This window comes from Sodalis sp. C49, from assembly GCF_046352915.1.
In the GTDB taxonomy this organism is placed as follows: Bacteria; Pseudomonadota; Gammaproteobacteria; order Enterobacterales; family Enterobacteriaceae; genus Acerihabitans.
This window is the reverse complement of record NZ_CP163303.1, coordinates 1,326,446-1,384,116: the sequence shown is the minus strand read 5'-3', so window position 1 is coordinate 1,384,116 and position 57,671 is coordinate 1,326,446. Positions and strand designations below refer to the sequence as shown.

Below are 57,671 nucleotides of genomic sequence, written 5' to 3'. Positions count from 1 at the left end.
GATACCCAGCACAGCGTAAAAGATAAGCAGGCTCAGCAGCGCCAGCACGAACACCGGCAGCGAATGACCGGCCAGGCAGATCACGCGGATCACCTGATCGATCCATTTTCCCTGCCGCACCGCCGCCCAAACGCCGAGCGGGATGCCGAGCAGCGCCGCGACCATCACCGCCGCGGTAGCCAACTCCAGCGTCGCCGGGAAAAAGCGCGCGATGTCGGTCAGCACCGGATTGGACGTCAGCACCGAACGGCCAAAATCCCCATGCAGCAACTGGTTAAGATAATGGCCGAACTGATACCAGATCGGCTGGTCCAGCCCCATTTCCTGCCGCACCCTTTCCACCACCGCCTGCGGGGCGTTATCGCCCACCGCCGCCAGCACCGGGTCGGTGGGCATTACGCGACCGATAAAAAAGGTCAGCAGCGCCAGCCCGAATAGCGTGAGCAACAGGCTGCCGAGGGTGTTCACCATACGTTTTAACGCCAGCATCAGGTTTTTTGTACCTTCTCGTACGGGCTGTCGAGCAGCACGCTTATCTGCACCCCGCTGATATTTTTACGGCAGGCGGCGGTGATCGACTCCTGCAGCAGTTCGGTAAACGGGCTGTTTTCGCGGTGTTCGCGCTGCAACTGCTCATAAAGCGCAATACGCTTCTGGCCGTCGGTTTCGTGCAGCGCCTGCACGGTCAGTTCGTTAAAGCGCGGATTGGACCACGAGCAGCGCCAGGCCAGGGTGCGGTTGCGCGCGCCGTCGCCGTTGTCGGTATTGACGCAGAAGGCTTCGGTATTGGAATTGGGATCGAAATAATCCGCGCCCCAGATCGTCAGGGCCAACTGCTGCTGGCGGGCGCGCATCTTGGTCAGCACCTGGCGATTTTCCGCCGCAATCAGCTCCACCCTGATGCCGATGGCGCCGAGCTGGGTCTGTATCGCCTGGGCAATATCCGGGCCCGGCTGCGGCGAGTAATGATCGAGGGTAATGTCAAAACCCCCGGCCAGGCCGGCGTCGGCCATTAACGCCTTGGCCTTGGCGACATCCTGGTGGAACGGAGTGTCGTTCAGCGCCGCCGGGAAACCCTTGGGCAGGAAGCTTTGGTGCACCTCATGGGTCAGGGGCACGATGTTTTTCTGGATGCCGTCATAATCCAGCGCCCATTTGATCGCCTGCCAGACCTGGGGTTTGGACAGGTGTTCGTGGGCGGTATTACAGGATAAATGCATGATGCGCGATACCGGCTCGCGCACCAGGTGGAAATTACCATCCTGCGACAGCGGCCGCAGCTGCTCGGTGGTCAGGTTGCGCGCAATGTCCACATCGCCCTTTTGCAGCATCAGCAACTGGGAGGAGGGATCGATGATATGCCGCAGGATGATGCGTTTGATCTTGCCGGCTAGCGGGGAATTGGGGTTGCTCTCGAGTATCACGCTTTCGCTGGCTTTCCAGGCGCGCAGGGTAAAGGGGCCGGAGCCGGCGCTGTGCTGTTTTATCCAGCCGTTGCCCAAATCGTTGCCCTGCTGGTTGGCCAGGGCCAGGGATTTTTGCACGATGCTGCCGACCCGCGCCGACAGGCAGTACAGCAGGAAGGTTTCCGCCGCCGGCTGGTCGGTATTGATCACCAGGGTCTGGGCATCAACGGCCTTGATATGTTCGGCGACGTTGTCCTTGGTAAAACCGAACTGGTTGATAATAAACGCCGGGCTTTTATCCAGCATCACCACCCGCTGCAGGGAAAATGCGGCATCCTCGGCGGTGACCGGGCTGCCGTCGGCAAATTTGGCCGCCGGATCCAGGTGGAAGGTAAAGGTTTTGCCGTCGTTGCCGACGTCCCAGCGGGTTGCCAGCTCGCCGATGATTTCATCGGCCTTGGCCGGGTTGGGGGCAACCAGGCGCTGATATAAATTACCGCAGATTTCGTTGCCGGTTCCCTCGAAGCTTTCATGGGGATCCAGGCTGGTCATATTGTCGAGCTGCATCGCCATCACCAGGATCGAGGTCGGGGTGGCGGCAAACGCCGACTCCAGGCTGAGATAAGACAGGAAAGGGAGTGCGCCGGCGCCGGCGATAAAATGTCTTCTGGTAAGCATACTAACTCCTAATATATTGATAAATAAGATTATTATACGTTTTTTTTACCACTTTCCGCTTGACATTCCCTTATGCGGGGGGCTCTACTGTGGATATCGCCTAACCTCAAACGCACGGATTGCCCCGGCCCAGCGCACCCGTCTGGTGCGCGCCCGCGTCAAAATGGGGTGGGAGCCGGCCGAACCGCCTAAAATTGCACCGGAATAATAATTTATGCCTGTAACAGCGCAGCAAATGCCCGACATCATGCCCATCTTTGACGGCCACAACGACGTGCTGTGCCGTTTATGGCGCGCACAGCCCGAAAATGCGGTTGAAAGCTTCCTGAGCGGCCCCGCGGCCGGTCAGATGGATTTACTGCGCATCCGCCGGGGGGGCCTGGCGGGCGGTTTATTTGCCACCTGGGTGCCCTCGGTATCTAATGCAGCAAAAAGCGCGCCAGATCTGCTTGATTTCACTAATATTCCCGTAGCGCCCAGCATGGAGTCGGCGCGGGAAATGACCTTTGCCATGCTATCCCTGCTGCTGCGCATCGAAGCGGCCTCGGACGGACGGGTGAAAATCTGCCGCAGCGCGGCGGACATCCGCGACGCCATGGCGCGGGACGTGCTGGCGGTGGTCATGCATATCGAAGGGGCGGAAGCGCTTGATCCCGATCTGCATCTGCTGGATGTGCTCTACCAGGCGGGTTTGCGGACCCTGGGGCCGCTCTGGAGCCGGCCGAATATCTTTGGCCACGGCGTGCCGTTTCGTTTTCCTTCCTCACCCGATACCGGACCGGGGCTCACCGATGCGGGGCTGCGGCTGGTGCGCGCCTGCAATGCCAAACGCATCATGGTGGATGTCTCGCATATGGATGAAAAGGGGTTCTGGCAAACGGCCGGCATTTCCGACGCGCCGCTGGTCGCCAGCCATTCCAATGCCCATGCGCTGTGCGCGCAGTCGCGCAACCTGACCGACGCACAGCTGGCGGTCATCCACGAGCGCAATGGTTTTGTCGGTGTTAACTTCGGCACCATGTTCCTGCGCCAGGACGGGAAAAAGGCGCCGGACGCCACGGTGGATGAAATCGTGCGGCACGTGGATTACCTGGTGAACGCGCTGGGGGAAGACGGCGTGGGGTTTGGCTCGGATTTTGACGGCACCACCATCCCCAGCGATCTTAAGGATGTGGCCGGCCTGCCGGTGCTGGTGGCGGCCTTACGCCGTCACGGCTATGACCAGCCGCTATTGCAAAAAATCTGCCATGGCAATTGGCTTAGGGTATTGGAAGCGACATGGGGCGAGTAATTATGGATTTTAGTAGCTTAGCGTTTAGCGAACCTTCCTTGCTCTCTACTGCATCCTTTTTACGATAAAAGAGAATATTGACGTAGCCGGCTGTTCGCTACCGGTGTGGTCGGTACGCGTTCACTCTATGGCGCGGTGCAATAAGTATTAATTCAGCTTATATAAGCGGCGGTTCCAGCGTCCAGATTATTGCAATTTTTTTCCTGGATATACAATAAAATTTGTATATTGGTTTTGAGCCCCTATATCCATGCACCTATTCCCGCTTAGGTTGATGGTTTCCCCCGGCGCCGATATTCTCTTGGCGAGCGATATCCTAAAGCGCTGTGCGGGTGATATTCGTTGTAATGTTCGAACGCCAATGACAGATTTAATACCGCCGTCTGGCTGTCCGGCGTAGGCATCATGCCGATATAATCACGCTTCGTCGTCTTGACGAAGCTTTCAGCCACACCGTTATGATCTGCGCCCAGATTTTGGACATTGTATGTTGCTTCCCCAAGACGGAAATGAACCGGACTTAGGCCATTACGCTTCTCTTTTACTCTATCATAATTATAGTAATGAATAAATTTGATGAGATTTCGTTTTGATATACTTAGCATTTGATATTTTTTAAGATAGAAACATTCCGATTTTAATATGCTGAAGAAACTCTCCATGGCCGCATTATCTAGACAGTTGCCTTTTCTGGACATACTCTGAATAATTCCATGTTCTTTTGGCCAGCGTTGCCATCGAGGCATTTGGTCATGCCACCCTTGGTCACTATGTAATATTGGATGTTCATGATCCTTTAATCGTATTACGGCCTTTGAAAGCATTTCTTTCACCAGGGATTGTCGTGAAGAAGGGGGAAGACCATCTCATCACTTACTTTTAGGATAAAGCATCTATTTTCATTTTTTCTTATATATAATTTAAATTTAATTTTTTTTAATCTTTACACATCAATGGTATATCTCTATTGGAATGCCTTAATTATTTTAGGGTGTTAAAACCTACTCTAAATTATAGGTAAAACTTACCTATATATGAATAAATCATTGGAGTCGATTTATGCCTAACTTTCATCAGCCGTGGATGCGGCTGAAAGGAAAAAAATCTTAATATTAATCACAGGAATGAGTTCATTTCCCTGATTTTATCAGCAACCACAAAAACCACGGTGCACCGATTAGTGCACAGAGCAAACCGGCCGAAACGGGCCACGGCCAGGCGATGTTGCGGCCGAGCCAGTCGGCGAGAACCATCAGCAGTGCGCCATACAGTGCCGCTACCAGACATTGCCGCACAAAGCGGTATGCTCCGCTATAGCGTGCAAGCTGTGGGGCAATCAACCCGACAAAACTGAGTGGGCCGATAAGCAACGTGCCGCCCGCTGTTAACGCGGCGGCAAGCAGCAGGATTAGCATGTTACTGCGCCGAAGTCCTGCCCCCAGTGCCCGCGTTGTTTGATGTCCGAGGCTCAATAATGTGACCCAACGTTGTAACAGCAAGGCGAGGGGGATCAGCAGCAGTGCCTGAGCCGCACCCCACATCGCCCGTTCAGGCGTGATGCCTGCCGTGGAGCCTGTACTCCAATTGAGCAACATCATCGCCCGAGGGTCGCCGCTCATCAGCAACAGCATACTCAGCGCCATACTCAGGCTGGTTAGACACAGCCCGACCATCACCATTGACTGCGGCTGAAAACGCGAACGCAGTCCGAACATAAACAGAGTGAATATAGCCAGCAGACTTCCCGCCAGCGCAGCGGGAAAAAGCTGCGAAAGTGGCTGATTGAACAGAACAACCAGCAACACCACCATCAGCGATGCGCCGCTGCTGATGCCGAGTAATTCTGGGCTGGCCAGCGGATTGCCGCTTTGGCGCTGGATAAGCACGCCTGCAACAGCCAACATCGCGCCCGCGCTAAGTGCGCCGAGCATTCGTGGCCAGCGCCATTCTAGCAGTTGCCATACCGCAGTGGTGTCGAGGGGGCGGTTTAAGAATAATGAAACAGCGATGCCACCCAGTAATAACAGCATCAGAGCTATCAACTGGCTGCACGTTATGGGGCGAATGACCGATGTACTCAATGGCGCAGCGGCGATATTAGTATTGCGCTGACGAAACAGTAACATGAGCATCAGCGGCGCACTGAGCAACCCCGCGAGTGCCCCAGTCGGTAAGTCTCCCCCGGCAGGAGAGAGAAATTGCGCCAACTGATCGACCAGTGTCAGCAGCCCTGCGCCTGCCAGCGGGGTACAGACCAGCTGATGTGTGAAGCGGCGCACCCCCGACAGTCGCACAAGGGCAGGGGCTGCCAGACCAATAAAACCAATAATCCCGACTTGGCTGGTGACCAGCGCGCTGAGCGCCACGGCTACGGCGAGAGTTGCTACCCGGATTTTCACCACCGATAGACCCAGTGCACCGGCACTCTGGTCTGACAGCCCAATTAGCATGAGCGGCCTTGCCAGTAAAATACACACTGTCATGAGCACTAGCACCGGTAACAGTAAGAACTGTGTGACCGACCAGCCGTTCTGGTTCAGGGAGCCCGCCTGCCAGCTAAAGAGATCGCTGAGATAATCATGATTAAACAACACCATCAACGTATTGATACCGTTGCCGTAAAGGCTGAACACCATACCGGTAAGGATAATTTTTAGCGGATCGAGTCTCTGACGGACAATCAGCAGATACAGCACCAGCGATGTTAGCGTCGCCCCGGCGAGAGCCAAATTTGTCAGACCGAAAACCAGCAAGGCGGGAAATACAATAATGCTTGCCGACATCGCCAGATTGGCACCGGCCGCAATACCAAGCGTGGTCGGTTCTGCCAACGGATTACGCAGCACCTGTTGAAAGAGCAGGCCAGCCGTCGCCAGCGCCATTCCGCAGAGAATACCTGTCGCCAGTCGGGGCAGAAAACTGTAATGCAGCAGTAAACTGGCGGTGGAAGGAAGGTTACTGGCATGGATCCGGCACAGGTTACTCACCAGCAGCTGGGCGCAGGTAAGCACCAGCGAAATGACAATTAGCCACGGCAATACCGGTAATTTACGCATTCTTTTCAGTTTCCGAGAGCACTTGTGTGATGTGTTGTGCCAGACTCACCGCCGTTCCAATTCCTCCAAAAGGGAAGAAATGGGTCAGTTCCTTTGCGCGCTCGCTCGACACCTGCGGCAGGTGTTGCCACAGTCCGTCCGGCTGACGCAGGCGGGTAAACCGCGTCAGCGTTGTCGGTAATTCGGTGTAAAACAGCCAATCGGCGGACAACGACGCCAGCTTTTCGATACTGACGTTGGTCGTTCCCATCGCACCCACCGCTCTATCCCAGGCATTTTGCAGCCCAAGTCGCGTTAGCATCGCGTCCGGCAGGCTGTTCTTGCCATACACCGTAGCGTATTTGCCGTCCTGGCTGCGAACCACGACCAGAATACGCTGGCCTGCGGCGTGCCCGAGTCTTTGCTGGCAGTTGCTTAGTGCAGTGGTTGCGTGGTCAATAAGCCGTGCTGCCTGCGCGGAAGCGGATAATTTTGTGCCCAGAGCGCCCGTAAAGGTCAGTAATGCCTGCCACAAATCGTTTGTGGCAGGGTACACCGACACGACCTGCACCGGCGCGATGCGCTGCAGACTGTCGAGAAGGGCGGGAGCGAGCATATCGCTGAGAATAAGCGTCGGTTTCAGCGCGGCGACTCGTTCAATGTTCGGCTCCCAGTAAGGGCCGATATCCTGAACGTTGGCCGGTAAAACGGGGTCTGCAATTCTGCTGCGAAAGTACCCCACGTCAGAAACGGCAAGCGGCGTAATGCCTAGCGATAGCAGCGTTTCGGCCGCCAGCCAGTTAATAGCGACAATGCGTTGCGTGGGCGTTGCTGACATCGCCGGGGCATTGAGCCAGGGCAATACCAGCAACGCCCTCAGGCAGTCACGACGACTCAGTAGCAAACGTGGCATCAGAAGCTGTACTTCAGTGAGCCGATAAAAGTACGATCCTGTCCCGGATAGCAGCTGGTGTCATCATCACAAGTCCCAACATAATGATGATTCAGCAGATTCTGTATATTAAAACCGACGGAAACGTGTCGATTGACCTGATATTTTGCCCCTGCATCGACCAGCGCAAAGTTTTTCACCGGTATGGTATTCGCATTATCGCCGTACATGCTGCCGACGTAACGCACACCGGCACTCAGCAGCAGGCCGTCCAGCGCGCCCTGATGGAACCCATAGTTCAGCCAGCTTGATGCCATATGTTTAGGCACATTTGCCTGCTGATTACCGCGGTCACCATTGTTACTGGCGGTGATTTCCGTTGCGGTATAGGTGTATGACGCCAGTAAATCCAGACTTTCGGTCAATTTCACCGTAGTTTCCGCTTCAACACCGCGCGAACGCACTTCGCCGGACGCGACCTGATAACCGGTGATCAGATTATTCACAATTTCATTGGTCAGTACGTTAGTTTTGGTGATATCAAAGGCGGCGAGCGTCATCAACATGTTGGCATCAGGCTGGTATTTCACACCGATTTCGTACTGATGTGCCTTGCTCGGGTCAAATGTTCGGTTCTTACTGTCGGTGCCACTGTTGGGGACAAAGGATTCGGCATAGCTGATATAAGGCGCTAGCCCGTTTTCTGCCAGATAGGTCAGGCCAGCGCGTCCGGTCCAGGCGCCTTTATCCACCCAGCTGGTGTTGTCGGTCAGATTGTTTTGGGTGCTTAAACTGATGTCATCGTGGCGGCCGCCTAAGGTCAGCAGCCATTTTGGCGTCAGCGAAATCTGGTCCTGCATGTAAAGGCCCAGCTGTGAGGTAGTCTGGTCGTTGTTATTGAGCGCATAGGTAGGGTCGGCAATGTTCAAGCTGTATACTGGATTATAGATATTCAGCGTCGGCCCAACGGCACCAAAGCGTTTAGCATTACCGTCAAGGCGGCTGTAATCAAGACCGCTCAACAGACGGTGTGTGACTGACAGGGTTGAGAAGTCGGCCTGCAGCTGGTTATCGATGTTGAACGCGTTCATGTGCTCATCAAAACGAATGGCATTGCGCGACAGCGTGCCGGTGTTGAAATTCACGGAGCCCGGCAGCAAGTTATTCAAAACGGTGTCGGTTTGCCCGTAGCGCACATTTTGGCGCACCTGGAAAACGTCGTTGAACTGATGACTCAGCTCATACCCCACGGTGAACTGCTCCTGACGAAAACGGTTATAGTTATAGTCCCCCAACAGGGTATCGGTCACCTTGTGGTCCGGCTCGGTAAGCACGGCAAGGGTGCCGCCGGAGGTATCGCGCAGGTAGTCCGCGCGTACTGTCAGGCTGGTATCGCTGTTGGGTAGCCAGGTGAAAGAGGGCGCGAGATAGACGCGGTTATCTTCAACATCCGGGCCATCGCGGTACTGGAACTGAGTATCGCTGTCACGCACGAGGCCAATGACGCGATAAAGATAGTGACTGTCATCGTCAATTTTGTCGCTCATATCAAACTGCGCCTGGCGGCGGTTGAAATTGCCCAGTTCGATTTGCACATCGTGCACGCCCTGCGCGGAAGGCAGTTTGCTGATGCGGTTTACAATACCGCCCGCATCGCCGAGGCCAAACAGGGTTGACGACGGTCCGCGCACGATATCAATACGCTCCAGCGCGTAAGGTTCAGTGCGGAAATAGCTGTAACTGTTATTCAACTGGCGCAGGCCGTCACGGTAATCGTTGGTCGTCAGGGCATTGAATCCACGAATATAAATCCAGTCATAGCCTTTCGGATCGACACCGTAGGTTTCCGTTTTTACGCCTGGGACATAACGCAGCGCTTCCGTGACGCTCTGCACGTTTTGCCTGTCCATTCGCTCGCGAGTCACTACCGATACTGACTGAGGTACTTCCAGCAGCGGTGTGTCGGTTTTGGTGGCGGAGCTACTCTGCTGTGGAACGGTGACGCTGGCGCCGTATTGGCCGGTCACGGTCAGGGTATCTCCAGCGGACGTTTGTGGTGCAACCACCACAGTGCCGTTGTCGAGGCTATAGCCCAGACCGCTGCCGCTTAACAGTCGCCCGAGGGCGGCTTCCAGCGTCATATTACCCTGCACGGCTGGGGCATTTTTACGTGCAACGGAGTCCGGTGCGGCAATCAGTTGAACTCCGGCCTGCTGTGCTAGCGCATTCAGTGAGTTGATCAGCGGCTGAGCTGGCAGTGAAACGGCCATCGCGGCGGCGGCGTGAGATACGGCAATCGGCGCACAGACGGCCAGCGCGATGGCGGTGAGGCTGGATTTAACGCGGTTACCCCGATAAACAGTAAAAATAGACATGCAATTTTCCCCAGAAATAAATTAAATAAGAATCATTATCTTTTCTGAAGACGAGACTGACGCCAAAACCCTGACGTCATGTCCTGAATATTTTTAATCTTTTTTTCGGGGCAGTCGTTTTGGTGCAGGTCGTCCTTAAAGGCGAGGAGCTTAGCGTTTAAGAATCTGCGTCTCTCCTGCCTGAATATTGATTTTTACCGGTAATACCTTCGGCAACGCACGGGCAAAACTGTCCGGACGATGAGTGTTAAAACTGCCGCTAATGCGCAGTGCCGCAACGTCGGCGGAGGCCGGTTTATAGGGCACATCGCCGTAGCGCGAGAACTCAGCCAAGGCCAGGCTTAGCGGGGTGTTATTGAAATTAATTCGTGACTGCCGCCAGTCGGCGATGGCGTCCGGTTCTAATGGCAACTGACGCGTCAGGCTACCGTTAGCATCGCTGGTTGCCCGCTGGGTGGCGCGCAGCACCATCAGGTGTGGTTCATCTGCGCCCAGATGCAGGGTTGCCATTGCTCGCCAGCGCATATTGTCAAGCCACGCTCGCGGACCGACACGTACCACGCCGCTGCTAACGGCAACGTCCACGCCATCACCGCTCATCGACTGCGGGATATAGCGGATGCCGAAACTGGTACCCAGCACCGTGACGCGCGACGGCCCGCTCAGCACCACAAAGGGTTTATCTTGCTGATGGTTGACCTGAAAAAAGACCTGACCCTTGACGAGCGTGACTTCGCGGCGCTGCGGATAATAGGCTACCTGCACCTGTGTTTCAGCATCCAGACTGAGCACGGTGCCATCCGGCAGGGTGAGCTGTTTTGTTTCACCGCGACCGGTATGGAATGCTGTCGTCATAACGGGAGGGGCCAGCCATTGCCACAGCGGCCACACCAGCACCAGACAAAGCACGGCAGCGACCAGTCCAGGACGCCAAAAAGTACCACGTGAAGTCTCACGGATATTCCACGGCAGTGAATCACGCAGGCGGGCTACATTTTCCTGGGGCAAATCACCGATGCGTTGCCACAAAGACTGCATGGCCTGATAGCGTGCGGCGTTTTCATCCAGCAATAGCCAGTCGGCAAACTGGCGTTGTTCACTGGCAGACATACCGGACTGTTTTTTACTCAGCCAGCGTGCAGCCTGCTCATCGGCTGACAAGTGTTTTCCAATGGCGCTATTCATCACGGCCATCCTTATTCCTGTTGCTGGTACTCGCGGCGAAGTGTTCCTGCTGCCAGTGTTCGTTACTGCTGCGAAGGGCGGTCATGGCGCGGATAATATGTTTCTCTACCATGTTGATGGATATTCCCATATGGCGCGCGACGTCTTTTTGTGACAGGCCATCGAAACGGTGAAGGATAAAGGCTTCACGGCAGCGCGGCGGCAAGGCTTCGATAGTGCGCGTCATTAAATCATCATATTGATTCTTTTCAAGACATTCATAAGGTTGAAGATGTGACGGTGCCGCGAAATGCGCACTTTCGGTGTCTTCAGCTACATCATCCATTAGACGTTCGGGGCGTCGATAGTGGTCGATCAGCAAATTACGCGCGATGCGATACAGTAGACTCCGATGTGATCGGACTGGTTGCGTGACGGTCAGTGCGCGGATAAACGTTTCCTGCGCCATGTCTTCTGCATGTTCGCGGTCACGAAGCTTCCGGTTAATAAACCTATACAATTCAGTATAATATTTTTCGAAAGCAGGCACTTGGTTCTCTAATGATGAAATACAGGGATCTTCTGCGTTGCCTATATTACGCATAAATCTTCTAATCTTTCATTATTAAATGATAATCATTCGCGAGAGACAACAGCAAGAGAGGGGGAGATTGCTCCGCAACCACCTTGCTTTGACGCAAACTGGAACAGCTGCAAAAATTACAGGTATAATCCCCCCATTATTCAACTGGTTTAGAAACGAAGATGACAAAACTCTGACTGGGATCGCCTTTGCCAGTAACTAGCTAATAAACAAGCTAAACCTGAAATCACTCCCTTGACCTGTCCCCAAGATTAGATTCAACGCGCAGTTAGTCATGTCACTTTGGCAAGAGAGATGAGAGGGTAGGCACCTAGAGCTAAGCGAGATTCTTTTTTATTGATGCGATATTTGAGATACCAAAGGCGTGAACCACCTGGATTGACTAAAAGGTACAGGCCATGAGAATCGGAAACTTTGAAAGGTTTAGCGGATGGTTTTAAGCTGCGGATTTTTGCGTCGTTAAGAGATATTTGGGGGGAACTCTGTCATCGAACCCCCCTGACCCCAAATCAGACCACCAATCTTGCCCGATGCGGAGGGGAAATGAAAATGCATCGGGAAGACTTTTCACACTAACTTGTTGAATCTAAATCGTATAAAGATTCGTGAAGATGCATGAAAACATAAATTTGGCTCCTCTGACTGGACTCGAACCAGTGACATACGGATTAACAGTCCGCCGTTCTACCGACTGAACTACAGAGGAATTGCGAGAACGGGGCGAATCATATCCGGCCCCTCCAGGCGTGTCAACGTAAAAACAAATGTTACGGCGCGATTGCGCAACCCTTGGTCAAATCACGCGCCGGCATGCCGCTGAGCGTCCAGGCGCGCCAGGGGATCCTGACGGTAAAACTGCGTAAAGCAGCGATAGAGTTCGGGGAAGCGTTCGTTTAACAGCTCGGTGGAGCTGAAAAAATACTCGGACAAGACCGCAAAGCATTCGGCCGGATCGCTGGCGGCGTAGGCATCCATGCTGGCGGCGTCTTCGCCGACCAGGTCAACCTCATCCTGCAAATCCTCCATGGCCGCGTGCAGCAGCGTTTCCCAGCGCGCCACGTCCCTGATGGAAATCAGCGGCACGCCGTTAACCACCCCGGCGTTACGCGCGTCCAGCTTATGGGCGGTCTCGTGGATAATCAGGTTAAAACCGCTGAGATCGAACGAGTCCTGGATCTCCAGCCAATTAAGGACGATAGGGCCCTGATCCCAACTTTGCCCGGAGTGCACCGCTTCGCCGCGATGCACCAGGCCATACTCATCCTGCCATTCGTCATTCACCACGAACGGCGCGGGATAGATAACCACTTCATGAAAACCGTCCAGCCACTCAATGCCCAGCCCCAAGACCGGCAGGGCAAACATCAGGGCGATACGTGCCTCCATCGCGTCATCCAGGGTCAGGCCCTGCAAGGGGACTAATTTCTTCTGCTGGAGAAACTTACCGGCCAGCATTACCAGAGCGTGCCGCTCCGCGGCGCAGAGGGGTGAAAATAACGGGATCGCCAGCGCCTCTTGCCATAAGGCAAGGGTTGCAGCGGATGGCGTAGAACTTTTCCATGGCCATTTTATCATCGTGTTGCTCGATAAGTCGTCACTTGAATCGCCAGGCGAGGTTTAGGACTATTAAAATGCCGTAAAACAGGGCATGATAGCAACCGCTAAAAAGGAGAGATGCCGGAGCGGCTGAACGGGACGGTCTCGAAAACCGTTGAAGGAGCGATCCTTCCCAGGGTTCAAATCCCTGTCTCTCCGCCACTATTCAAACAGTTATCCCCCTGCCGGTCTGTGACTGGCGCCACGCTGGCCACCACACCCCAAAAAAAAACGCACCGATAACCCTGATGGCATCCCATAGGCAGCGGCAGGGGTTGATGATAACCTAGCCCGGTCCGGTCTTATCCGTATTCCCGCTTACATCGCAATATCAAACGGTTAGCTATATGAAGAAAAAGAATAGCCGTGGGAGAGAGTGTCATGTTGTTTAATCTTCCCGGTAAGACGCTGACGCGCATGGCGTCGCTGATGTCGCTTAGCCTGGCTCTGGTGATGGTGGTCGTAAAAATCTGGGCGTGGACGCTGACGGGGTCCATGGCGCTGTTGACGTCGGCCGCGGACGGTTTGGTCGACGTTCTGGCCTCGGTGGTTACGCTGATTGGCGTCTTTTACGCCCAACGTCCCGCTGACAAAGGCCATCGCTACGGGCACGGCAAGTCCGAGGCCGTGGCGGCGTTTGTGCAGGCGCTGCTGCTGGGCGGCGCCGGGCTGGTGCTGGGCATGGAATCCATGCAGCGCCTGTTCCACCCGCAGCCGCTGATGCAGCACGGGCTGGGCATTTGGGTTATCATCGGCAGCACCCTGTGCACCGCCGTGCTGGTTTCAATGCAAACCTTTGTCGTCAGGCAAACGGCCTCCACGGCCATCGCCGCCGATCGCGCGCATTACGTTACCGATATCGCGGTAAACCTGGCGGTGCTGTGCGCCCTGGTGCTTGACAGCGCCTTCGGCTGGACCCGATCGGACGCTATCGGCGCCCTGGCCATTTCCTGCTATATGATCTGGAACGCGCGCGGCATGGTCGTTACCGCCCTGCGGCAACTGCTGGACCAGGAGCTTGGCGCTGAGGATCGCCGGCGTATCCGCGACGCCGCCCTGGGCTGCGAGGGGGTGCGCGGGGTGCATGATATCCGCACCCGCAACGGCGGCGATCGGGTTTTCGTCGAACTGCATGTCGAGGTGGACGGCCAACTGTCGGTAGATGTGGGCCATGAAATCGGCGACGCGGCGGAAGCGGCGGTCAGGAAACTGTTTCCCGCGGCGGAGGTACTGGCGCATCTTGAACCGGCCGGGATCGTCGACGAGCGTCTTGACGATCTGGTAAAATAACGCGCGCGCCAAGGGCGGATAAAAAAAACACCCACCGAAAAAAACTGTGGGTGCCCAACATCACATATGCCGGCTCTGGAGCGAGCGGACGGTTAAAAAATAACATTGCCGGTCGTCGGCTTCCAATGAGAACGGCTAATCGCAGCGTTATCAATATTCATATAAATTATATGTTTACAACTCCTTGCATCCTTAACCCTTTATTTGCATTGCAGGCGTTGCATAATGGGCGTCCAGAGCAGGCACCCTGCAGTTGCGATCAATTATTAATGGATGGTAAGGATTCTGTTATAGCCGGCTAAAGATGCGTAAATGCACTTGCGAATTCATCCGTTTAGGTCTGTTATGAGAGCATCGGCGACTTTTTTTAAGCATGTGTTTTTAAGCGGGAAGGTTAAAGGTACCTTATGAAAAAATTATTGAGCCTTGTGTTATCGCTTAGCCTCCTGGCGCCGGTGGCGGGTTTTGCCGCTCCCGGCTGGCACGACGGGGGTCACGGCGGCCATGGATGGGGCGGACGGGGACCCGGTTGGGGTGGTCCGCATCGCGGCGCAAGATTTGATTTCCTGCCCGGCGTGGCGGCAACGGTGCTGGTCGCTGGCCTGACGTATTATGTGCTTGACGGTATCTACTACCAGCGGCAGGAAAATCAATATGTGGTGGTCGACGCGCCGCCGCAGCCGCAGGTTTACGCCTCCGGCGGCATGAGCGGCAATATGACGGTGCTTGACCTCAATGGTGAACGCTTTTACGTTAACCAGGGGCATTATTATCGTCGTAGTATCAACGGCCAGTATTTGGAAGTGCCGCGTCCGGCCGGCTTATAAGCCTGGACCGCGCGCCGGTTCGCAAACCGGCGGTTGCACCTGTCGCCACAATGCCCGCTCCGGCGGGCATTGTGCTGTCTGGGGCCCGGTACGTTATCGCCGGTGCGCGTAGGCGGACCGGCAGAAGCGGGCTTCTCCGGCGTATTCCGGCTGGAGACCTGCGCCCGGAGCGTTTATATTATCTCCCAGCCGGTATCAATACGGTGCGCCCGCACCGGGCGATAAACCGCGTTTGGGCGGCGTTTTTTTGCAGACTGCATTTTTGCCAGGGGATCGTTATGCCACAAGATATCGCCGGACAGTTGATTCAACGTTTTTACCGCTACCTGGCGGTGACCAGCCAAAGCCATGCCGCGGCGACCACGTTGCCCAGCACGCCGGGACAGCAACAGCTGGCGGATATGCTGGCGCAGGAGCTGCGCGTTTTAGGCCTGGAGGATATCCAGGTCGATGACCGCGCCACCGTCACTGCGTTGAAACGCGGCAACACGCCGGCTGCGCCGCGCATCGGATTTATCGCCCATCTGGATACGGTGGATGTCGGCCTGTCGCCGGAGATTCATCCGCAGCTGCTGCGTTTCACCGGCGAAGATATCTGCCTGAACGCCGGGCGGGATATTTGGTTGCGCGTGGCCGAACATCCCGAGATCATGCCCTATCGCGGCCAGGATATTATTTTCAGCGATGGTACCAGCGTGCTCGGCGCCGATAATAAAGCCGCCGTCACCGCCATCATGACCATGCTGGAAAACCTGGACGCGGATACGCCCCACGGCGATATTGTCGTTGCCTTCGTCCCGGACGAAGAAATCGGCTTGCGCGGCGCCAAAGCGCTGGGTCCGGCCCGTTTCGCCGTGGATTTCGCCTACACCATCGATTGCTGTGAGCTGGGTGAAGTGGTCTATGAAAATTTTAATGCCGCCAGCGCGGCGGTGACCCTGACCGGGGTGACCGCGCACCCGATGTCGGCGAAAAATGTGCTGGTGAATCCGATTTTAATGGCGCAGGAGTTCATCAGTCATTTTGACCGGCGGGAAACACCGGAAAATACCGAGGGCCGGGAAGGCTATTTCTGGTTTAACGATATGGCGGCGAATGCGCGCCAGGCGCGGCTGAATATTTCGATCCGCGATTTTGACCGGGATCGTTTTTTAGCACGCAAGCAGCGTATCGGCGAGGTGGCGGAAGAAATTGCCCGGCGTTATCCAACGGGAAAGGTCGAGTTCAAGATAACCGATATCTACAGTAATATCAGCAACGCCATCGGCGACGATCGTCGCGCCATCGATTTGCTGTTCGCCGGTCTGAAGGAACTGGGCATCGCGCCGAAAGTGACGCCGATGCGGGGCGGCACCGACGGCGCAGCCCTATCCGCCCGGGGGCTGTTAACGCCCAACTATTTTACCGGCGCGCACAATTTTCACTCGCAATTTGAATTTCTGCCGGTCAGCGCCTTTGTCGCCAGTTATGAACTGACACGCAAGCTGTGCCTGTTGGCCGTGCGAGCCTAGTGGCAGCGCTTTGTGGCGGCGCGCGCAAAACGCGCGCCACGCTGCTGGGTCTGCTGGCAATCGTGCTGTGGAGCACCCTGGCCGGCTTAATCCGCAGCCTGAGCGAGCAGTTCGGCCCCACCGGCGGTGCGGCCATGATCTACACCGTCAGCGCCGTATTCCTGCTGGCGCTGGCGGCGCGTCCGCGTGTTGCCGGCTTTAGGCTTAAGTATATGCTCACCGCCGGACTGCTGTTTGCCAGCTATGAGATCTGCTCCTCCCTGTCGCTCGGCTACGCCGCCAGCCGGGAACAATCGATTGAGGTGGGCATGATTAACTATCTCTGGCCCAGCCTGACCGTACTGCTGGCGATGATGATGAACGGCGCAAAGGGCGGTGCCGGTGTTTATACCGGCCTGCTGCTGGCGCTGACGGGTATTGTCTGGCTGATGTGCGGCGACGGCGGATGGACGCCCCGGCATATGCTGGATAATGTATTATCCAATCCGCTAAGCTATGGCCTGGCGCTGGGCGGCGCACTGATCTGGGCGGTCTACTGCAATGTTACCCGTCGGTTTGCCGGCGGACAACATGGCGTTACGCTGTTTTTTATCCTGACCGCGCTGCTGCTATGGGTGAAATACTTGTTCAGCAACGAACCGGGACTGGTGTTCAGCGGCGCGAGCGTCGTCGCCCTGCTGGTGACCGGCGCGGTGATGGGTATCGCCTATGCGTCCTGGAATATCGGCATCATCAACGGCAATATGACCCTGCTGGCCGCCTGTTCCTATTTTACCCCGGTGCTGTCCTCGCTGTTTGCCGCCACGCTGCTCCATATCCACCTGACCGGTAGGTTCTGGCAGGGCGTGGCGCTGGTGTGCTGCGGCTCGCTGCTCTGCTGGCTGACAACCCGCGAACGCCCTGTCGCGGCACCGGCCCCACGCGCCGAGAGTGGTGATCATCTCTAATGTGATGTACGTCACATGATCCTTTCATGCTGTCAGCGCCAAATGGTGATTTGCATCACAAATATTATGTGACGAAGATCACATTTAGCCTGAAGGAATACGTCGTATCATTCAAAAATGAAATATTGGTTCATTTTTTAAGGCATGGCGTTTCTTACAGGTGCGGTTTGAAAATCAAACAAAGCTTAGATAAAATTCCCGGCGGGTTAATGTTGGTTCCCCTGTTCATCGGGGCGATTATCAATACCTTCTACCCGCACGCGGGCGCGTATTTCGGATCATTTACGAACGGCATCCTGAAAGGCACGGTGCCCATTCTGGGGGTCTGGTTCTTTTGCATGGGCGCCACCATTCAATTACGCGCATCCGGCGTCGTGTTGAAAAAATCCGGTACCCTGGTGGCGGTTAAAACCCTCACTGCCTGGGTGGTGGCGCTGGTTGCCTCACGCTTCCTGCCGCTGGACGGCGTGCAAAGCGGCTTTTTTACCGGCATTTCCGCCCTGGTGCTGGCCGCGTCGATGAACATGACCAACGGCGGGCTCTATGCCTCGCTGATGCAGCAATACGGCAGTAAAGAAGATTCAGCCGCCTTTGTGCTGATGTCCATCGAATCCGGTCCGCTGTTGACGATGATTATCCTCGGGTCCGCCGGCGTGGCATCGTTTGAACCCAGGCTATTCCTGGGCGCGGTGCTGCCGTTCATTCTCGGGTTCATCCTGGGCAATCTGGATGATGAGCTGCGCGCGTTTTTTGGCCGCGCGGTGCCGGCGCTGATTCCCTTTTTTGCCTTCTCGCTGGGCAGCGCCATTGATTTATCGGTGATCCGCGATACCGGACTGCTGGGGATCCTGCTGGGCGTGGGCGTTATTATCGTCACCGGCATTCCCTTGATCCTGGCTGATAAATTTATTGGCGGCGGCGACGGCACCGCCGGGATTGCCGCTTCCAGCTCGGCCGGCGCGGCGGCGGCCACGCCGTTTTTAATCGCCGAGATGAATCCGGTATTTAAAAGCCAGGTGGCGTCGGCCACGGCGCTGGTGGCCACGGCGGTTATCGTCACCTCCGTGTTGGTGCCCATCCTCACCGCGCTGTGGGCCAAATGGGCCAGACGGGGACAAGATGGCGCCCATGCGCCCACCGTCTCTGCCGATTAGCGCCGCTCATGCGATCGTCAGCGCAACGCCGCCGGGCGTTGCACGCTCCCGCCATCTTTTGTTGACTATACTGGCTGTTGGCAATAACAATAAAAAGCCGATACATCATCCGCCGGCCAATGCGGCCGCGGGTGTCGGGCGCCTGCCCGAATGACACTGGGAGAGAAAATATGGCCAACGATCCGCTTTATGACGCGCTGCTCAAACGCATCGAGGCGCTGGAAGCCCGTGAAGAGTTGCTTACCGTCACGTCCCATGCCTATCAAGTGGTGATTACCACGATATTGGGCAATATCGATGCCGAAACCCGCGATCGTATCATCACCATGGTCGACGAGGCGCATGAGATTGCCTATTCCCAGGCAGTGAACCGCAGCGATAAACATCTCTCCGAAATTATCAAAGGTGCCGACGAAATCGTCCAGCGGATGTTTAACTACGCGCAGGGCGGCACGCAGCCGGACCATTGATCCCGCGTTTTTTGCCGGCCCGTCCCGTTTCCACCCAGCACGATCCCGGTTCCCCGCCGGGATCGTGCTTTCTTTCTTATACCCGCCGATGACGGTCTGATTTTTGCAAAGCCAGTCAGACGTATTAAGATAGCGCTGGCGGCGCTGGCCGGTTTATTTCAGGGTGGAACAGGGAAATTCATGAAGCGATATGCAGCAATACTGTTGATCATCGGGGCTCCGGTGGTTCTGACGCTGGCCGGGTGCGACCGACCCGCGCCGCCGGACGCCGCGCAGGCGTGGGTCGCCGAAGGGCGGACAATGGGAACCTTTTACCGCGTCACCCTGGCCGCGCCTCCGCCGGCGGCCCTAGAGGGATTAAAGGACAGCATCGCCCGGCAACTGGAGCAGGACAACCATGAATTGTCGACTTATCAACAGGACACGGTTTTGTCGCGTTTCAACCAGTACCGCGGCACCGATCCGCAGCCCATTACCGCCAATATGGCCGATATTGTCACCACCGCGCTGCGTATCGGGGTGAAAACCGGCGGCGCCATGGATATCACCGTCGGGCCGCTGGTGAATCTCTGGGGATTCGGTCCGGATAAACAGCCGCGGGCGTTGCCCGAACAGCAGGACATCGACAGTGCCCGCGCCCGGGTCGGGCTGCGCCACCTGAGGCTTATCGAAGATAGCCAGGGGCAATGGCTGCAAAAAGATCTGCCGGACCTGTATGTGGATTTGTCCACGCTGGGCGAGGGCGCCGCCACCGATCATCTCGCCGCGCTGCTGGAACGGCGCGGCATTACCCGCTATCTGGTCTCGGTGGGGGGCGCCGTGATCTCGCGCGGTCTTTCGCCGCAGGGAATACCGTGGCGCGTGGCGATCCAGCGGCCGACCGATCGGGAAATCGGCGCCCAGGCTATAGTCGATTTGCAGGGACACGGCATCAGTACGTCGGGCAGTTATCGCAATTACTATGAATTGCAGGGAAAACGGCTCTCGCATATCATCGACCCGGCGACCGGCAGGCCAATTGAACATAAGCTGGTGTCGGCCACGGTTATCGCGCCCACCGCCCTGGAAGCGGACGGCTGGGATACCGGACTGATGGTGCTGGGCACCGAAAAAGCCCAGGCGCTGGCCGAGCAGCAGGGTCTGGCGGTTTATCTTATCACCCGTTCCGCCGATGGTTTTACCGCCTGGATGTCGCCGCAGTTCAAGTCTTATATCATCGGTCAGGATGACGCCGCGACCGAGACCGGGCATAAATAATAACAGGAGGGAATATGAGCAAATACGTGATGCTGTCGCTGTTGATGTTAACCTTGCCGTGCGCGTCGTCTTCCGTTTGGGCTGACGACGCCATGCCCGGCATGAACATGGATCATGGGTCGGCGGCCGGGCTCAGTAAGTCCAGCCAGGACTATATGGCCGCCATGCAGGACATGCATAAGGATATGGCGGAAGGGGTGAAAGCCCAAGACCCCGACGTCGCTTTTGCCCGCGGTATGATTCCACACCACCGGGGCGCTATCGCCATGGCGGAGACCGAATTAAAATACGGTAAGGACCCCCGGATGCGGCAGATGGCGGAGAGGGTGATTAAAGCGCAAAAAGCCGAGATCGATACCATGAACAACTGGCTGAAGGATCATCCCGATAAAGCGCGGTAATCGTTCCTTCTTGCATTTAGCGTCCAGGTTTGATAACTCTAGGTGGCCCGGGTGTTATCGGGAAGTCTTTTGGTCAACCCCCTAAATCTGACAAGTAAGCGAGGTGTTTATGAGTAGAGGTAAGGACAAGTCAGCCAAGAAGAGACCGGAGAAGACACTGAAGGAAAAGCGCGCGGACAAGAAGAGCAAGAAAGGGCTCGAAATCTGACCCTGCATTTTTTTCGCGACGTAACCCGGCAATGGCCGGGTTTTTTTATCCAGGGCTCGCAGGGTTAACGTTTTTATACGCAATTGGTTATACTGTCCTCGGTGCTCACTAACGGGATATTTGAACCATGAACGATGATATTTTTGAATTTGATATTGATGCCGAATTGGCCAAGGCGCAGGAACATGCCGAACAAAAAGCCAAGGAAGTGCCGGAAGCCTTTTCGGCAGAGGACGATTGTGAAGGCTGTAAAATTTAAGCATTTTTGTCCACAGCGCCTGACATTATGCCAGGCGCCTTCCCCGGTATGCTGGAAAGATCGCCCGCGGCATAATAAATTGGATAACGACGGGCATTTTGCCTACGCCGGGCAGTGTCGTGGTGATGTGTGATTAGTGTTGCTGATATTTAAAGTCGCCTGTAGAGACAAATGATGATTTCAAAAAATAAAATCTTAGCAACTTCCAAGAAAAGAGGCAGAAAAAAGGAATGGTATATCAATGCGTTATGGGGCGTGGTAAAAAAGCCCGCCGAAAAAAGCGGGCAACATTACTTCTTAAGTTACACCAGGGAAATTAATCTTACTTATACATAGTACGCTAAACTTGGGGAATTACTATTTATTTCAGTCATGTTTTAGCGTGTAAGCGGAAATTAAAATTGAATAACGATATGCTTATTTGAATATCACATAATGAAGTGAATATTTAAAAGAGCAAAGACGTTGATTTAATTAGCATCATGCAGTCTCGCTAATGCCGTGATCCGCGTGTGGCGTGAATTAAATTAATTCATTTGTAATAACACTTTTATCCAGAAATAGACAGGCCCTCGTCCGGGCGATCCTTGACCTTCCTGCTTAATAACGCAGCGGCGGCGTTAATGGCAATATTAGCGAGCAATCGTTACGGCACGCCTGCGGCGTGATGCCAAAATATTTTTTGAACAACGTCGTGAACTGTGATTGGGAGTTAAAGCCATAATCGAGGGCGATGTCCATGATTCTGTTGTCGCTATTGCGCAGGCGATAGACGGCTTCCGTCAATTTGCGCTCGCGGATATAACGACCGACGGCAATGCCGGTGGTCGCGCGGAACACGCCCTGCATATGCCATACCGAATACCCTGACCGGGCGGCGAGCTCAGGCAAGGCGATATCCCGGTCCAGATGATCCTCGATCCACTGCGCAAGGGCGGCGACCAGAGGTTCATTCGGTTTCAGTTCGCGCATAATCATTCTTTTCCGCCCGGACGATGACCGGTTTAGCACAAAGACAATAACGGGTTTATGGCACAGCCAGCCACATGATGAGCAGGGTATCACCGCGCATGACTCATCACCCTGCGGCATAACGAAAGCCGGTGGCGGGCAAACCGGGGGCCGCATGCCAGCGGCCCCGCTGTTTGCCGCCAGCCGCGACTATACGTCGCCGTTATTATCTTCCTCCACCGCATCATAGATGCGCTGCATAATATCGGGGAAAGCGGATTGCACCCGGCTCCAGCTCGGGATAAAGGGTTTATCGTTCGGGCGTTCGATAAAGGCTTGTCCGGCGTCAAGGATGCATTGCATAAACAATTCCACCGCCGCCTCCTCGCTGTGCTGGTCGAATTTCAGTCCGTTCATGATGGCGTCATGATGATAAAACTCCAGGATGTCCAGCGCATTGCGGTAATAGGTAGCCTTGAGCACCCGGAAGGAGTCGCTGGTTAAATTGACGCCCATCGTGGCCAGCTTACGGTACAGGGACTGGATAATATCGTTGCTCATGCGCTTAAGGCCGCCGGAGCCATCCTCTTCCGCCAGGGGCTGGTGCTTGTGGTCATAATTATCGGCGATTTCCACCTGGCAAATATGATTTGGCGAGTAGTTGCGGTAAATCTCGGACAATAACCCAATCTCCAGCCCCCAATCCCCCGGGATTTTCATATCATGCATGACGCGGGTGCGCATGGCGAATTCGCCGGACAGGGGATAGCGGAAGCTGTTGAGATAATCCAGGTACGGGGATTGGCCGTAGACGTTTTCCAGCGAACGCAGCAGCGGCCCCACCAGTAAGCGCACGACGCGTCCGTTCATCTTGCCGTTGGCCACCCGGGCATAGAAGCCTTTACAGAATTCATAACTGAATTTGGGATGGACCACGGGATACAGCAGCCGGGCCAGCATGCCGCGATCGTAGGTGACGATATCGCAATCGTGCAGCGCCACCGCCAGCGTACGATCCGACGCCAGCGTATAGCCGGTGCAGAACCAGACGTTGCGTCCTTTTCCCGGTTCGGTGGGAGAAAGTCCTTCTTTTTCCAGCTCGGCGTCAATAGCCTTTAACCGCGGTCCGTCATTCCAAAGAATGCGGTGATGCTGAGGCAGCCGGGAAAAAAAATCCCGGGCAAAAAGGAATTGATCGCGGTCGGCGCGATCCAACCCGATAACGATTTCCTCCAGATAGGGCACTTTGGCCAATTCATCAACGATATGGGCCAGCGCCGGTCCTTCAAGCTCAGAAAACAGCGACGGCAGGATCAGACCCATTTTGCGCTTTTTGGCAAACCCCAGCAGCTCTGTTTCTAACTCCTCGACCTTGCGATCGGAGAGGTTGTGAAAATTGGCGATAATTCCATTTTGATGAAAATCACTCATGCGTTTTCTCCCCAAGCTTTTTTTTTCTTAAAATTGTTATCCGACTCTGATTAAGCCGAGGTAATAAAATAATCCATCCCTTCGCACCAGCCTTCCGGTCCATAGGCGTTGGTGCGATAAACATACCGCTGCTGCGGGCTGACGGTAACCGGCGTTTTCGTGTAACCCCGAATGATGACCGCATAGTCCACCGCGTCCAGCAGCGAAATATCGTTTGGCCCGTCGCCCAGGCCTATGGATTGCCACGGGCGGCCGTCCTGCTGACGATAGTGCTGCAAAAGCCGGCGCACCGCGGCGCCTTTGCTGCTGCCTTGCGACATCACGTGATAAAACCGTCCTCCTTGGGTCACCGCCAGGCCCTCCTTGGCCAGGAGGTCGGTAAAGTCGCGCAGCCGCTCGTCGCTTTCACGCCAGATAAAGGCCTCCGAGGCCTGCCGACGCTGCGCCAGCAGCGCGTCCTGGGCGGATAACCCGGTCCATTCGCCGACCAGCTTCTCATCAACGTCGCCGAAGCCGAAGAATTTGAAACCGTATTCCTGCCGCAGCCGTTCCATCGCCGCGCGTACCGCGGCATAGTCCTGTCCCATGATCCTGCCGGACAGTTCGCCGTCAAGCTGTAACAACGCGCCGTTTTCGGCAATAAATGGCGTTCCCGACAGCCCCATGCTCTCTTGCAGCGGCACAATCTCGGCGGTGGTCTTGCTTGAGCAAAACACCACGGGGATATGATGGGCCTTAAGCCTATCAAGCCAGGGCGCGGCAGGTTGCCAACTGTAGGTATGATGGTCGAGCAACGACCCGTCCAAATCGGTTATGACCACTAACGGGTCGGTGAGACTTGGCATGTTTTTCCCGCCTTTTTGACAGTTGTGACAATGGGCTGACGTCATCTTATAAAACTGAGTATATACGAAGGATTGCCGCGGAAGCGGCAAATGTTCGCCGGATTCGGGTCAAGCTAACCGTGCCGATGTGCTGTAAAGCAGCATTTTTCCTAAAGTATCATTAAGAATAATCCTAAAAAATAGCGCGTAATACCGGCTGGGCCAGCGTGGAAAAATTGGGCGAAAAATCTAATTATTTTTAATAATCATATGAAAATAAACAATTATTATCGGGGAGGCCAGGTGTTTTTCATCGTGACGACCCTTTTTGGCGCGGTTGTGGTGCGTAATGCGATAGAGTAGCAACCATTATGTTACTTGCCAAATTAAGTGATGCCGCTACTATGGGCGGGTAATTTGATTTCCTAGTGTAACGAACTTTAAAATTCCTTATGCACCCCGCAAAGGAATATGCTTTTTTTCGCCCGGCCTGATCGGCCGGGGTCTTTTTCTGTGTTTATCGCTGCCGCCAGGCCGCCATGGTCACCGATTGACTTCCGCCACGGTATAATCGCGTATATCCAGGTCATAGGCTTCCGCCAGGGCGCCGTAGGTGTTAAATTCGCGCCCGTCGGCCGTGACCATATGGGCGTGTTCATTGCTCTGGTGTTCATGTATTTCCCCTTGCGCCGCCTCCCTGACCGCCTGTAGCAACGCATCCACGTCTATACTTATTTCTCGCTGCAGCTGTTCATTGAATTCTTTGGCAAAGGCCATGATGTTTCCCCTCTGTGAAGACCAGCAAAAACGTGCCTGTTAAGTATAGCTTTTGCCGCGGGTTTGGATCGCCTTGCGTACGTTGGCCGGGGTGGAATAAATGTCCCGGCCGATCGGGTACGGGCTGACTGGACGGGGTGTTTTATACTAAACTAGCTATCGGGCATATTTAGAGGTAAGTCATGAAATTACACGATCGGGTGACGGTGAAAACCGATGGCGGGCCACGGCGTAAAGGCAAAATCCAGGCCATAGAAGAATTCAGCGAAGGTGTGATGTATCTGGTGGCGTTGGATGATTATCCTACCGCCATTTGGTTTTTTAACGAGACCAGCCATCCTGACGGCATTTTTGTTGAACCCTTGCTGGAGGAGCGCTAGTACGACGTAAAAAAACGGTATCAGGCGGCGCCCTGATACCGAAAAGCCCCCGCGCGCCCAGGCATTAAAGCGACGGGGCCTATGGTCAGCGTACGTTAACGTAAATGCCGTTGGTTACGGTGTCCGTCAGCCGCACGACGTGATAAATCACCTGCTTGTTATGAGTCTTGATTTTCCGCTTGATATTGCCTTTATGCGAAGAGACCGTCTTGGCCTTGATCTGCATGCGGTCCGATATCTGGATGGTGTCGTGACCGGACATCCACATGCGCAGCATATTGGATTCGGTCTGGCTTAACCGCACCGGGTTCAAATCCACCGGCGACTTGTGGGCGCCGTCATCCAGGCATTTATGTTTATTGCAGCCCGTAAGCAGCGAATTGAGCGTCTCGGGCTTAATCGATTTCGAGGTGATAATCAGGTTTTTACGCACAAACAGATAATCTTCAAAATGGATGTTGGTCATTGCCATAAAAATGAAAAACAGCGTATCGGGATGCTGGGTAATGATCTTTTTGATTCTATCCGTCGCATCCGGTTCATGGATAAAACACTCTTCATTCACAAAAACCACATCAGGCTTCACGCGCGTGCATTTTGTCTGCAACTGGCCGATATCAGCTACGATATTGATATTGCGCTTTTTTACACCGGTATCCGTCAAAAATCCGGTAAGACCAAGGCGGGTATAGCTGCATGAATCCATGATGATCGTTGGCATAGCGCACCCTCATTTAATTTGATTATCTGTTTTTAGCAACGATAAAATGCTTCTTATTGGCCTGTAGATTTCATAAAGCTTCACAGTTACCTAATGTTTTAACAACAATTCACAATTAAGTTCAACGATATTTTTTTGAGACCGCTCTCCCAAAAGTGAATCGATAAATTTGACTTAAGTCTAACGATGCACCGTTCAAGGCAGGTAACGCTTTTGCTGGCCGCCACGCGAAGGAACTGCGCACGTTTTGCCAAGCGGCAGGCGCTTCCGTTTAAAGGCAAGCGGTTTGTTCGGAAAATGATATTACAAATTAGTCAAAATAAACATAAGAAAAATTCATGGACTTTTTTGTATGATTTTTTATGTTCATGGCGGTTGACAATATGACGCTGATCTATGGCTATTTCAGATTTTTTCTATTAATAATTAATTACTTAAGTGATATGTGCGTATAAATGAAACTGATTATCGTTTATATTTGTCTGATTTTTGAGCAAAATGCCTTTTTTTTAGCCTTATACGTCAAGGCGTATTTAACTTTATATACAATTTTTGACTTTTCCGGGCCGCTTTTACCGCATTTAGGCCAGCAGAGACGCTATCATGAAATGGAACCTATCTATAACGTTGAAGTATTGCCTGCCATTGCTTGGCCGGGCGGGGCGTTTGCCGCCATTTATGACAGATCAAAAATTATTGTCTATACTAACTAAAGTGTTCACTGCCGCCCGAAGGACAGGTGGGACAGAAAGCATGCCTTACCGGCCATGCAAAAGCGTTTTCTTTGCGCCTTATGTTCCGCGATAACGCCAGCGCAGTTTCAAGGAGAACGACGATTTTAAAATTCACCTCAATGCTTCTCACTCCTTTGTTACCGCTTACCACTTGTCATCCGGGCTGTGCTAATGCGCTGTAGCGCAACCACTTATCCAGCGATGCGCCCGGAATGCTGCTCGCTCGCGGTAACAGGAGGATAACAGGTATGACAGACAGTGATTCGCTACCCCCGATACCCTTGGACACCTTCGCCTGTTTTTTTGATGTGGACGGCACCCTGGCTCCCATTGAAAAACGGCCCGAATTAGTGTCCATCCCCGATAATATCAAACAGACTTTATATGCCATCTCCAGCGTCGGCGGGGGCGCCGTGGCGCTGGTATCGGGCCGCTCCTTAACGGAACTCGACGCCCTCAGCGCGCCACTGCATGGCCCTGCGGCCGGCGTGCACGGCGCTGAACGCCGGGACGCGCGCGGAGAAATCCACCGCACCGACTTATCGCCGGAGCTGGCGATGAAGCTTGAACGGGAACTGACGCAGGCCATCGCCGCATTTCCCGGCTGCCATGTTGAAGCAAAAGGCATGGCCTATGCCTTGCATTATCGCCAGGCGCCGCAATATCAAGACGCGATCATGGCGGTGGCTGAAACCTTTGCCCGCCGTTATGCGGAACTGGCCCTGCAGCCGGGCAAATGCGTCGTGGAGCTCAAGCCGAAGGGCGTCGACAAAGGTGCCGCCATCCAGGCCTTTATGCAGGAAAGCCCTTTTGCCGGAAGAACGCCGCTGTTTATCGGCGACGACTTGACGGACGAAGCCGGATTTATCCAGGTCAACGCCCTGAACGGCATCTCAATAAAGGTCGGACCGGGCGCTACCGCGGCGCGTTATCATTTGGACGATGTGGGGCACGTTCATCTTTGGCTATTGTCATTGCTTAAACAACAAGATAATTATTCTATTAAAACCAAAAGCTCGGTTGGGGAGGATTTATGAGTCGCTTAATAGTAGTATCGAACCGTATTGCGGCTATGGAAGGTAAAAAAGAAAGCGCGGGCGGCCTGGCCGTCGGCATTATGGATTCGCTGAAGGACGCTGGCGGCTTATGGTTCGGCTGGAACGGCAAAATCAGCGAAGAAGAGCTTCCTTTGGAGAAACACCAGCAGGACAACATTACGTTTGCTGCGTTCACATTGAACCAAAGCGAATATGATCAATATTATCTCAATTTTTCCAATACCGTTATCTGGCCGGCGTTTCATTACCGCCTGGACCTGGTGCAATACCAGCGTGAGGATTATGACGGTTATTGCCATGTTAACGAGAAGCTGGCGGGACGTTTGCAGCCTCTCGTGGAAGACGACGATATCCTGTGGATCCATGATTATCATCTGTTACCCTTCGCCGCCGCCTGCCGCAAGCTGGGCATGACCAATCGCATTGGTTTTTTCCTGCATATCCCGTTCCCGACCTCGGAAATATTCAATGCCTTGCCGCCGCGAAAAGAATTGTTGGAAATGCTGTGCGAATATGATCTCATCGGTTTCCAGGCGGAAACCGACCGTTTGGCCTTTATTGAAAACCTGTCGCTGGTGACCGACGTGGAGCAACTGGATGAAGACCGCTTTGCCGCCTATGGCAAATCGGTCACGGTGCGCGTGTATCCCATAGGCGTGGAACCGGACAGTATCCGTGAACTGGCGGAAGGGGCGCTGCCGCCTAAGCTTGCGCATCTGCGGGATAAAATGAACGGCAAGCTGATTATCAGCGTGGATCGCCTGGATTATTCCAAAGGTTTGCCGGAGCGATTCCAGGCCTTCGAGACCCTGCTTGAGAACTATCCACAGCACCGCGGCAATATACGTTTTTTCCAGATAGCGCCCACTTCGCGCGGCGACGTCCAGGCCTACCAGGATATTCGTCACGAACTGGAGACGGAAGCCGGCAGGATTAACGGCCATTTCTCAACGCTGGAATGGACCCCGTTATTCTATCTTAACCAGCATTATGAACGCAGCCTGCTGATGAAGATTTTCCGCCATTGCGAAGTCGGCCTGGTCACCCCGCTGCGCGACGGGATGAACCTGGTGGCGAAAGAGTATGTCGCCTCACAGGATCCCGCCAATCCGGGCGTACTGATTCTTTCCCGTTTTGCCGGGGCCGCCAACGAGCTTACCTCGGCGTTGCTGGTGAATCCTTATGACCGCGACGGTGTCGCCGCCGCCCTGGATAAAGCGCTCTGTATGCCGCTGGAAGAGCGCATTTCTCGCCATGCGGAAATGATGAAGGTGATTAATAAAAATGACATCGTACACTGGCGTCAATCGTTCCTGAATGACTTAAAAGCCGTTCCGGCCACCACGGCGGCGCATTAAAGCCTATCGTCCCGTACCCGCCGCCGCGCCCTTACGCTGGCCGGGGGCGGAGGGAACGGCATAGGTCCCGGCCAGCGGGACGCTTGCCCCGGGGTCCGTGACATAGCCCTGCTCAACGTATAGCCGCCGTAAACCCGGACCGGAATTACGGCGGCATTTTTGTAGCTGTATGATAACGTTATGCGTTATCACCCTTATTTTCCCTAACGGACGTGGACATAAATACCCGTCGCGGCGTTGCAAATCCCCTGGTATAAAAAACGATCTAAAATAAAGAGTTACTGCATATTTTGCGAATATTTTGATCAGTTTTATCTCAAGTTTTGAATAAGTATGCCGATGATAATCATACATGGCTATTTTGGGTTGTGGGCACGCCCTCATCCTTTTAACAGCCACATAAATGTTTACGTATCATTTCCCTCCCCAATCTCATTCCTTCCATTGTTAACATTCCACTGTAAAATCGTTCATTTTTAATACAAAAGAATCTGACCCTGACGGGCAAAAGCCGTTGGTATGTTTCAATAATGTTATTGATGTATCCATGACGTTTATCCTGAAAAAACAGCATTAATACTGATGAATTTAATTTTAAAAGATATTTTAGGGTGCGAATTTGTTTTTTCGAATGATATTCTGTCAAAATCAATATGATCAGATGAATCCGCTGATTGTGCGGGGATTTTTGCTAAAAATTTGTTGCAATCTTTTTTTGTGTTCATTTTTTGATCAGCAATCACATCAGACCAGTAGCAATTCTGATCAAGTAAGCTAAATTTCTGTGATCTAGATCACACTTTATCTAAAATTTGCCCAGGGGTAGATTGTATGAACGACAGAATCGGCGTTAGAGTTGCGGCGCAATTAGGAATAATCTCACTAAATTGTAAAAATGTTTCACGGAAGAAACCTTAATGAATCATGTTAATTTTGGGCATATTTTACACCAAGAATATTTAACGGTACGGCTTTTATAATTAGCCGCTTCGATTACCGGACAATTTAAGTATGTACGGTATCGTTGATTTCATTAGCCACCCAGGGGAAAAATCCCCGGATACCGGGCGATATTTTATCACCCAAGTTATGTTTTTAAACATAGTCTAGAGGGATGGGAAAATGAATACGAGTGAAATACGTAAACATGTTTACGATATAAATTTATCATATTTATTATTGGCGCAGCGTTTGATCAACCAGGAAAAAGCGTCGGCAATGTTTCGGCTGGGGATTAACGATACCATGGCCGATGTTTTACTGAAACTGACCTTGCCGCAAATGGTTAAACTGGCCGAAACGAATCAGCTATTGTGCCTGTTTCGTTTTGACGATCACCAAACCATTACGCAATTAACGCAGGATTCCCGCGTGGACGAATTACAGCAAATCCACACCGGCATATTGCTATCCAGTCAACTACAGGAACGGCTGGCGGCAAAAGACAACCATCTGCCGAAGAAAAGGGCATAGCGATGGCCGGCAAAAGTATTGTCCAGGAAGCGAAGGATATTCAGCTGGCTATGGAGCTGATTACGTTGGGCGCCCGGTTGCAAATGTTGGAAAGCGAAACGCAGCTTAGTCGCGGTCGACTGATCAAATTGTACAAGGAGCTGCGCGGCAGTCCTCCGCCCAAGGGTATGCTGCCGTTCTCAACCGATTGGTTCATGACCTGGGAACAGAACATTCATTCGTCGATGTTTTACAATATTTTCCAGGTGTTGCTGCAAAACGGGCAATGCACCGGTGTTGAAGCGGTGATCAGGGCCTACCGGTTATACCTTGAGCAGTGTCCCCAGCAGGACGGTGAACAGCCGATACTGGCGCTGACCCGCGCCTGGACCCTGGTGCGGTTTGTCGAAAGCGGCATGCTGCAGCTAACCCCGTGCAGCCACTGCCATGGCCACTTTATCACTTATGCTCATCAGCCCATTTACGGGTTTGTCTGCAGTTTGTGCCAGCCGCCGTCCCGGGCGGTAAAAAGACGTAAACTTTTGCCGGTAGCGGCCGATATCAATACCAAGCTGCTGGATGAGCAGGCGCAGCATGCGGTGTGATGGGCAATCCTAACGGATGACGACATCCACGACGATATCCTGGCATAAGCTTGCCAAGACTGTCGTCGTTCGGTTTCCCGGATGTGCTGCGTGCAGGCCGACATCTTTTTACCGGGAGAACGGATGTGTTAGTGATAGTGGGATACCTTGTGGTAATGGGCGCCGTATTTGGCGGTTATGCCTTAGTCGGCGGCCATCTGGGCGCGCTGTATCAACCTGCCGAGTTTCTTATGATTGGCGGCGCTGGCCTTGGCGCCTTTATTGTCGGCAATAACGGCAAAGCGATCAGATTGACAATAAAGGCCTTCCCGCAGTTATTTCGTGGCTCTAAATATAACAAATCCCTCTATATGGACCTCATGGCATTATTATTCCGTTTAATGGCCAAGGCGCGCCAGCACGGAATGCTGGTACTGGAATTTGATATCGATTCCCCCAATGAGAGCGACATCTTTAAACTCTATCCGCGTATTCTTGCCGACAAACATCTGATGGACTTTATTACGGATTATTTACGCCTGATGATCGGCGGCAATATGAACGCGTTTGAAATTGAAACGCTGATGGATGAGGAAATCGAAACTTATGAGCATGAATGCGATATACCGGCCAGCAGTCTGGGGCAGGTAGGCGATTCGCTGCCGGCCTTCGGTATTGTCGCCGCGGTTATGGGGGTGGTGCACGCCCTTTCCGCAGCGGACCGCTCGGCCGTTGAGCTGGGTGCGATGATAGCTGAGGCCATGGTAGGTACCTTTTTAGGCATACTGCTGGCTTATGGTTTTGTCTCGCCGTTGGCGTCGCTGCTGCGGCAAAAGAAAGATGAAAGCACCAAAATGATGCAATGCATCAAAATTACTCTGCTCTCCAGTATCCATGGCTATGCGCCGCAAATCGCCGTGGAGTTTGGGCGAAAAACGCTGTTCTCCGCCGAGCGCCCGTCGTTCAGCGAACTGGAGGCGCATGTCAGGTTGGCCAGGGAACCGATTAAACAGCAGCCGGTGGAAGAGGATGCATGAAAAACCAGCCGATCATCGTGGTACGCAAACGGCGTGGGTCCAAACGCCATGCCGAGCACGGCGGCTCCTGGAAAATCGCCTATGCCGACTTCATGACCGCCATGATGGCGTTCTTCCTGGTGATGTGGCTGCTGGCCATCGCCACGCCAAAGGAGCGGGTTTCCATCGCCGAGTATTTCCGCACCCCGCTGAGCGTGGCGCTGACCGGCGGCAATCGCAGCAGTTCGGATACCAGTCCCATCCCCGGCGGCGGCGCGGATCCGACGCGTCAGCAGGGCGATGTGCATAAGAACATTAACGATCTGTTGGACAAGCTGGAAAAGAAACGGCTGAACAAGCTGCGCGAGCGCCTGGACCAGCTTATTGAATCCGATCCGCGCCTGCGGGTGCTGCGTCCCCAGTTGCTTATCAATCTGGTGGACGAGGGGCTGCGTATCCAGATCCTCGATAGCCAGAACCGGCCGATGTTTGAAACCGGCAGCGCGCGGGTGGAACCCTATATGCGGGATGTGCTGCGCGGCATCGCGCCGATCCTCAATGATATTCCCAATAAAATCAGCATATCGGGGCATACCGACGCCGCCCCCTACGCCAATGGCGAACGCGGCTACAGTAACTGGGAATTATCGGCTGAACGCGCCAACGCGTCCAGGCGGGAACTTATCACCGGCGGGCTGTCGGAAGGCAAAATCCTGCGGGTGGTGGGCATGGCCGCCACCATGAGCCTTGCGCCGCAGCAGCCCGACGCGGCGATTAACCGCCGCATCAGCCTGCTGGTGCTGAATAAGCAAACGGAACTGAGCATTGCACATGAAAACGTGCAAAGCCAGGGGATGGAAATCAATAACTCGAAAGGATTAACGCAGCAGCCGTCATTTAAGGACGCTACCGATACGCCGCCGGTTCCGGACCCGGCGGCGCCGGGAACACCGGAATCGACGCCAGTGAAACCCGCGGCGCCGCCAGCGGCAGGGGAGTCGGCGGTAACCCCGCCAGGAACCGCGGAACCTGTGCCGTCCACCGCCCGGCAGACCAATGCCGGCGTCAACGCGGCGCCGGCGAGTTCATCATCCGGGGGACCGGCCGCAGCCCCGGCTACTTTGCCATCCGGGGCCTCCGTTCCGGCTGCCTCGCCGTTTAACGAACGTGATTCACAGCAGAGGTGATTTCGTGAGCATGGAATTAAGCGCTTTTTACCAAACTTTTTTTGATGAAGCCGCCGAACTGCTGGCGGATATGGAACAGCACCTGCTGGTACTGGATCCGCAAAATCCGGATAGCGAACAGCTGAATGCGATTTTTCGCGCCGCCCATTCGATTAAAGGCGGGGCGGGAACCTTCGGTTTTACGGTATTGCAGGAAACCACGCATTTGCTGGAGAACCTTCTGGACGAGGCGCGGCGGGGGGAGATGTCCCTCAGCACGGAGATTGTTAACCTGTTTTTGGAAACCAAAGATATCATGCAGGATCAATTAGATGCCTACAAAACGGCTCAGGAGCCTGATGCGGCAAGCTTTGCTTATATCTGCGAAGCGCTGCGCCAGCTGGCTTTGGAAGCTAAAGGCGCCGTGGCGCCGGCCGACGGCGCCGTCGCACAGGCGGCGGACAATGTCCAGCAGAACGCGGCGCCGCGTCCCGGTCAAACGGACGCGGCGGATGCTGCGCTGCGCATACGGCTTAGCGGCCTTAAAGCCAGTGAAATTCCGCTGATGCTTGAGGAACTGGGCAATCTCGGCACGGTGCTGGCTCACGAGGAAACGCCCGACGGACTGAGCGCCAGCCTGCAAACCACGGTGAGCGAGGATGACATCTGCGCAGTGCTGTGTTTTGTGCTGGATGCCGATCAGATTCATTTTGACGCCGAGCCCGACGCCGCGACCGTAGCCGAAGCCCCCGAAGCCCCCGATGCCAACCCGTTGCCGGCCGCCGCCGGCCAGGCCCAGGTCGGCGAAATCGCGCACGCCGGCCACGCCGATAATGTCACGCCCATCAACGCCGCGGGCGCGCCGGCCAGACAGGCCGATACCGGCGCGGCACGAGTCAAACCCGCTGATACCAGTATCCGGGTGGCGGTAGAGAAAGTGGACCAGTTGATCAATCTGGTCGGCGAACTGGTGATTACGCAGTCCATGATTGCCCAGCGCGCCGGCGCGCTGGATCCGGTGGAACATAGCGATTTAATGATCAGCATGGGGCAATTGGAACGCAATGCCCGCGATCTGCAGGAATCGGTGATGTCGATCCGCATGATGCCGATGGAGTATGTCTTTAACCGTTTCCCGCGCCTGGTGCGGGATCTCGCCGCCAAGCTGGATAAGCAGGTGGAGCTGACGCTTGAGGGTAGTTCAACCGAGCTGGATAAGAGCCTGATCGAACGTATTATCGATCCGTTGACCCATTTGGTGCGCAATAGTCTCGATCACGGGATTGAGTCGCCGGATATCCGTACGGCGCTCGGCAAGCCGGCCGTCGGCAACCTGCAGCTGCGCGCCGAGCATCAGGGGGGCAACATTTGTATCGAGGTGATCGACGATGGCGCCGGCCTTAACCGCGAAAGAATTCTGGCCAAAGCGTTGTCCCAGGGACTGCCGGTGAGCGACAGCATGACCGACGAAGAAGTGGGCATGTTGATTTTCGCGCCGGGATTTTCCACCGCCGAACAGGTGACCGATGTTTCCGGACGCGGGGTGGGCATGGATGTGGTGAAACGCAACATTCAGGCGATGGGCGGCCATGTGGATATTTTGTCCCAGGCCGGCAAAGGCACCACCATCCGCATCCTGCTGCCCCTGACGCTGGCGATCCTGGACGGTATGTCGGTACGGGTAAACCAGGATGTGTTTATCCTGCCGCTGAATACCGTGATGGAGTCGTTGCAGCCGCAGGCGGACGATTTGCACCCGCTTGCCGGCGGCGAGCAGGTCTTGCAGGTGCGCGGCGAATACCTGCCGCTGGTGGAAATGCACCATTTGTTTGATATCAACGGCGCCAAGACCGATCCGACCCAGGGCATCGTGGTGATCCTGCAAAGCGCGGGGCGACGTTATGCCCTGCTGGTGGATCAGCTTATCGGCCAGCATCAGGTGGTGGTGAAAAACCTGGAAAGCAATTATCGCAAGGTACCGGGAATTTCCGCCGCCACCATTCTTGGCGATGGCAGCGTGGCGCTGATTATCGATGTGTCCGCACTACAGGCCCTGAACCGTAGTAAACGGTTGGCCGGTGCTGCTTAATTTATCTTATTTAGCCGACTGATTAAAAGGTGAAAACCATGGCAGGACTTGCAAGCGTCACCGCGCTGAACGGAGAAACCGTGGGTCAGGAGTTTCTGATCTTTACGCTGGGCGATGAAGAATATGGTATTGATATCCTGAAGGTACAGGAGATCCGTGGTTATGATCAGGTGACGCGGATCGCTAATACGCCGGCCTTTATCAAAGGCGTTACCAATCTGCGCGGCGTGATTGTGCCGATATTGGATCTGCGCATTAAGTTCGCGCAGTCGGATGTTATGTACAATGACAATACGGTCGTGATTGTGCTGAACCTGTACCAGCGGGTGGTGGGCATTGTTGTCGACGGCGTTTCCGACGTGCTGTCGTTGACCGCCGAGCAGATCCGCCCGGCGCCGGAATTTGCCGTGACCCTGGCGACCGAGTATCTGACGGGCCTGGGGTCGCTTGGCGAACGGATGCTTATCCTGGTGGATATCGAGCGGTTGTTGAATAGCGAGGAAATGGCGCTGGTGGATAGCGTCGCCATGGCGTAAATAAGCCCCATTGGCACGCTCTCCCTTGAACACGTCTGCTTTAAGCGCGGTGTTGGCGGGCATACCGTGCCATGGGGCGCTCGGTCGGGCGGGAAAATCACGCCCGATTCGACCCCATTGGCACGCTCTCCCTTTAACACGATTGCTTTAGGCCCGGTGCTGGCGGGCATACCGTGCCATGGGGCCTTGGTTGGGCAGAAACACCATGCCCAATTCGACCCCATCGGCACGCTCTCCCTTTAACACGTTTGTTTTAGGCTTGGTGCTGGCGGGCATACCGTGCCATGGGGCGCTCGGTCGGGCGGGAAAATCACGCCCGATTCGACCCCATAGGCACGCTCTCCCTTGAACACGTCTGCTTTAAGCGCGGTGGTGGCGGGCATACCGTGCCATGGGGCGCTCGGTTGGGCGGGAAAATCACGCCCGATTCGACCCCATTGGCACGCTCTCCCTTGAACACGTCTGCTTTAAGCGCGGTGTTGGCGGGCATACCGTGCCATGGGGCGCTCGGTCGGGCGGGAAAATCACGCCCGATTCGACCCCATTGGCACGCTCTCCCTTTAACACGATTGCTTTAGGTTTGGTGCTGGCGGGCATACCGTGCCATGGGGCCTCGGTTGGGCAGGAACACCATGCCCAATTCGACCCCATCGGCACGCTCTCCCTTTAACACGTTTGTTTTAGGCCCGGTGCTGGCGGGCATACCGTGCCATGGGGCGCTCGGTTGGGCAGGCCAATTCGACCCCATTGGCACGCTATTCCTTGAACAGGCTCGGTTTGGTACTGGGTGCTCGCGGGCCTGGCGCTAATTTATGACGATAGCGGTAAAGTTTGGCGGTTGCCTGCCGATACAATTAGCACCAGTTGTAGTGGGAAAACAGGCATGTTTAACCGAATAAGAGTAGTGACCGGCTTAGTTCTTGTGTTGATAATTTTTTGTTTATTACAACTCTCCTCCGGAGGCGTGTTTTATCATTCGCTGAAACAAGATCAGCACTATTTTGGCGTGTATCAGAATCTGCGTAAGCAGCAAACCGCGCTGAGCGCCAGTTGGGTTGCCCTGGTCCAGACCCGTAATACCCTTAACCGGGCGGCGGTGCGTTACCTGATGGACGAGAATAAAATGGGCAGCGGCGCAACGGTGACCGAATTATTATCCGAAGCGGTGGGGACCCTGCGGCGTTCGGAGCAGACCTTCGGTAATTTCATGGCGATGCCGCGCGAGGAAGGGCAGGACGAGGCCAATATTCAGGCCATGAAACAGCGCTATGATGCCCTGCACTCCGCGTTGGCTGAGCTCAATACCCAATTGAGCAACGGCAATATCGTTGATTTTTACGCGCAGCCTACCCAGGCGGTGCAAAATAATTTCGAGGATACCTATAGCCGTTACCTGGCCGGGAATATCCGCCTCTATAACGACGCGGTGGACATGAACCAGCAGTCCTATAACCAGTCCCTCGGCGTGCTGGGCGGTGTTCTGGTCATTTTTATTCTGATTTCCCTGTTGGTGTGGGTCGGCATCCGCCGCATCCTGCTGCATCCGCTGCGCTATCTGATAAGCCATATCCGCGGTATCGCCGCGGGCGATCTTACCCAGGCGCTGACATTAAACAGCCGTAATGAAATGGGCATGCTGGCGGAGAGCCTGCGGGATATGCAGCATGCGCTGACCGCCACCGTGCATACCGTGCGCCAAAGCGCCGACGCCATTTACAGCGGCGCCGGCGAAATCGCCGCCGGCAATAACGATTTGTCCGCGCGCACCGAGCAGCAGGCGTCGGCGCTGGAGGAAACGGCCGCCAGCATGGAGCAGTTGACCGCCACGGTGAAACAGAACGCCGAGAATGCCCGTCAGGCGCGGCAACTGGCTCTGAGCGCGTCGGAAACCGCGCAAAAGGGCGGCAAGGTGGTGGATAACGTGGTCACTACCATGCATGAAATTGCCGGAAGTTCGCAGAAGATAGCCGATATTACTGGTGTTATCGACGGCATTGCTTTCCAGACCAATATCCTGGCCCTGAACGCGGCGGTAGAGGCGGCGCGCGCCGGGGAGCAGGGGCGCGGATTCGCAGTGGTGGCGGGCGAGGTGCGCAGTCTGGCGCAGCGTAGCGCCCAGGCGGCGAAGGAAATCAAGGGACTGATTGACGATTCGGTTAATCGTGTCGACGTGGGTTCGGCGCTGGTGGAAAGCGCCGGCGAAACCATGTCGGAGATTGTCGACGCGGTGACACGCGTGACCGATATCATGGGCGAAATTTCTTCCGCGTCCGATGAGCAAAGCCACGGTATCGACCAGGTGGGCGAGGCGGTGGCGGAAATGGATCGCACCACGCAGCAGAATGCCGCCCTGGTGCAGCAGTCGGCCCAGGCCGCTGCCCAACTGGAAGCGCAGGCCGGCCTGTTGACCCAGGCCGTGTCGGTATTCCGGCTGGAGACGGCGGCGGTGCCCGCGACGGAAAAGGCGGTGGTCCCTCTGCCGCAAACGCCGTCGTCCGCGACGGCAAAAAAAACCACGGAAAGCACGTCGCAGGAAAATTGGGAAACCTTCTAACTACGCATTATATAAGCCACACACCGGCATGAGGTTAATGATGTTAACGCGTATACGGATTTCCACCAGCCTGATCATGATTGTTTTGATCTTTGGCCTGATGCAGCTGGTCAGCAGCGGACTCTCGTTTGAAAATTTCAGGCGCAGCAGCGAGAACTTTCATCAGGTAGAGGCGGACAACCTGAAACGTAACTCGCTAAGCATGAGCTGGTCGGAGATGCTGCAAACCCGTAATTCCCTGAACCGGGCGGCAACGCGTTTTGCGTCTTATACGCCGCTTGAGCAGATCCTGCCCCTGATGGCGGACGCCAAAAAAAGGCTGAGCCATGGGGAAGCGGTGTTTAAGGAATTCAACGCCTATCCGGCGGACAACGAAGCGGAGCAGGCGCTGCGCGTCAAGACCGTGAAGAGTTTCAAGGAATTCGACCAGGCGATGCATGAGGCGATAGAGATGCTGGACAACGGTAATGTCCAGGCCTTTATGGGCCAGCCCACGCAGAAGTTCCAGGATGCGTTCGAACTGCAGTACAACGCCTATATGACCCAGCTTTCCGGGGTGATTGGCGAAGCCAGCGAGGCAAATCGCATCGCCTATGGCCGTTCGGGCTGGATGCTGGGGCTGATGACCGGCATGACCGCGCTGCTGACGCTGGTGGCCCTGCTGTGGCTGAAACGTATGCTGCTGCGGCCGCTGGCCGTAATGAGCGGCCATTTCAACGCCATTGCCGGCGGCGACTTGGGTAACCGTATCGAGGTCAGCGGACGCAACGAAATCAGCCAGCTGTTTCATCAGTTGGAGACGATGCGCGATGAACTGGCGCAAACGGTGATGACCGTACGCCAGGGCACCGATGCCATGCTTAGCGGCATCCAGGAAATCGCCAGCGGCAATAACGACCTGTCGTCACGTACCGAACAACAGGCTGCGGCGCTTGAGGAAACGGCCAGCAGCATGGAGCAACTGACCTCGACGGTGAAGCAGAACGCCGAAAATGCCCGCCAGGCCAGCAAACTGGCCAGCGATGCATCCAGCACCGCGCAAAAAGGCGGCACGCTGACCGGCAACGTGGTTAAACGCATGGCCGATATCGCCGTAAGCTCGCGCAAAATCAGCGATATCACAAGCGTGATAGACGGCATCGCCTTCCAGACCAATATACTGGCGCTGAACGCGGCGGTGGAAGCCGCACGCGCGGGCGAGCAGGGCCGCGGGTTCGCGGTGGTGGCGGGCGAGGTGCGCAGCCTGGCGCAGCGCAGCGCCCAGGCGGCCAAAGAGATCAAGGGGTTGATTGACGAGTCGGCGACCCGGGTACAGCAGGGATCGGAGCTGGTGGCCTCCGCCGGTGAAACCATGGATGAAATCGTGCGTTCGGTGGCCCGTGTCACCGATATCATGGGTGAAATCGCCTCGGCGTCGGATGAGCAAAGCCGGGGCATTGAACAGGTCGCCACCGCCGTCAATCAAATGGACGCGGCAACCCAGCAGAATGCGTCTCTGGTGGAACAATCAGCCGCCGCCGGCCATGCGCTGGAATCACAGGCGGAAGCATTAATGCAGGCGGTACGGGTATTCAGGCTAACGCAGCATGAGCTGCAGGAAAACCAGGATGAACCATTGGCTTCAGACCTCAGCACCCGGCAACTCGGGTCCATAACCTAACGCCAAACGCAAGCGCGGCGCAGCGAGAAACCCTATGTCAAACCAAGCTGAAATTGCCGCAAAATGGTCTAACTGGGCACAACAGGTGCCCTTATCCGATGTGCATTTCCAGCGCATCTGCCAATTGATCTACCAGCGGGCCGGCCTTGTGCTGGCCAGCCATAAGCGGGAGATGGTGTATAACCGCCTGGTCAGGCGGCTGCGTACGCTGAATATAGCGGACTTCGGCACCTATCTGGCGCTGCTGGATGCCGATGTCAAGGGGCCGGAGTGGGAGATATTCGTCAATGCGCTGACCACCAATCTGACGGCCTTTTTCCGTGAACAGCACCATTTCCCGGTGTTGGCGCGGCACGCCAAGGAGCGGCCGGGACCCTACAGCGTCTGGAGCACCGCGGCTTCCACCGGCGAGGAGCCTTATTCCATCGCCATGACGCTGATGGAAACCCTGACGGGTTCGCTGGCGCAGGTGTCGGTTATCGGCAGCGATATCAATACCCAGGTGTTGGACAAAGCCCGCGCCGGCGTGTACCGCCATGAAGAACTGCGCGGGCTGAGCACCGTGCAGCGGCAGCGGTTCTTTCTGCGCGGCACCGGTCCCCATGACGGGCTGGCGCGGGTCAGGCCCGAACTGAACGCCATGGTGCGGTTTCAGTACCTGAACCTGCTGGCGGCAGAGTGGGCGTTGCCCGGGCCTTTCGACGCGATATTTTGCCGTAATGTAATGATTTATTTTGATAAGGAGACGCAGGAGCGCATTTTGCGCCGCTTCGCGCCGTTGCTGAAGCCCGGCGGGTTGCTGTTTGCCGGCCATTCGGAAAATTTTAGTCAGATAAGCCAGGATTTCAAGCTGCGCGGACAAACGGTCTATCAGCTTACTAAGGAAAGAATATGAGAAAAATCAGAGTGCTTTGCGTAGATGATTCCGCGCTGATGCGCCAATTAATGACTGAAATCATTAATGGTTTTCCCGATATGGAAGTGGTGGCCACCGCGCCCGATCCGCTGGTGGCCCGCGATCTGATTAAAAAATTAAACCCGGAAGTGCTGACGCTGGATGTGGAAATGCCGCGCATGGACGGGCTGGATTTCCTGGAAAAACTGATGCGCCTGCGGCCGATGCCGGTGGTGATGGTGTCGTCACTGACCGGGCGCGGCTCGGAAATCACCCTGCGGGCTTTGGAGCTGGGGGCGATTGATTTTGTGACCAAACCCCAGACCGGCCTGCGCGACGGCATGCTGGCCTATAGCGAAGCCATTGCCGAGAAGATCCGCACCGCCTCCCGCGCCAGGCTGCCGCAGCGGCGCTCGACCGATGCCGCGCCGATCATCCATGTCCCGCTGCTGAGCAGCGAGAAGCTGATTGCCATCGGCGCGTCCACCGGCGGAACGGAGGCGATCCGCCACGTTCTGGAGCCGTTGCCGGCCAATAGCCCGGCGCTGCTGATTACCCAGCATATGCCGCCGGGATTTACCCGCTCCTTTGCCGAACGGTTGAACAAGCTCTGCCAGATAACGGTAAAGGAAGCCGAGGACGGCGAGCGGATATTGCCGGGGCACGCCTATATCGCACCCGGGGCCCGGCATATGGAGCTGGCCCGCAGCGGCGCCAACTACCAGATCCGGCTGCATGACGGCGAGCCGGTCAATCGGCACCGCCCATCGGTGGACGTACTGTTTCATTCGGTGGCGCAATTCGCCGGGCGCAACGCCGTCGGGGTGATCCTGACCGGCATGGGCAATGACGGCGCCGCCGGCATGCTGGCGATGCGCAACGCCGGCGCCTATACCCTGGCGCAGGACGAGTCCAGCTGCGTGGTGTTCGGCATGCCGCGCGAGGCGATTGCCATGGGCGCCAGCAACGAAACCGTGCCGCTGCATCAGATGAGCCAGAGAATGATGGCGCAAATCAGCAGCGGTCAGGCATTACGTATTTAGCGGCCCGCGAGCGGGTTACATGTTAATAACAGGAGTAGGTATGGCGGACAAAGAACTCAGGTTTCTGGTGGTGGACGATTTCGCGACAATGCGTCGCATCGTCCGTAACCTGCTAAAGGAACTTGGCTTTAACAATGTGGACGAAGCCGAGGATGGCGTCGACGCTCTCACCAAGCTGCGCGCCAACAAGATTGATTTTGTCATTTCCGATTGGAATATGCCGAATATGGATGGACTGGCCCTGCTGCAGAATATCCGCGCCGATGGCGCGATGGCCGCGCTGCCGGTGCTGATGGTGACCGCGGAAGCCAAGAAGGAAAATATCATTGCCGCCGCGCAGGCGGGCGCCAGCGGCTATGTGGTTAAGCCGTTTACCGCGGCGACACTGGAAGAAAAGCTTAATAAGATCTTCGAAAAGCTGGGGATGTAATCAGGAGGGGATATGAATAATACACCGACCATGCCGAATGTTAACGCCACCGCCACGGATATCATCTCCCGTATCGGACAATTGACGCGTATGCTGCGCGACAGCCTGAAGGAACTGGGCCTCGACCAGGCCATCGCCCAGGCCGCCGAAGCCATCCCCGACGCCCGCGACCGGCTGGATTATGTGGTGCAGATGACCGCCCAGGCGGCTGAGCGCGCGCTGAACTGCGTCGAGGCGGCGCAACCACGGCAGACCGCCATGGAACGTGGCGCCAAGGGGCTGACCACCCGCTGGGACCAGTGGTTCGACAGCCCCATTGAGCTGGCCGATGCGCGCGAGCTGGTGACCGATACCCGGCACTACCTGGCCGAGGTGCCCGGCCATACCGCCTTTACCCATGCCCAATTGCTGGAGATCATGATGGCGCAGGACTTCCAGGATCTGACCGGTCAGGTGATCAAGCGCATGATGGATGTGATCCAGGAAATAGAAAAGCAGCTGCTGATGGTGTTGCTGGAAAATATGCCGGAGCCGGCGCAGGGCAAACGCGCCAGCGACGGCCTGCTCAACGGCCCGCAGCTTGATCACAGCGTCGACGGCGTGGTGGCCAACCAGGGCCAGGTGGACGACCTGCTCGACAGCCTCGGTTTTTAAATCCTTTCTCCCGGCCCGGACCGTCGTCCGGGCTACGCCTATGCGCCAAATAACCGTCGCTTTAACGCGCTGTTCCCGCCATCGGTCCGGGCGTAATTTGTCATGCTGGTAAGATAATGCCCATGGCAAAACGCATTCGGGAACAGTGATGGCGGAAGACAGCGATCAGGAAAAAAACGAGGCCCCCACCGCCCACCGGTTGGAGAAGGCTCGTGAAGAGGGACAGATCCCCCGATCGCGTGAATTAACCTCGGTATTGATGTTGGTGACCGGGCTGGCCGTGTTATGGATGGGCGGCGAGCCGCTGGCGCGTCAGCTGGCGGCGATGCTGGCCCAGGGATTGCGCTTTGACCACGGTATTATCAGCGACGACCGGCAAATCCTGTTCCAGGTGGAATCGCTTATCGGCCAAACCGTCTGGGCGCTGCTGCCGGTGTTTGCCGGACTGGTGGTGATGGCGTTGGTAGCGCCGTCGCTGCTGGGCGGGGTGATGTTTAATCCCGGCTCGATAAAATTTGATTTAAAAAAACTTAATCCGCTGCCGGGCCTGAAACGGGTGGTATCCGCCCAGTCGCTGTCGGAGCTGTTCAAGGCCATTCTGAAAGCGTTGCTGGCGGGGTGGGTCACCGGCTGGTTCCTGTGGCATAACTGGCCGCGCATGCTGCATCTGGTGCTGGAATCGCCGATCGCGGCGCTGGGGGATGCCCTGGGCCTGATCGCCACCTGCGCGCTGATGGTTATCCTGTCATTTATTCCCATCGTGGCGTTCGACGCCTTTTGGCAACTGTGGAGCCATGTCAAGAAGCTGCGCATGACCCGCCAGGAAATCCGCGACGAGTTCAAGGACCAGGAAGGGGACCCGCACGTCAAAAACCATATTCGCCAGCAGCAGCGCGCCATGTCGCGCCGGCGCATGATGCGCGACGTGCCGGCGGCGGACGTTATCATCACCAACCCGACCCATTACGCCGTCGCGCTGCGTTATGAAGACAGTAAAATGAGCGCGCCGAAGGTGGTGGCCAAAGGCGCCGGCGACATCGCCATGCGCATCCGCGCGCTGGGGGAAACCCATCATGTGCCGATGCTGGAGGCGCCGTCGCTGGCCCGCGCGTTGTACCGGCACAGCGACATCGGCGAGGCCATTCCGGCCCAGTTGTACGCGGCGGTGGCCGAGGTGCTGGCCTGGGTTTACCAGCTCAAGCGCTGGCGCAGCCAGGGCGGCCTGATTCCGAAAAAACCTGAACATTTACCGGTGCCGGCGGCACTGGATTTTGCCCACGAGAAAGAGTGATATGGCCAATCTGGTAGCATTATTACGTTTGCCTTCGAATTTCAAGACTATCCAATGGCAGATCCTGGCCGGGCCGGTATTGATTCTCATGATCCTGTCGATGATGGTGCTGCCGTTGCCGGCCCTGGTGCTGGATCTGCTGTTTACCTTTAATATCGCCCTGTCGATCATGGTGCTGCTGGTGGCGATGTTTACCCGCAAAACCCTCGAGTTCGCGGCCTTTCCCACCATCCTGCTGTTTTCCACGCTGCTCAGGCTGTCCCTGAACATCGCCTCGACGCGCATCATCCTGCTGCACGGCCATTCCGGCACCGCGGCGGCGGGCCGGGTCATCGAGGCGTTTGGCCATTTCCTGGTGGGGGGCAATTTCGCCATCGGTATCGTGGTGTTTATTATCCTGGTGGTGATCAACTTTATGGTGATCACCAAGGGGGCGGGACGTATCGCCGAGGTCGGGGCGCGTTTCGTGCTCGACGGCATGCCCGGCAAACAAATGGCCATCGACGCCGACCTCAACGCCGGCCTGATCGGCGAGGAGGAGGCCAAGTCCCGGCGCAGCGAAGTGACCCAGGAAGCGGATTTCTACGGCTCCATGGACGGGGCCAGTAAATTTGTGCGCGGCGACGCCATCGCCGGCCTGATGATCATGGTGATCAATGTGATCGGCGGGCTGCTGGTGGGCATGATCCAGCACGGCATGAGCCTGGGCAACGCGGCGGAAAGTTATACCCTGCTGACCATCGGCGACGGCCTGGTGGCGCAGATCCCGGCGCTGGTGATCTCCACCGCCGCGGGCGTTATCGTCACCCGCGTGGGCAGCAACGAGGACGTCGGCCAGCAAATGGTCGGCCAGCTGTTCAATAATCCGCGGGTGATGCTGCTGAGCGCCTGCGTGCTGGGGCTGCTCGGGCTGGTTCCCGGTATGCCCAACCTGGTGTTTTTATTCTTTACCGCCATGCTGCTGGGACTGGCCTGGTGGCTGCGTGGCAAGACCATGGACGGTCCCGCGGCCGAGGCGCCGCCCGCGGTGGCGCAGCAGGAAAACGCCTTCGCCAAGGAAGCCAGCTGGAGCGATGTGCAGCTGGAGGATCCGTTGGGCATGGAGGTGGGGTACCGTCTGATCCCCATGGTGGATTTCCAGCAGAACGGCGAGCTGTTGGGCCGTATCCGCAGCATCCGCAAAAAATTCGCCCAGGAAACCGGTTATCTCCCGCCGGTGGTGCATATCCGCGATAACCTGGAGCTGCAGCCCGCCAGTTACCGCATCCTGCTGAAAGGCGTTGAAATGGGGCGCGGCGAGGCCTACCCCGGCCGCTGGATGGCGATTAATCCCGGCGGCGCGGCGGGGGAACTGGCCGGCGACGTGACCCGCGATCCGGCGTTCGGCCTGCCGGCGGTCTGGATTGACAGCGCCCTGAAAGAGCAGGCGCAGATACAAGGCTACACCGTGGTCGAAGCCAGTACGGTGGTGGCCACCCATCTCAACCATCTGATCGGCATCCATGCCAGCGAATTGCTGGGCCGCCAGGAGACGCAGCAGTTGCTGGAACGCGTTACCCAGGAAATGCCGAAACTGACCGAAGACTTTATTCCCGGCACCCTGTCGCTGACGATTTTCCATAAGGTATTGCAAAACCTGCTGGCGGAAAGCGTGCCGATCCGCGATATGCGCACTATTATCGAAACCCTGGTCGAACATGCCCCGGTACAAAAAGATCCGGCGGAGCTGACGGTCGTGGTGCGGGTGGCTCTGGGACGGGCCATTACCCAGCGCTGGTTTCCGGGCGACAGCGAAATCCAGGTCATCGGCCTGGATCTGGCGCTGGAGCGCGTCCTGCTGCAGGCGTTGCAAAGCGGCGGCGGGCTGGAGCCGGGCATGGCGGATCGCGTACTGGCCCAGGCCAGGGACGTACTGGCGCAGCAGGAAAACCTGAACGCGCCGCCGGTATTGCTGGTCAACCATAGCCTGCGCCCGCTGCTGGCGCGCTTTTTGCGCCGCACCTTGCCGCAGATGGCGGTGCTCTCTAACCTGGAGGTCAGCGACCAGCGGCAAATCCGCATGACCTCCATGCTGGGCGCCACCCAGTGACCGGGCGGCGGCAGCGAATCAGGCGTCGTCCGCTGGCGGGGTATCTGATTGCGGGCGCGCTAACCGGCCTGGCGCCGCTGGCCGCCGCCATGCCCGCACTGGGCAATGGCGTGCCGGCCGCCGGGGCGGCGCTTGGCGTCAGCGCGCGAGTGGTGGCGCCGGGGGGCGGTACGGGCCCTGTCCGTATGCCGCCTGCGGATCTTGCCGCGCGGCGCGCGGCGCCGGACGCCCCCGCGGGTTTTGGCCATCAGATCAAGGGCGGCGCGCAGGGAGGATGGCAGGGGACAGGGCAAATGCTGGTGCTTTCCCAGCGCGGCAGCGCCAAAAGCAGCCCGCCGATGCGCCCCTTCGCGCCTTTACCGGCCGGGGTGCGCGTCACGTCGATCAACTGGCGGATAGAAACCGGGCGGCCATTGCCGTCACAGGTTGTTCTGGCGCTCTGCATGCCGGGGAAATGTGTTTATCTGGACGGCCTGGCCGGGCGCAGCGACGCCATGGCTGGCCAGCCTGCGGACAATCCGGTGACGCTATTGATACAAGTCGCTGGGCGCGGGGTGATAAATCAACCGCTGATAGTAAACCGCTACCAGGTGCTGGTGAATTACCAAGGAGACATTAAACGCTGAATTTGCGCCCGAGCGCGCTGCCGCCCAGGGCCTGGCCGTCGGGGCCGTACATGCGGCGCTGGGTTTGATATTCATCCAATACCGATAATACCTGATCGTTATGCTTAAGGTGCTGCGCCAGCAATAAACCGTTACGGTAGTTATTGCGGCTGAGATCTTCCGTCAGGCGCGTGATGGCCAGCCAAATCCGGTGCAGGCCGGGATGCGGCTCATAAGGAGGATTGCCGGCGTCGCTGGCTTGCGCCTGCTGCTGGCGGTGGTGATCCACATACTGCAGGGTGGTTAACTGCTCGTTTTTGTTTTCCGTCACCCGGAGCAGCAACGCCGTATTCACCTGGCCGGCGCTCAGTAAACGCTGTTCTTCCACCAGGGTCAGTTCCAATTGCTGCAAAATACCCAGCATCCGGGCGCAGATCTGTTCCAGTTCGTTCATGGCGGTCGCTTATTCATCCAGCATCGATTGCGTTTGCGCGATCAGCGCATCGGCAATTTTGCCGGTATCTATTTTTAATTCGCCGTTGCGGATCGCCTGCTTCAGGCTTTCCACCTTGGCGACGTTGATGTCATTGCTGCCGGGCTGGCGCAGTTGCGCCTGGGCATCGCTCAGCTTAACCCGCGTCTCTTCGCCGGGCGTGACGGCGGGAGCGGCGGCCTTGGCTTTCGGCGACTGGACAGTACCCTGGTCGTTACCCGGCAGGGTGGACAGGGGTCGTATCGGGCGCGTACTTTCAATACTCATACAATCTCGCTTAGGTAGGGGATAAATGGTGCTAAAGGCTTATCCTGAATTATCGGTCAAATTACCCAAAGCTTTAATTTTTAATCAGCGCGGCCGTTAAGGCTCAATGCGGATGCCGCCATCAGGGGTGACCTGGCCGACGACCATCTGGCCGGACTCCATCCGCACCCGCAGGCGATCGTTGACCGCCGCGTTGCCCATCGCCTTGCCGGTGCCTTGCACCGAAAATCCATCGCCCTGCGCCGTGACCTGCACGGGCTGGCCGGTTTTGACCAGCCAGGGACGACGCAGCATGGCGGCGGTCAATACCTGACCGCTGCCCAGGGCGCGTTCGCTGAGACTCCCGTAAACCCAGGCCATGTCGGTGAGCGGCGTCACGGACATGTTGTCCACGCGCCCGGTCTGCCAGACAACATCCCCCTGCGCCAGCGTCTGGTTAGCGGAAATGGCGCGGGCGGTGACCAGATAGCGATCCGTGACCTGCACCTCGGCCTGCACATAGCGTTTTTGATTGCCGCAGATCACCTGGACACTGATATTCCCCCGGGCGCGATTATTGGCGGGCAATGAAAACTGCGGCTGTTCGCAGTCCGGCCGGCGGGCGGCCGGCGTTTTTACCACCACCTTCAGCTCGACCGGCGGCGAGGCATATTGCCGCAGCAAAAAATCGGTCAGTCCCTCGGTAAGGCGATCGGCCGCCCGGGCGCCGGTGGACAACAGCAGGGCGCCCGCCATGCCATACAAAAATCCGTTGGCTATGCGCCGCGCCGCCATACGCCATGCGCCGCCCGCCGGCGCCCGCGTGGGTTCGCCCTCCGGCTGTTGTCTGTTTTGTCCGCTCACGCCATGACCTTGTCGGTGGAGGAATTGCTGTTACCCGCCTCTTTGCGCGATAACCCCGGAAAACAAGTGTACCGGTCCCCGTTTGCCGCCAATGGGTAAATTAGCACTGCAATTCATGCTTATTCCAACGATAGGGAAGGGAATGTTGCGTCTAAGCTGGCAAGCATAAATCAGTATAGCCTTCTTAGGATAATGATGATTGATAAGCTTGATGCCGCCCTGCAATTCCAGCAGGAAGCCCTCAACCTGCGCGCGCAGCGTCAGGAAATTCTTGCCGCCAATATCGCTAATGCCGATACCCCGGGCTATCAGGCGCGCGATATCGATTTTGCCAGCGAATTAAACAAAGCGATCACCCAGGGACGCGCCAGCGGCAACTCACTGTCGTTGACCACCACGTCGACGCGCCATATCGAGGCGTCCACCTCCACCCCCGCCGCCAGGGAACTATTATACCGCGTGCCGGACCAGCCGGCCCTGGACGGCAATACCGTGGACATGGATCGCGAAAGAACGCAGTTTGCCGAAAACAGCCTGCAATATCAAACCGACCTGACGGTACTGGGCGGACAGATTAAAAACATGATGTCGGTGCTACAGGAGTAAATAGCCCATGGGTATGACTTCGATTTTTGCTATTTCCGGATCGGCGCTTACCGCGCAATCCCAGCGGATGAACGTGGCCGCCAGCAACCTGGCCAACGCGGACAGCGTCACCGGGCCGGACGGCCAGCCCTACCATGCCAAGGAAGTGGTGTTCCAGGTCGCGGCGCCCGCCGGGCAAGAAATAGGGGGCGTGCAGGTCAGCGGGGTGGTGGAATCGTCGGAAGCGGAGAAACTGGTCTTCCAGCCGGGCAACCCCATGGCGGATGAAAAAGGCTATGTGCGGATGCCGAATGTCAACGTGGTCGATGAGATGGTGAACAGCATGTCTGCCTCGCGCAGCTACCAGGCCAATATTGAAGTGCTGAACACCGCCAAAACCCTGATGCAAAAAACCCTGACGCTGGGTCAATAATCGGAGCAACCCATGAGCACCACCGTTAACACCAATAACACCACCGCCACGTCCGCCGCCACCAGTACCAGTAGCAGCAGCGCAGACCTGCAGAATCAGTTTCTGAAGCTGCTGGTGGCGCAGTTGCAAAACCAGGACCCGACCAATCCCATGGACAACGCGCAACTGACCACGCAACTGGCGCAGATCAGCACCCTCAGCGGCATTGAAAACCTCAATACCACCCTGGGGTCGATTTCCGGTCAGCTGACCACCAGCCAGTCGCTGCAGGCGTCCACCCTGGTCGGCCACGGCGTGATGATCGACGGCAGCGGCATTCTGGTGGGCGCCGATAGCTCCACCACGCCGTTCGGCGTGTCGCTGGATAATGCGTCCGCCACCACCACCGTCACCGTTAAGGATTCCGCCGGCACTGTGGTGCGCACCGTCGATCTCGGCGCGCAGACCGCCGGCGTGCATAGCTTTTCCTGGGACGGGACCAACGATGCCGGCGCCGCCGTACCGGAAGGGGCCTACACCTTCACGGTGGCCGCGACAACGGCGGCCGGCGCCAGCGTGGTGAGCACGCCGCTGCAATACGCCGCGGTCTATGGCGTGAACAACAATGCCACCGGCGGCACGGAGCTGAACCTTGGCCTGGCCGGCAACATCACGCTGGATAAGGTTCGTCAAATCATCTAATGGGCACGGGCGCCGTCGAGCGCGGCAGGCCGGGTGTTTTTACCACAGGAGAGTCAAATGGGTTTTTCACAAGCGGTCAGCGGGTTGAATGCCGCCTCAAATAATTTAAACGTTATCGGTAACAATATCGCCAACTCCGAAACCAGCGGCTTTAAATCAGCTTCCGTGTCCTTTGCCGATGTCTACGCCAGCTCCCAGGTGGGGCTGGGGGTCAAGGTGGCCTCGGTGTCGCAGAATTTCAAGGACGGCACGGTGAACACCACCGATAATAATCTGAACGTGGCGATTTCCAACAGCGGCTTTTTCCGCCTGACGGACGCCAGCGGTTCGGTGTATTACTCCCGAAACGGCGATTGGCATCTGGATCCTGAGCGCAACCTGGTTACCACCAGCGGCCTGAACGTGACCGGCTATGCCGCCACCGGCACGCCGCCGACCATACAGCAGGGCGCCAATCCGGTTAATCTCACCATCCCGACCACCGGCATGACGGCGAAAGCCACCACCACCGGCTCTATGACGCTGAAACTCAACTCCGGCTCGGCGATACTCGACGACACCAAGTTCAGCGCCGCCGATACCACCTCCTATAGTTTCGCGCAGCCGCTGACCACCTACGACAGTCTCGGCAATCCGCATAATATGAGCTTTTATTTTGTCAAGACCGCGGATAACACCTGGAAAGTGCATAGCATCGACGGCAGCGACAGCACCGGCACGGTCGACGATCTTGGCACCATGTCCTTCGACACCAACGGCCAACTGACCGGCACCGATAATTTTAATGTCGCTATGAGCGGCGTTAACGGCTCCCTCGCCGGCGCATTCAATATCAGCTTTAAGGGTTCCCAGCAGCAGTACACCACGACCAGCAGCGTCAGCGGCCAGGATCAGAACGGTTATTACGCCGGCGACCTGACCAAGTATGCCATCAATGACGACGGCACCATCACCGGCACCTACTCCAACGGCCAGAACCAGTTGCTGGGACAAATCGTGCTGGCCAACTTCGCCAATCCGCAGGGGCTGAAATCCGACGGCAATAACGTCTGGACCGCCACGTCCGCGTCAGGGCAGGCCGTGGTCGGCACCGCCGGCAGCGGTAATTTCGGTTCGCTGACCCCGGAAGCGCTGGAAAGCTCCAACGTCGATCTGAGCAAGGAGCTGGTCAATCTGATTGTCGCCCAGCGCGATTATCAATCGAACGCGCAGACCATCAAGGCGCAGGACACGATTATGCAAACGCTGGTCAACTTAAGCTGACCACTCTGACGGAATAAGCCAATGGATCACGCAATTTATACCGCTATGGGCGCCGCCGGCCAGACCCTTGACCAGCAGGCGATCATTACCAATAACCTGGCCAACGCCTCGACGCCGGGGTTTCGCGCGCAGCTGTTCGCCATGCGGGCGGTGCCCATCGAGGGCCAGACCCTGCCGACGCGCACGCTGGTGGTCGCCTCGACCCCCGGCGCGCTGATGACCCAGGGGCCATTGGATAACACCGATCGCCCCCTGGATGTGGCGGTTCAGGATCAGGGCTGGCTGGCGGTGCAACTGCCCGACGGCACCGAGGCCTATACCCGTAACGGTAATATGCAGGTGGACGCTACCGGCCAATTGCTGATCCAGGGATATCCCGTCATGGGGCAAGGCGGTCCGCTGACGGTGCCGACCCAATCGGCCATTACGGTTGCGGCCGACGGTACCGTTTCGGCGCTGGGCGACGGCGACGCGCCCAACACCATCGGGCCGGTAGGGCAGCTTAAGCGGGTTAAACCCGCCGACGACAGCCAGTTGGAGCGCGGCGACGACGGCTTATTTCATCTTACCGCCGCCGCCAGCGCCGCGACGGGAGGAACCTTGCCCAACGACGAGACCATTAAGGTCATGCCCGGCGTGCTTGAAGGCAGTAACGTCAACACCGCGGAAACCCTGGTGGATATGATTGGCAGCGCCCGGCGTTTCGAAATGCAGATGAAGGTTATCGCCGATGTCGATCAAAACGCGGAGCATGCCAACCAGCTGCTTTCACTTAGCTAATTTTCGGGAGTATTAACGGATGATCCGTTCATTATGGATTGCCAAAACGGGTCTGGATGCACAGCAGACCAATATGGATGTGATTTCCAATAACCTGGCGAACGTCAGCACCAACGGCTTTAAACGCCAGCGGGCGGTATTCGAGGATTTGCTGTACCAAACGGTACGCCAGCCTGGCGCGCAGTCGTCGGAACAAACCACCCTGCCTTCCGGATTACAGCTGGGCACCGGGGTACGGCCTGTCTCTACCGAACGCCTGCACAGCCAGGGCAATCTTCAGCAGACGGAAAACACCAAAGACGTCGCCATTAACGGCAAAGGCTTTTTTCAGGTGCAAATGCCCGACGGCACCACCGCCTATACCCGCGACGGTTCGTTCCAGGTCAATCAAAACGGCCAGTTGGTGACCTCCAGCGGCTATCTTATCCAGCCGGCGATTACCGTGCCGGAAAATGCCCTGACCGTCGCAGTGGCCCGTGACGGGGTGGTGAGCGTCACCACCCAGGGGCAGGCCGCCGCCAGCCAGGTCGGCCAGCTCACGTTGAGTAATTTTATCAACGAGGCCGGTTTGCAGAGCCTGGGCGAAAATCTCTATCAGGAAACCGACAGCTCCGGCGCGCCGAATGAATCCACGCCGGGCCAGAATGGCGTCGGATTGTTGTACCAGGGGTACGTGGAAACCTCCAACGTCAATGTGGCGGAGGAATTGGTGGACATGATCCAGGTGCAGCGCGCTTATGAAATCAACAGCAAAGCCGTTACCGCCTCTGATGCCATGCTGCAAAAGCTGACGCAGCTCTAAACCGGGTAAAGGCATAGGTTACGTTGTAACATTAAATCAGCATTTCGTTACAACGTAACATATAGCCGACTATGGTGGATTTTTTTAAGTGACGGTGTCACTATTAACCGCGCTTCGCGGCGGCTGATTTGCCGGCCAGGATAGACAGGTCATATGAAACTGAAAAAGAGTACCTTTGCATCGCCAGCAGCCAGGCCGGCGTTTCCGGGCCGGCCTCTGGCGCGCGTACTGGCGGCGCTCGGCCTGTTGACGCTGCAGGGCTGTGCGTATATGCCCCATAAAAACCTGGTGGAAGGCGAAACCAGCGCCCAGCCGGCGCCGGCTTCAATGCCCATTGCCAATGGATCGATTTTCCAGGCGGTGCAGCCGATGAACTACGGTTACCAGCCCTTGTTCGAGGACCGGCGGCCGCGCAACGTCGGCGATATCCTGACCATCACCTTGCAGGAAAACGTCAGCGCCAGCAAAAGCTCCTCCGCCAATACGGCGCGCAAGTCGTCCAATACGCTCAACCTGGCCACCACGCCCGCCATGCTGACCGGCGCCATCGGCAACGGCAAGGTGGATCTGGACGCCGCCGGCACCAATGATTTTGACGGCAAGGGTGGCGCCACCGCCAAAAATACCTTTACCGGCACTATTACCGTGACCGTGCAGCAGGTACTGGCCAACGGCAACCTGAAAGTCGTGGGCGAAAAGCAGATCGCCATTAACCAGGGCGCCGAATATATTCGTTTTTCCGGCATCGTCAACCCGCGCACCATTAACGGCAACAATGCGGTGGTATCCACCCAGGTGGCGGACGCGCGCATCGAATACGTCGGCAAAGGCTATATCAACGAAGCGCAGGAAATGGGCTGGCTGCAGCGCTTCTTCCTTAATATTTCACCCTTTTAACAGGCGGCCGGCACCATGCGGATTTCAACTTTACCCTTACGGTTAACCGCCGCCATCGCCGGGCGGTATCTCGCCTGCGCGCTGGCGCTGGCAATGTGCCTACAACCGGCCGGCGCGGAGCGCCTGCGCGATCTGGTGGATATTCAGGGTGTTCGCGATAACCCCTTGATCGGCTACGGGCTGGTGGTGGGGCTGGACGGCACCGGCGACCAGACCACGCAAACGCCGTTTACCACCCAAAGTCTGACCAATATGCTTTCGCAGATGGGCATTACGGTCCCCAGCGGCACCAATATGCAGCTGAAAAATGTGGCCGCGGTAATGGTGACCGCCAATTTCCCGGCGTTTGCGCGCGCCGGCCAGAATATCGACATCGTGGTTTCGTCCATGGGATCGGCTAAAAGCCTGCGCGGCGGCACGTTGCTGATGACGCCGCTAAAGGGATCGGATAACCAGGTCTATGCCCTGGCGCAGGGCAATTTGCTGGTGGGCGGCTCGGGCGCCTCGTCCGGCGGCAGCAAAGTGCAAATCAACCAGCTGGCCGGCGGGCGCATTAACAACGGCGCGGTGATTGAGCGCGAGCTGCCCAGTACCTTCGGCGCCAGCCGCGTCCTGACGCTGCAGCTCAAGCAGGAAAATTTCAGCCTGGCGCAGCGCATCAGCGACGCCATTAACGGCCAGAACGGCATGGGGATCGCCCGCGCCCTGGATGCGCGCACCATCGAGCTGCAGATGCCGGCCAATAACAGCAGCCAGGTCCGTTTCCTGGCGCAAATCCAGGATATCAATATTGCCATGGGTGAGATGGATGCCAAGGTGATTATCAATTCACGCACCGGTTCGGTGGTGATGAACCGTAACGTGATGCTGGACACCTGCGCCGTGGCCCAGGGCAACCTGTCGGTGGTGGTGAATAACCAGCAAAACGTCAGCCAGCCGGATACCCCGTTTGGCGGCGGCCAAACGGTGGTGACCAATCAAACGCAGATTTCGGTTAACCAAAGCGGCGGCTCGCTGCAGCAGGTCACTTCCAGCGCCAGCCTGAACAACGTTATCCGTACCCTTAACTCCCTGGGCGCCACGCCCAATGACCTGATGTCGATTTTGCAGGCTATGCACAGCGCCGGGTGCCTCCAGGCGACGCTGGAGATCATCTGATGGAGCTTAACGCCACCACCGATTTTTCATCCGCCGCCTATGACGTCAAGTCGCTGCAAAAGCTGCATAACCAGGCGGCGCAGTCCTCGCCGCAGGCGCTGAATGCGGTGGCGAAACAGGTGGAGGGTCTGTTTGTACAGATGATGCTGAAAAGCATGCGCGCCGCGCTGCCCAAGGGCGGGGTATTCTCAAGCGACCAAACGGAACTGTTCACCAGCCTGTACGACCAGCAGATGTCCCAACAGCTCACCGCCAAGGGGCTAGGCCTGGCGGATATGATGGTTAAACAGCTTGGCGGTCAGAACGCCGCGGCGGAGGCGGCGAAAAATCCCGTTCCCGCAGCCCTTTCCCAGGCCGATACGCCGGTCAGCGCCAACGTCATCAACGCGCAATTTATGTCGCCCGCGCTGCTGGGAGAATACTGGCGACGCGATCGTCAGCAATCCGCGCCGGCGCCGGTGGCGGCAACGCCCGGCGGGGCAAGTTTTACCGAACGCCTGTCGATCCCGGCGATGATTGCCAGCCGGCAAAGCGGCATTCCCCATCACCTGATTATGGCGCAGGCGGCGCTGGAATCAGACTGGGGCAAGCGGGAAATTCCCGCCGGCGACGGCAAGACCAGCTTCAACCTGTTCGGCATCAAAGCGTCCGACGACTGGCAGGGCAAGACCACCACCATCACCACGACGGAATACCAGAACGGCCAGGCGGTGAAGGTGCAGCAGAAATTCCGGGTCTATGACTCCTACCTGGACGCCCTGGGCGACTATATTCATGTCCTGACGGACAACCCGCGTTATCGCGAGGTGGTGAACGCCGTCCAGCCGGAGGCCGGGGCCTATGCGCTGCAGCGCGCCGGCTATGCCACCGATCCGGCCTACGCCGCCAAGCTTATCCGGATTATCACCCAATTGAAGCACGGCGCCCAGGAGGCGGCCAAATCTTATGGTAGCGATCTGGGCGGGCTGTTCTAGGCGAGCGGGGGCGCGTGGTTTTTTTGCCACGGCGCTCAAGTTTGTCCCGGTGCGGACGATATAGATATATAGATATAAAGGGTGGAGCGCGCCGTCGCAGGTGAACCGGGCGTCATCGTCTCCCCGGCATAAGGAAAAACGATGTCCAATACGTTAGTGAATATTGCCTCCAGCGGCATCCAGGCCGCGCAGGCCGCGCAGAACGCGGTGGCGAACAACATCAGCAATGTGTACGTCCCGGGTTATAATCGCCAGACTGCGCAGCTGTCGGAAAAACTGACCAGCGGCATTTCCGGCAACGGCGTCTCGGTGACCGGCGTCAGCCGCGCTTATGATTCCCTGGTGGTGAACCAGCTGCGCTCCGCGTCGTCCACTTATGCCGCCTCCAGCAGTTATTACGACCAGATTTCGCAAATCAACACCCTGCTGTCGAACACCGACAGCGATCTGTCCACCATGGTCAGCACGTTTTTCAGCAGTATCCAGTCGCTGAGCAGCAACGCGCAGGACAACGCGGCGCGCCAGACGGTGATCAGCAGCTCGCAAAGCCTGGTCAACCAGTTTAAAAGCGCCAACACCTATCTGCAGAATATGGACGACGGCATCAATCAGCAGCTTTCCTCCAGCGCCGATCAGATCAACGTTTACGCCAAGCAAATCGCCAATCTTAACGATCAAATCGTGCGCCAGGGCGGGGGCGACACGTCCAATGCCCTGCTGGATCAGCGCGATCAACTGGTCAGCGAGCTTAACGGCATCGTCGGGGTAACGGCCAGCGTCCAGGATAATAATTCGGTTAACCTGACCTTCGGCAACGGCCTGACGCTGGTGC

At 56.6% G+C, this 57,671-nt stretch carries 55 protein-coding genes, 2 tRNA genes and 3 pseudogenes (2 of these 60 running past the window's edge); 40 read left to right on the top strand and 20 right to left on the bottom strand.

Features of this window, described 5'->3' with window-relative positions; all coding sequences use genetic code 11:
• A protein-coding gene (locus tag ABUK12_RS06165; protein ID WP_410015448.1) for an ABC transporter permease crosses the window boundary here: on the bottom strand, window positions 1–489 show its 5' portion. The gene continues 522 nt to the left of window position 1, outside the view; 489 of the gene's 1,011 nt are visible here — the first part of the coding sequence; its start codon is at window positions 487–489; the stop codon falls past the left edge of the window.
• A complete protein-coding gene (locus tag ABUK12_RS06160; RefSeq protein WP_410015447.1) occupies window positions 489–2,084 on the bottom strand; it encodes an ABC transporter substrate-binding protein in 1,596 nt (531 codons plus the stop codon). The genes ABUK12_RS06165 and ABUK12_RS06160 overlap by 1 nt, the downstream gene beginning before the upstream one ends.
• A 214-nt stretch (window positions 2,085–2,298) precedes the next feature.
• On the opposite strand from ABUK12_RS06160, the gene ABUK12_RS06155 reads away from it, so the two are divergent.
• Window positions 2,299–3,375, top strand: a complete 1,077-nt coding sequence (locus ABUK12_RS06155) for a dipeptidase (protein WP_410015446.1) — start codon at window positions 2,299–2,301, stop codon at window positions 3,373–3,375.
• 266 nt (window positions 3,376–3,641) lie between these two features.
• On the opposite strand, the pseudogene ABUK12_RS06150 reads toward ABUK12_RS06155, so the two are convergent.
• The 10 genes and pseudogenes from ABUK12_RS06150 to mtfA form a co-directional block, all read right to left on the bottom strand.
• Window positions 3,642–3,833 (bottom strand): annotated as a pseudogene (locus tag ABUK12_RS06150) (integrase core domain-containing protein); the annotation flags it as partial.
• A 57-nt stretch (window positions 3,834–3,890) separates the two neighbouring features.
• Window positions 3,891–4,121: pseudogene (locus ABUK12_RS06145) on the bottom strand (IS3 family transposase); the annotation flags it as partial.
• Window positions 4,122–4,505: 384 nt separating this feature from the next.
• The gene (gene fhuB / locus ABUK12_RS06140; protein ID WP_410015445.1) at window positions 4,506–6,431 is read right to left on the bottom strand and encodes a Fe(3+)-hydroxamate ABC transporter permease FhuB; all 1,926 of its coding nucleotides are present in this window, start codon (window positions 6,429–6,431) and stop codon (window positions 4,506–4,508) included.
• On the bottom strand, window positions 6,424–7,323 hold the full coding sequence (locus ABUK12_RS06135) for an ABC transporter substrate-binding protein (protein WP_410015444.1): 900 nt from the start codon (window positions 7,321–7,323) through the stop codon (window positions 6,424–6,426). Before ABUK12_RS06135 ends, fhuB begins: the two co-directional genes overlap by 8 nt.
• Window positions 7,323–9,677 carry a TonB-dependent siderophore receptor gene (locus ABUK12_RS06130; RefSeq protein ID WP_410015443.1) on the bottom strand — a complete coding sequence of 785 codons (2,355 nt, stop codon included), beginning with the start codon at window positions 9,675–9,677 and terminating at the stop codon, window positions 7,323–7,325. The genes ABUK12_RS06135 and ABUK12_RS06130 overlap by 1 nt, the downstream gene beginning before the upstream one ends.
• Before the next feature lie 150 nt (window positions 9,678–9,827).
• Window positions 9,828–10,862: a FecR family protein gene (locus ABUK12_RS06125; protein ID WP_410015442.1), complete on the bottom strand. Its 1,035-nt coding sequence runs from the start codon at window positions 10,860–10,862 to the stop codon at window positions 9,828–9,830.
• Window positions 10,855–11,445: an RNA polymerase sigma factor gene (locus ABUK12_RS06120; RefSeq protein WP_410015441.1), complete on the bottom strand. Its 591-nt coding sequence runs from the start codon at window positions 11,443–11,445 to the stop codon at window positions 10,855–10,857. The genes ABUK12_RS06125 and ABUK12_RS06120 overlap by 8 nt, the downstream gene beginning before the upstream one ends.
• 284 nt (window positions 11,446–11,729) lie before the next feature.
• Window positions 11,730–11,915, bottom strand: a pseudogene (locus ABUK12_RS06115) (Arm DNA-binding domain-containing protein); the annotation flags it as partial.
• A gap of 160 nt (window positions 11,916–12,075) precedes the next feature.
• Window positions 12,076–12,151: transfer RNA gene (locus tag ABUK12_RS06110), tRNA-Asn, on the bottom strand.
• Between the two features lie 92 nt (window positions 12,152–12,243).
• Window positions 12,244–13,020 (bottom strand): DgsA anti-repressor MtfA, encoded by a 777-nt coding sequence (gene mtfA, locus ABUK12_RS06105; protein ID WP_410015440.1) that lies wholly within the window; start codon window positions 13,018–13,020, stop codon window positions 12,244–12,246.
• Window positions 13,021–13,113: 93 nt separating this feature from the next.
• Here mtfA and ABUK12_RS06100 point away from each other — a divergent pair.
• The 10 genes from ABUK12_RS06100 (at window position 13,114) to ABUK12_RS06055 (ending at window position 21,365) form a co-directional block, all read left to right on the top strand.
• Window positions 13,114–13,203 (top strand) — tRNA-Ser (locus ABUK12_RS06100).
• 219 nt (window positions 13,204–13,422) lie between these two features.
• A complete protein-coding gene (locus ABUK12_RS06095) occupies window positions 13,423–14,331 on the top strand; it encodes a cation diffusion facilitator family transporter (RefSeq protein WP_410015439.1) in 909 nt (302 codons plus the stop codon).
• Between the two features lie 407 nt (window positions 14,332–14,738).
• Window positions 14,739–15,158 carry a DUF6515 family protein gene (locus ABUK12_RS06090; RefSeq protein WP_410015438.1) on the top strand — a complete coding sequence of 140 codons (420 nt, stop codon included), beginning with the start codon at window positions 14,739–14,741 and terminating at the stop codon, window positions 15,156–15,158.
• 278 nt (window positions 15,159–15,436) lie between these two features.
• Window positions 15,437–16,669, top strand: coding sequence for a peptidase T (gene pepT, locus ABUK12_RS06085; protein ID WP_410015437.1), 1,233 nt, complete (start codon window positions 15,437–15,439; stop codon window positions 16,667–16,669).
• The gene (gene yddG / locus ABUK12_RS06080; RefSeq protein WP_410015436.1) at window positions 16,669–17,616 is read left to right on the top strand and encodes an aromatic amino acid DMT transporter YddG; all 948 of its coding nucleotides are present in this window, start codon (window positions 16,669–16,671) and stop codon (window positions 17,614–17,616) included. The genes pepT and yddG overlap by 1 nt, the downstream gene beginning before the upstream one ends.
• A 167-nt stretch (window positions 17,617–17,783) precedes the next feature.
• Entirely contained in the window at window positions 17,784–18,770 is a 987-nt protein-coding gene (gene kdgT / locus ABUK12_RS06075) for a 2-keto-3-deoxygluconate transporter (protein ID WP_410015435.1), read from the top strand.
• Between the two features lie 170 nt (window positions 18,771–18,940).
• Entirely contained in the window at window positions 18,941–19,240 is a 300-nt protein-coding gene (locus ABUK12_RS06070) for a hypothetical protein (RefSeq protein WP_410015434.1), read from the top strand.
• A gap of 180 nt (window positions 19,241–19,420) precedes the next feature.
• The gene (gene apbE / locus ABUK12_RS06065) at window positions 19,421–20,497 is read left to right on the top strand and encodes an FAD:protein FMN transferase ApbE (RefSeq protein ID WP_410015433.1); all 1,077 of its coding nucleotides are present in this window, start codon (window positions 19,421–19,423) and stop codon (window positions 20,495–20,497) included.
• Between the two features lie 14 nt (window positions 20,498–20,511).
• Window positions 20,512–20,898: a DUF305 domain-containing protein gene (locus ABUK12_RS06060; protein WP_410015432.1), complete on the top strand. Its 387-nt coding sequence runs from the start codon at window positions 20,512–20,514 to the stop codon at window positions 20,896–20,898.
• Window positions 20,899–21,233: 335 nt separating this feature from the next.
• Window positions 21,234–21,365, top strand: a complete 132-nt coding sequence (locus tag ABUK12_RS06055; protein ID WP_410015431.1) for a hypothetical protein — start codon at window positions 21,234–21,236, stop codon at window positions 21,363–21,365.
• Window positions 21,366–21,965: 600 nt separating this feature from the next.
• Here ABUK12_RS06055 and ABUK12_RS06050 read toward each other — a convergent pair.
• The 4 genes from ABUK12_RS06050 to ABUK12_RS06035 all read right to left on the bottom strand — a co-directional run bounded on the left by ABUK12_RS06050 (window position 21,966) and on the right by ABUK12_RS06035 (window position 25,348).
• A complete protein-coding gene (locus ABUK12_RS06050; RefSeq protein ID WP_410015430.1) occupies window positions 21,966–22,337 on the bottom strand; it encodes a helix-turn-helix domain-containing protein in 372 nt (123 codons plus the stop codon).
• A 189-nt stretch (window positions 22,338–22,526) separates the two neighbouring features.
• A complete protein-coding gene (locus ABUK12_RS06045) occupies window positions 22,527–23,747 on the bottom strand; it encodes a glycosyl transferase (RefSeq protein WP_410015429.1) in 1,221 nt (406 codons plus the stop codon).
• A 50-nt stretch (window positions 23,748–23,797) separates the two neighbouring features.
• Complete coding sequence (locus ABUK12_RS06040; protein WP_410015428.1) at window positions 23,798–24,592, bottom strand: mannosyl-3-phosphoglycerate phosphatase-related protein; 795 nt, start codon at window positions 24,590–24,592, stop codon at window positions 23,798–23,800.
• Window positions 24,593–25,114: 522 nt separating this feature from the next.
• A complete protein-coding gene (locus ABUK12_RS06035) occupies window positions 25,115–25,348 on the bottom strand; it encodes a DUF2525 domain-containing protein (RefSeq protein WP_410015427.1) in 234 nt (77 codons plus the stop codon).
• A 182-nt stretch (window positions 25,349–25,530) separates the two neighbouring features.
• On the opposite strand from ABUK12_RS06035, the gene dsrB reads away from it, so the two are divergent.
• Window positions 25,531–25,728 carry a protein DsrB gene (gene dsrB, locus ABUK12_RS06030; protein WP_410015426.1) on the top strand — a complete coding sequence of 66 codons (198 nt, stop codon included), beginning with the start codon at window positions 25,531–25,533 and terminating at the stop codon, window positions 25,726–25,728.
• Window positions 25,729–25,813: 85 nt separating this feature from the next.
• On the opposite strand, the gene rcsA is transcribed toward dsrB, so the two are convergent.
• Complete coding sequence (rcsA, locus tag ABUK12_RS06025) at window positions 25,814–26,449, bottom strand: transcriptional regulator RcsA (protein WP_410015425.1); 636 nt, start codon at window positions 26,447–26,449, stop codon at window positions 25,814–25,816.
• Between the two features lie 455 nt (window positions 26,450–26,904).
• Here rcsA and ABUK12_RS06020 point away from each other — a divergent pair, with 455 nt between their 5' ends.
• The 18 genes from ABUK12_RS06020 (at window position 26,905) to ABUK12_RS05935 (ending at window position 47,684) form a co-directional block, all read left to right on the top strand.
• Window positions 26,905–27,162, top strand: a complete 258-nt coding sequence (locus ABUK12_RS06020) for a hypothetical protein (protein WP_410015424.1) — start codon at window positions 26,905–26,907, stop codon at window positions 27,160–27,162.
• A 269-nt stretch (window positions 27,163–27,431) separates the two neighbouring features.
• Entirely contained in the window at window positions 27,432–28,220 is a 789-nt protein-coding gene (otsB, locus tag ABUK12_RS06015) for a trehalose-phosphatase (protein ID WP_410015423.1), read from the top strand.
• The gene (gene otsA, locus ABUK12_RS06010) at window positions 28,217–29,599 is read left to right on the top strand and encodes an alpha,alpha-trehalose-phosphate synthase (protein WP_410015422.1); all 1,383 of its coding nucleotides are present in this window, start codon (window positions 28,217–28,219) and stop codon (window positions 29,597–29,599) included. The genes otsB and otsA overlap by 4 nt, the downstream gene beginning before the upstream one ends.
• 1,122 nt (window positions 29,600–30,721) lie before the next feature.
• Window positions 30,722–31,072, top strand: a complete 351-nt coding sequence (flhD, locus tag ABUK12_RS06005; protein WP_410015421.1) for a flagellar transcriptional regulator FlhD — start codon at window positions 30,722–30,724, stop codon at window positions 31,070–31,072.
• Window positions 31,073–31,074: 2 nt separating this feature from the next.
• Window positions 31,075–31,656 carry a flagellar transcriptional regulator FlhC gene (gene flhC, locus ABUK12_RS06000; RefSeq protein WP_410015420.1) on the top strand — a complete coding sequence of 194 codons (582 nt, stop codon included), beginning with the start codon at window positions 31,075–31,077 and terminating at the stop codon, window positions 31,654–31,656.
• A 125-nt stretch (window positions 31,657–31,781) separates the two neighbouring features.
• On the top strand, window positions 31,782–32,672 hold the full coding sequence (gene motA / locus ABUK12_RS05995; protein ID WP_410015419.1) for a flagellar motor stator protein MotA: 891 nt from the start codon (window positions 31,782–31,784) through the stop codon (window positions 32,670–32,672).
• Window positions 32,669–33,838 (top strand): flagellar motor protein MotB, encoded by a 1,170-nt coding sequence (motB, locus tag ABUK12_RS05990; RefSeq protein WP_410015418.1) that lies wholly within the window; start codon window positions 32,669–32,671, stop codon window positions 33,836–33,838. The genes motA and motB overlap by 4 nt, the downstream gene beginning before the upstream one ends.
• Window positions 33,839–33,848: 10 nt before the next feature.
• The gene (cheA, locus tag ABUK12_RS05985; protein ID WP_410016568.1) at window positions 33,849–35,906 is read left to right on the top strand and encodes a chemotaxis protein CheA; all 2,058 of its coding nucleotides are present in this window, start codon (window positions 33,849–33,851) and stop codon (window positions 35,904–35,906) included.
• A 38-nt stretch (window positions 35,907–35,944) separates the two neighbouring features.
• The gene (cheW, locus tag ABUK12_RS05980) at window positions 35,945–36,442 is read left to right on the top strand and encodes a chemotaxis protein CheW (protein WP_410015417.1); all 498 of its coding nucleotides are present in this window, start codon (window positions 35,945–35,947) and stop codon (window positions 36,440–36,442) included.
• 883 nt (window positions 36,443–37,325) lie between these two features.
• The gene (locus ABUK12_RS05975; protein WP_410015416.1) at window positions 37,326–38,996 is read left to right on the top strand and encodes a methyl-accepting chemotaxis protein; all 1,671 of its coding nucleotides are present in this window, start codon (window positions 37,326–37,328) and stop codon (window positions 38,994–38,996) included.
• A 40-nt stretch (window positions 38,997–39,036) separates the two neighbouring features.
• A complete protein-coding gene (locus ABUK12_RS05970; protein ID WP_410016567.1) occupies window positions 39,037–40,656 on the top strand; it encodes a methyl-accepting chemotaxis protein in 1,620 nt (539 codons plus the stop codon).
• Between the two features lie 34 nt (window positions 40,657–40,690).
• A complete protein-coding gene (gene cheR / locus ABUK12_RS05965; RefSeq protein WP_410015415.1) occupies window positions 40,691–41,551 on the top strand; it encodes a protein-glutamate O-methyltransferase CheR in 861 nt (286 codons plus the stop codon).
• Window positions 41,548–42,594 (top strand): chemotaxis response regulator protein-glutamate methylesterase, encoded by a 1,047-nt coding sequence (locus tag ABUK12_RS05960; RefSeq protein ID WP_410015414.1) that lies wholly within the window; start codon window positions 41,548–41,550, stop codon window positions 42,592–42,594. Before cheR ends, ABUK12_RS05960 begins: the two co-directional genes overlap by 4 nt.
• Before the next feature lie 40 nt (window positions 42,595–42,634).
• Window positions 42,635–43,024, top strand: coding sequence for a chemotaxis response regulator CheY (cheY, locus tag ABUK12_RS05955; protein ID WP_410015413.1), 390 nt, complete (start codon window positions 42,635–42,637; stop codon window positions 43,022–43,024).
• A 12-nt stretch (window positions 43,025–43,036) separates the two neighbouring features.
• Window positions 43,037–43,678, top strand: coding sequence for a protein phosphatase CheZ (gene cheZ / locus ABUK12_RS05950; RefSeq protein WP_410015412.1), 642 nt, complete (start codon window positions 43,037–43,039; stop codon window positions 43,676–43,678).
• 148 nt (window positions 43,679–43,826) lie between these two features.
• Window positions 43,827–44,969, top strand: coding sequence for a flagellar biosynthesis protein FlhB (flhB, locus tag ABUK12_RS05945; protein ID WP_410015411.1), 1,143 nt, complete (start codon window positions 43,827–43,829; stop codon window positions 44,967–44,969).
• Window position 44,970: 1 nt separating this feature from the next.
• Window positions 44,971–47,058, top strand: a complete 2,088-nt coding sequence (gene flhA / locus ABUK12_RS05940) for a flagellar biosynthesis protein FlhA (protein WP_410015410.1) — start codon at window positions 44,971–44,973, stop codon at window positions 47,056–47,058.
• Window positions 47,055–47,684 carry a flagellar protein FlhE gene (locus ABUK12_RS05935; protein WP_410015409.1) on the top strand — a complete coding sequence of 210 codons (630 nt, stop codon included), beginning with the start codon at window positions 47,055–47,057 and terminating at the stop codon, window positions 47,682–47,684. Before flhA ends, ABUK12_RS05935 begins: the two co-directional genes overlap by 4 nt.
• Here the strand turns inward: ABUK12_RS05935 and ABUK12_RS05930 are convergent.
• From ABUK12_RS05930 to flgA, 3 genes are all read right to left on the bottom strand, one after another.
• Window positions 47,674–48,117, bottom strand: a complete 444-nt coding sequence (locus ABUK12_RS05930; RefSeq protein WP_410015408.1) for a flagella synthesis protein FlgN — start codon at window positions 48,115–48,117, stop codon at window positions 47,674–47,676. The two genes, ABUK12_RS05935 and ABUK12_RS05930, sit on opposite strands and share 11 nt — an antisense overlap.
• Before the next feature lie 9 nt (window positions 48,118–48,126).
• The gene (gene flgM, locus ABUK12_RS05925) at window positions 48,127–48,423 is read right to left on the bottom strand and encodes a flagellar biosynthesis anti-sigma factor FlgM (RefSeq protein WP_410015407.1); all 297 of its coding nucleotides are present in this window, start codon (window positions 48,421–48,423) and stop codon (window positions 48,127–48,129) included.
• A gap of 96 nt (window positions 48,424–48,519) precedes the next feature.
• Entirely contained in the window at window positions 48,520–49,266 is a 747-nt protein-coding gene (gene flgA / locus ABUK12_RS05920) for a flagellar basal body P-ring formation chaperone FlgA (protein ID WP_410015406.1), read from the bottom strand.
• 195 nt (window positions 49,267–49,461) lie between these two features.
• Between flgA and flgB the strand changes: the two genes are divergently transcribed.
• The 10 genes from flgB to flgK all read left to right on the top strand — a co-directional run.
• Window positions 49,462–49,872 (top strand): flagellar basal body rod protein FlgB, encoded by a 411-nt coding sequence (gene flgB / locus ABUK12_RS05915; protein WP_410016566.1) that lies wholly within the window; start codon window positions 49,462–49,464, stop codon window positions 49,870–49,872.
• A gap of 7 nt (window positions 49,873–49,879) precedes the next feature.
• Window positions 49,880–50,284 carry a flagellar basal body rod protein FlgC gene (gene flgC, locus ABUK12_RS05910; protein ID WP_410015405.1) on the top strand — a complete coding sequence of 135 codons (405 nt, stop codon included), beginning with the start codon at window positions 49,880–49,882 and terminating at the stop codon, window positions 50,282–50,284.
• Window positions 50,285–50,296: 12 nt separating this feature from the next.
• Window positions 50,297–50,965, top strand: coding sequence for a flagellar hook assembly protein FlgD (flgD, locus tag ABUK12_RS05905; protein WP_410015404.1), 669 nt, complete (start codon window positions 50,297–50,299; stop codon window positions 50,963–50,965).
• Window positions 50,966–51,022: 57 nt separating this feature from the next.
• Entirely contained in the window at window positions 51,023–52,228 is a 1,206-nt protein-coding gene (gene flgE, locus ABUK12_RS05900) for a flagellar hook protein FlgE (RefSeq protein WP_410015403.1), read from the top strand.
• Window positions 52,229–52,249: 21 nt separating this feature from the next.
• Complete coding sequence (locus ABUK12_RS05895; protein WP_410015402.1) at window positions 52,250–53,008, top strand: flagellar basal body rod protein FlgF; 759 nt, start codon at window positions 52,250–52,252, stop codon at window positions 53,006–53,008.
• Window positions 53,009–53,027: 19 nt separating this feature from the next.
• Complete coding sequence (gene flgG / locus ABUK12_RS05890; RefSeq protein WP_410015401.1) at window positions 53,028–53,810, top strand: flagellar basal-body rod protein FlgG; 783 nt, start codon at window positions 53,028–53,030, stop codon at window positions 53,808–53,810.
• A 270-nt stretch (window positions 53,811–54,080) separates the two neighbouring features.
• Complete coding sequence (locus ABUK12_RS05885; RefSeq protein ID WP_410016565.1) at window positions 54,081–54,707, top strand: flagellar basal body L-ring protein FlgH; 627 nt, start codon at window positions 54,081–54,083, stop codon at window positions 54,705–54,707.
• A 93-nt stretch (window positions 54,708–54,800) separates the two neighbouring features.
• Window positions 54,801–55,865, top strand: a complete 1,065-nt coding sequence (locus ABUK12_RS05880; RefSeq protein WP_410016564.1) for a flagellar basal body P-ring protein FlgI — start codon at window positions 54,801–54,803, stop codon at window positions 55,863–55,865.
• Entirely contained in the window at window positions 55,865–56,839 is a 975-nt protein-coding gene (gene flgJ / locus ABUK12_RS05875) for a flagellar assembly peptidoglycan hydrolase FlgJ (RefSeq protein ID WP_410015400.1), read from the top strand. Before ABUK12_RS05880 ends, flgJ begins: the two co-directional genes overlap by 1 nt.
• 141 nt (window positions 56,840–56,980) lie before the next feature.
• Window positions 56,981–57,671, top strand: the beginning of a protein-coding gene (flgK, locus tag ABUK12_RS05870) for a flagellar hook-associated protein FlgK (protein ID WP_410015399.1). It continues 956 nt past the right edge of the window; the window shows 691 of its 1,647 coding nt (coding positions 1–691); it begins with the start codon at window positions 56,981–56,983; the stop codon falls past the right edge of the window.

Coding starts and splice junctions, on each gene's coding strand:
- flgJ (WP_410015400.1), top strand. CDS start 55,865: ATGGAGCTTAACGCCACCACCGATTTTTCATCCGCCGCCTATGACGTC.
- motB (WP_410015418.1), top strand. CDS start 32,669: ATGAAAAACCAGCCGATCATCGTGGTACGCAAACGGCGTGGGTCCAAA.
- cheY (WP_410015413.1), top strand. CDS start 42,635: ATGGCGGACAAAGAACTCAGGTTTCTGGTGGTGGACGATTTCGCGACA.
- ABUK12_RS06045 (WP_410015429.1), bottom strand. CDS start 23,747: ATGAGTGATTTTCATCAAAATGGAATTATCGCCAATTTTCACAACCTC.
- ABUK12_RS06020 (WP_410015424.1), top strand. CDS start 26,905: ATGAAACTGATTATCGTTTATATTTGTCTGATTTTTGAGCAAAATGCC.
- dsrB (WP_410015426.1), top strand. CDS start 25,531: ATGAAATTACACGATCGGGTGACGGTGAAAACCGATGGCGGGCCACGG.
- cheR (WP_410015415.1), top strand. CDS start 40,691: ATGTCAAACCAAGCTGAAATTGCCGCAAAATGGTCTAACTGGGCACAA.
- flgM (WP_410015407.1), bottom strand. CDS start 48,423: ATGAGTATTGAAAGTACGCGCCCGATACGACCCCTGTCCACCCTGCCG.
- cheA (WP_410016568.1), top strand. CDS start 33,849: ATGGAATTAAGCGCTTTTTACCAAACTTTTTTTGATGAAGCCGCCGAA.
- ABUK12_RS06040 (WP_410015428.1), bottom strand. CDS start 24,592: ATGCCAAGTCTCACCGACCCGTTAGTGGTCATAACCGATTTGGACGGG.
- cheZ (WP_410015412.1), top strand. CDS start 43,037: ATGAATAATACACCGACCATGCCGAATGTTAACGCCACCGCCACGGAT.
- flgC (WP_410015405.1), top strand. CDS start 49,880: ATGGGTATGACTTCGATTTTTGCTATTTCCGGATCGGCGCTTACCGCG.
- apbE (WP_410015433.1), top strand. CDS start 19,421: ATGAAGCGATATGCAGCAATACTGTTGATCATCGGGGCTCCGGTGGTT.
- ABUK12_RS06125 (WP_410015442.1), bottom strand. CDS start 10,862: ATGAATAGCGCCATTGGAAAACACTTGTCAGCCGATGAGCAGGCTGCA.
- ABUK12_RS05970 (WP_410016567.1), top strand. CDS start 39,037: ATGTTAACGCGTATACGGATTTCCACCAGCCTGATCATGATTGTTTTG.
- flhC (WP_410015420.1), top strand. CDS start 31,075: ATGGCCGGCAAAAGTATTGTCCAGGAAGCGAAGGATATTCAGCTGGCT.
- ABUK12_RS05930 (WP_410015408.1), bottom strand. CDS start 48,117: ATGAACGAACTGGAACAGATCTGCGCCCGGATGCTGGGTATTTTGCAG.
- ABUK12_RS06120 (WP_410015441.1), bottom strand. CDS start 11,445: ATGCGTAATATAGGCAACGCAGAAGATCCCTGTATTTCATCATTAGAG.
- flgG (WP_410015401.1), top strand. CDS start 53,028: ATGATCCGTTCATTATGGATTGCCAAAACGGGTCTGGATGCACAGCAG.
- ABUK12_RS05880 (WP_410016564.1), top strand. CDS start 54,801: ATGTGCCTACAACCGGCCGGCGCGGAGCGCCTGCGCGATCTGGTGGAT.
- ABUK12_RS06035 (WP_410015427.1), bottom strand. CDS start 25,348: ATGGCCTTTGCCAAAGAATTCAATGAACAGCTGCAGCGAGAAATAAGT.
- otsB (WP_410015423.1), top strand. CDS start 27,432: ATGACAGACAGTGATTCGCTACCCCCGATACCCTTGGACACCTTCGCC.
- ABUK12_RS06135 (WP_410015444.1), bottom strand. CDS start 7,323: ATGCCACGTTTGCTACTGAGTCGTCGTGACTGCCTGAGGGCGTTGCTG.
- ABUK12_RS05895 (WP_410015402.1), top strand. CDS start 52,250: ATGGATCACGCAATTTATACCGCTATGGGCGCCGCCGGCCAGACCCTT.
- rcsA (WP_410015425.1), bottom strand. CDS start 26,449: ATGCCAACGATCATCATGGATTCATGCAGCTATACCCGCCTTGGTCTT.
- ABUK12_RS06160 (WP_410015447.1), bottom strand. CDS start 2,084: ATGCTTACCAGAAGACATTTTATCGCCGGCGCCGGCGCACTCCCTTTC.
- mtfA (WP_410015440.1), bottom strand. CDS start 13,020: ATGATAAAATGGCCATGGAAAAGTTCTACGCCATCCGCTGCAACCCTT.
- ABUK12_RS06070 (WP_410015434.1), top strand. CDS start 18,941: ATGGCCAACGATCCGCTTTATGACGCGCTGCTCAAACGCATCGAGGCG.
- ABUK12_RS06050 (WP_410015430.1), bottom strand. CDS start 22,337: ATGCGCGAACTGAAACCGAATGAACCTCTGGTCGCCGCCCTTGCGCAG.
- ABUK12_RS05960 (WP_410015414.1), top strand. CDS start 41,548: ATGAGAAAAATCAGAGTGCTTTGCGTAGATGATTCCGCGCTGATGCGC.
- flhA (WP_410015410.1), top strand. CDS start 44,971: ATGGCCAATCTGGTAGCATTATTACGTTTGCCTTCGAATTTCAAGACT.
- ABUK12_RS06155 (WP_410015446.1), top strand. CDS start 2,299: ATGCCTGTAACAGCGCAGCAAATGCCCGACATCATGCCCATCTTTGAC.
- flhB (WP_410015411.1), top strand. CDS start 43,827: ATGGCGGAAGACAGCGATCAGGAAAAAAACGAGGCCCCCACCGCCCAC.
- ABUK12_RS06130 (WP_410015443.1), bottom strand. CDS start 9,677: ATGTCTATTTTTACTGTTTATCGGGGTAACCGCGTTAAATCCAGCCTC.
- ABUK12_RS06060 (WP_410015432.1), top strand. CDS start 20,512: ATGAGCAAATACGTGATGCTGTCGCTGTTGATGTTAACCTTGCCGTGC.
- cheW (WP_410015417.1), top strand. CDS start 35,945: ATGGCAGGACTTGCAAGCGTCACCGCGCTGAACGGAGAAACCGTGGGT.
- flgD (WP_410015404.1), top strand. CDS start 50,297: ATGAGCACCACCGTTAACACCAATAACACCACCGCCACGTCCGCCGCC.
- ABUK12_RS06090 (WP_410015438.1), top strand. CDS start 14,739: ATGAAAAAATTATTGAGCCTTGTGTTATCGCTTAGCCTCCTGGCGCCG.
- flhD (WP_410015421.1), top strand. CDS start 30,722: ATGAATACGAGTGAAATACGTAAACATGTTTACGATATAAATTTATCA.
- flgB (WP_410016566.1), top strand. CDS start 49,462: ATGATTGATAAGCTTGATGCCGCCCTGCAATTCCAGCAGGAAGCCCTC.
- ABUK12_RS05885 (WP_410016565.1), top strand. CDS start 54,081: ATGCCCCATAAAAACCTGGTGGAAGGCGAAACCAGCGCCCAGCCGGCG.
- fhuB (WP_410015445.1), bottom strand. CDS start 6,431: ATGCGTAAATTACCGGTATTGCCGTGGCTAATTGTCATTTCGCTGGTG.
- pepT (WP_410015437.1), top strand. CDS start 15,437: ATGCCACAAGATATCGCCGGACAGTTGATTCAACGTTTTTACCGCTAC.
- ABUK12_RS05975 (WP_410015416.1), top strand. CDS start 37,326: ATGTTTAACCGAATAAGAGTAGTGACCGGCTTAGTTCTTGTGTTGATA.
- ABUK12_RS06055 (WP_410015431.1), top strand. CDS start 21,234: ATGAACGATGATATTTTTGAATTTGATATTGATGCCGAATTGGCCAAG.
- otsA (WP_410015422.1), top strand. CDS start 28,217: ATGAGTCGCTTAATAGTAGTATCGAACCGTATTGCGGCTATGGAAGGT.
- ABUK12_RS06095 (WP_410015439.1), top strand. CDS start 13,423: ATGTTGTTTAATCTTCCCGGTAAGACGCTGACGCGCATGGCGTCGCTG.
- flgE (WP_410015403.1), top strand. CDS start 51,023: ATGGGTTTTTCACAAGCGGTCAGCGGGTTGAATGCCGCCTCAAATAAT.